The 55,409-nt window shown below is 71.4% G+C and carries 51 protein-coding genes and 1 tRNA gene (1 of these 52 running past the window's edge); 29 read left to right on the top strand and 23 right to left on the bottom strand.

The features are described 5' to 3' along the window. The 4 genes from ACFCZF_RS31945 to fhaA all read right to left on the bottom strand — a co-directional run. Positions 1–1,132: the 5' portion of an FtsW/RodA/SpoVE family cell cycle protein gene (locus ACFCZF_RS31945; protein ID WP_375906561.1), read on the bottom strand. It extends 305 nt beyond the left edge of the window; the window shows 1,132 of its 1,437 coding nt (coding positions 1–1,132); it begins with the start codon at positions 1,130–1,132; its stop codon lies off the left edge, out of view. Between the two features lie 27 nt (positions 1,133–1,159). Then, positions 1,160–2,710 carry a Stp1/IreP family PP2C-type Ser/Thr phosphatase gene (locus ACFCZF_RS31940; protein ID WP_376674596.1) on the bottom strand — a complete coding sequence of 517 codons (1,551 nt, stop codon included), beginning with the start codon at positions 2,708–2,710 and terminating at the stop codon, positions 1,160–1,162. A gap of 141 nt (positions 2,711–2,851) precedes the next feature. Next, positions 2,852–3,370 carry an antibiotic biosynthesis regulator FhaB gene (gene fhaB, locus ACFCZF_RS31935; protein ID WP_121748050.1) on the bottom strand — a complete coding sequence of 173 codons (519 nt, stop codon included), beginning with the start codon at positions 3,368–3,370 and terminating at the stop codon, positions 2,852–2,854. A gap of 10 nt (positions 3,371–3,380) precedes the next feature. Next, complete coding sequence (fhaA, locus tag ACFCZF_RS31930) at positions 3,381–4,262, bottom strand: antibiotic biosynthesis regulator FhaA (RefSeq protein WP_376674591.1); 882 nt, start codon at positions 4,260–4,262, stop codon at positions 3,381–3,383. A 585-nt stretch (positions 4,263–4,847) separates the two neighbouring features. Between fhaA and ACFCZF_RS31925 the strand changes: the two genes are divergently transcribed. Beyond that, a tRNA-Leu gene (locus ACFCZF_RS31925) sits at positions 4,848–4,934 on the top strand. A 100-nt stretch (positions 4,935–5,034) separates the two neighbouring features. Here ACFCZF_RS31925 and ACFCZF_RS31920 read toward each other — a convergent pair. Next, positions 5,035–5,895: a carbohydrate-binding protein gene (locus ACFCZF_RS31920; protein WP_376674590.1), complete on the bottom strand. Its 861-nt coding sequence runs from the start codon at positions 5,893–5,895 to the stop codon at positions 5,035–5,037. Between the two features lie 417 nt (positions 5,896–6,312). Between ACFCZF_RS31920 and ACFCZF_RS31915 the strand changes: the two genes are divergently transcribed. From ACFCZF_RS31915 to ACFCZF_RS31890, 6 genes are all read left to right on the top strand, one after another. Then, on the top strand, positions 6,313–7,839 hold the full coding sequence (locus tag ACFCZF_RS31915; protein ID WP_376674589.1) for a DUF2252 domain-containing protein: 1,527 nt from the start codon (positions 6,313–6,315) through the stop codon (positions 7,837–7,839). A 45-nt stretch (positions 7,840–7,884) separates the two neighbouring features. Continuing rightward, on the top strand, positions 7,885–8,736 hold the full coding sequence (locus tag ACFCZF_RS31910) for a hypothetical protein (protein WP_376674588.1): 852 nt from the start codon (positions 7,885–7,887) through the stop codon (positions 8,734–8,736). 49 nt (positions 8,737–8,785) lie between these two features. Next, positions 8,786–9,115 carry a rhodanese-like domain-containing protein gene (locus tag ACFCZF_RS31905; protein ID WP_376674595.1) on the top strand — a complete coding sequence of 110 codons (330 nt, stop codon included), beginning with the start codon at positions 8,786–8,788 and terminating at the stop codon, positions 9,113–9,115. A 336-nt stretch (positions 9,116–9,451) separates the two neighbouring features. Beyond that, on the top strand, positions 9,452–10,516 hold the full coding sequence (locus ACFCZF_RS31900) for a DUF5819 family protein (protein ID WP_376674587.1): 1,065 nt from the start codon (positions 9,452–9,454) through the stop codon (positions 10,514–10,516). Beyond that, positions 10,513–11,844 carry an HTTM domain-containing protein gene (locus ACFCZF_RS31895; RefSeq protein ID WP_376674586.1) on the top strand — a complete coding sequence of 444 codons (1,332 nt, stop codon included), beginning with the start codon at positions 10,513–10,515 and terminating at the stop codon, positions 11,842–11,844. The genes ACFCZF_RS31900 and ACFCZF_RS31895 overlap by 4 nt, the downstream gene beginning before the upstream one ends. Then, positions 11,841–12,647 carry a TrmH family RNA methyltransferase gene (locus ACFCZF_RS31890; protein ID WP_376674585.1) on the top strand — a complete coding sequence of 269 codons (807 nt, stop codon included), beginning with the start codon at positions 11,841–11,843 and terminating at the stop codon, positions 12,645–12,647. Before ACFCZF_RS31895 ends, ACFCZF_RS31890 begins: the two co-directional genes overlap by 4 nt. On the opposite strand, the gene paaN is transcribed toward ACFCZF_RS31890, so the two are convergent. Continuing rightward, positions 12,648–14,339, bottom strand: a complete 1,692-nt coding sequence (paaN, locus tag ACFCZF_RS31885) for a phenylacetic acid degradation protein PaaN (RefSeq protein ID WP_376674584.1) — start codon at positions 14,337–14,339, stop codon at positions 12,648–12,650. A 244-nt stretch (positions 14,340–14,583) separates the two neighbouring features. Between paaN and ACFCZF_RS31880 the strand changes: the two genes are divergently transcribed. Continuing rightward, positions 14,584–16,098 carry a 3-hydroxyacyl-CoA dehydrogenase gene (locus ACFCZF_RS31880; protein WP_376674583.1) on the top strand — a complete coding sequence of 505 codons (1,515 nt, stop codon included), beginning with the start codon at positions 14,584–14,586 and terminating at the stop codon, positions 16,096–16,098. Then, the gene (locus ACFCZF_RS31875) at positions 16,095–16,724 is read left to right on the top strand and encodes a TetR/AcrR family transcriptional regulator (RefSeq protein WP_376674582.1); all 630 of its coding nucleotides are present in this window, start codon (positions 16,095–16,097) and stop codon (positions 16,722–16,724) included. Before ACFCZF_RS31880 ends, ACFCZF_RS31875 begins: the two co-directional genes overlap by 4 nt. A gap of 26 nt (positions 16,725–16,750) precedes the next feature. Here the strand turns inward: ACFCZF_RS31875 and ACFCZF_RS31870 are convergent, their stop codons facing one another. Beyond that, positions 16,751–17,254 carry an Lrp/AsnC family transcriptional regulator gene (locus ACFCZF_RS31870; RefSeq protein WP_210960168.1) on the bottom strand — a complete coding sequence of 168 codons (504 nt, stop codon included), beginning with the start codon at positions 17,252–17,254 and terminating at the stop codon, positions 16,751–16,753. Between the two features lie 189 nt (positions 17,255–17,443). Between ACFCZF_RS31870 and pdhA (ACFCZF_RS31865) the strand changes: the two genes are divergently transcribed. The 6 genes from pdhA (ACFCZF_RS31865) to ACFCZF_RS31840 all read left to right on the top strand — a co-directional run bounded on the left by pdhA (ACFCZF_RS31865) (position 17,444) and on the right by ACFCZF_RS31840 (position 24,724). Beyond that, positions 17,444–18,613, top strand: coding sequence for a pyruvate dehydrogenase (acetyl-transferring) E1 component subunit alpha (gene pdhA, locus ACFCZF_RS31865; protein ID WP_376674581.1), 1,170 nt, complete (start codon positions 17,444–17,446; stop codon positions 18,611–18,613). Next, on the top strand, positions 18,610–19,614 hold the full coding sequence (locus ACFCZF_RS31860; RefSeq protein WP_376674580.1) for an alpha-ketoacid dehydrogenase subunit beta: 1,005 nt from the start codon (positions 18,610–18,612) through the stop codon (positions 19,612–19,614). Before pdhA (ACFCZF_RS31865) ends, ACFCZF_RS31860 begins: the two co-directional genes overlap by 4 nt. Beyond that, complete coding sequence (locus ACFCZF_RS31855; protein ID WP_376674579.1) at positions 19,614–21,125, top strand: dihydrolipoamide acetyltransferase family protein; 1,512 nt, start codon at positions 19,614–19,616, stop codon at positions 21,123–21,125. The genes ACFCZF_RS31860 and ACFCZF_RS31855 overlap by 1 nt, the downstream gene beginning before the upstream one ends. 91 nt (positions 21,126–21,216) lie before the next feature. Next, positions 21,217–22,194, top strand: coding sequence for an NTP transferase domain-containing protein (locus ACFCZF_RS31850; RefSeq protein ID WP_376674578.1), 978 nt, complete (start codon positions 21,217–21,219; stop codon positions 22,192–22,194). Next, positions 22,194–23,630: a molybdopterin molybdotransferase MoeA gene (locus ACFCZF_RS31845; protein WP_376674577.1), complete on the top strand. Its 1,437-nt coding sequence runs from the start codon at positions 22,194–22,196 to the stop codon at positions 23,628–23,630. Before ACFCZF_RS31850 ends, ACFCZF_RS31845 begins: the two co-directional genes overlap by 1 nt. Then, a complete protein-coding gene (locus ACFCZF_RS31840) occupies positions 23,627–24,724 on the top strand; it encodes a potassium channel family protein (RefSeq protein WP_375923667.1) in 1,098 nt (365 codons plus the stop codon). Before ACFCZF_RS31845 ends, ACFCZF_RS31840 begins: the two co-directional genes overlap by 4 nt. Positions 24,725–24,751: 27 nt before the next feature. On the opposite strand, the gene ACFCZF_RS31835 is transcribed toward ACFCZF_RS31840, so the two are convergent. Together ACFCZF_RS31835 and ACFCZF_RS31830 are read right to left on the bottom strand one after the other, a co-directional pair. Next, positions 24,752–25,600, bottom strand: a complete 849-nt coding sequence (locus ACFCZF_RS31835) for an ABC transporter permease (RefSeq protein WP_375923664.1) — start codon at positions 25,598–25,600, stop codon at positions 24,752–24,754. Then, on the bottom strand, positions 25,597–26,649 hold the full coding sequence (locus ACFCZF_RS31830) for an ATP-binding cassette domain-containing protein (protein ID WP_376674576.1): 1,053 nt from the start codon (positions 26,647–26,649) through the stop codon (positions 25,597–25,599). Before ACFCZF_RS31830 ends, ACFCZF_RS31835 begins: the two co-directional genes overlap by 4 nt. 213 nt (positions 26,650–26,862) lie before the next feature. On the opposite strand from ACFCZF_RS31830, the gene ACFCZF_RS31825 reads away from it, so the two are divergent. Continuing rightward, positions 26,863–27,843 (top strand): NAD(P)H-quinone oxidoreductase, encoded by a 981-nt coding sequence (locus ACFCZF_RS31825; RefSeq protein ID WP_376674575.1) that lies wholly within the window; start codon positions 26,863–26,865, stop codon positions 27,841–27,843. A 10-nt stretch (positions 27,844–27,853) separates the two neighbouring features. On the opposite strand, the gene ACFCZF_RS31820 is transcribed toward ACFCZF_RS31825, so the two are convergent. Beyond that, positions 27,854–28,678 carry a hypothetical protein gene (locus ACFCZF_RS31820; RefSeq protein ID WP_376674574.1) on the bottom strand — a complete coding sequence of 275 codons (825 nt, stop codon included), beginning with the start codon at positions 28,676–28,678 and terminating at the stop codon, positions 27,854–27,856. 161 nt (positions 28,679–28,839) lie between these two features. Here ACFCZF_RS31820 and ACFCZF_RS31815 point away from each other — a divergent pair, with 161 nt between their 5' ends. Further along, positions 28,840–29,379, top strand: a complete 540-nt coding sequence (locus ACFCZF_RS31815; protein ID WP_375923652.1) for a bacterial proteasome activator family protein — start codon at positions 28,840–28,842, stop codon at positions 29,377–29,379. A 124-nt stretch (positions 29,380–29,503) separates the two neighbouring features. Here ACFCZF_RS31815 and ACFCZF_RS31810 read toward each other — a convergent pair whose 3' ends face one another. After that, positions 29,504–31,150, bottom strand: a complete 1,647-nt coding sequence (locus ACFCZF_RS31810) for a protein kinase (RefSeq protein WP_376674573.1) — start codon at positions 31,148–31,150, stop codon at positions 29,504–29,506. Positions 31,151–31,509: 359 nt separating this feature from the next. On the opposite strand from ACFCZF_RS31810, the gene ACFCZF_RS31805 reads away from it, so the two are divergent. Beyond that, complete coding sequence (locus ACFCZF_RS31805; RefSeq protein WP_376674572.1) at positions 31,510–33,132, top strand: protein kinase; 1,623 nt, start codon at positions 31,510–31,512, stop codon at positions 33,130–33,132. Positions 33,133–33,202: 70 nt separating this feature from the next. Here the strand turns inward: ACFCZF_RS31805 and ACFCZF_RS31800 are convergent, their stop codons facing one another. Both ACFCZF_RS31800 and ACFCZF_RS31795 read right to left on the bottom strand, forming a co-directional pair. Further along, positions 33,203–33,610: a pyridoxamine 5'-phosphate oxidase family protein gene (locus tag ACFCZF_RS31800; protein ID WP_376674571.1), complete on the bottom strand. Its 408-nt coding sequence runs from the start codon at positions 33,608–33,610 to the stop codon at positions 33,203–33,205. 94 nt (positions 33,611–33,704) lie between these two features. Beyond that, entirely contained in the window at positions 33,705–34,361 is a 657-nt protein-coding gene (locus tag ACFCZF_RS31795) for a response regulator (RefSeq protein WP_376674570.1), read from the bottom strand. A gap of 323 nt (positions 34,362–34,684) precedes the next feature. On the opposite strand from ACFCZF_RS31795, the gene pdhA (ACFCZF_RS31790) reads away from it, so the two are divergent. The 3 genes from pdhA (ACFCZF_RS31790) to ACFCZF_RS31780 are packed head-to-tail and all read left to right on the top strand — an operon-like array spanning position 34,685 to position 38,382. Continuing rightward, positions 34,685–35,935, top strand: a complete 1,251-nt coding sequence (gene pdhA / locus ACFCZF_RS31790; protein ID WP_376674569.1) for a pyruvate dehydrogenase (acetyl-transferring) E1 component subunit alpha — start codon at positions 34,685–34,687, stop codon at positions 35,933–35,935. Positions 35,936–35,951: 16 nt separating this feature from the next. Continuing rightward, on the top strand, positions 35,952–36,917 hold the full coding sequence (locus ACFCZF_RS31785) for an alpha-ketoacid dehydrogenase subunit beta (RefSeq protein WP_210960166.1): 966 nt from the start codon (positions 35,952–35,954) through the stop codon (positions 36,915–36,917). A 10-nt stretch (positions 36,918–36,927) separates the two neighbouring features. Next, the gene (locus ACFCZF_RS31780) at positions 36,928–38,382 is read left to right on the top strand and encodes a dihydrolipoamide acetyltransferase family protein (protein WP_376674568.1); all 1,455 of its coding nucleotides are present in this window, start codon (positions 36,928–36,930) and stop codon (positions 38,380–38,382) included. Between the two features lie 78 nt (positions 38,383–38,460). Here ACFCZF_RS31780 and ACFCZF_RS31775 read toward each other — a convergent pair whose 3' ends face one another. Beyond that, positions 38,461–39,438, bottom strand: coding sequence for a Bro-N domain-containing protein (locus ACFCZF_RS31775; protein ID WP_376674567.1), 978 nt, complete (start codon positions 39,436–39,438; stop codon positions 38,461–38,463). A gap of 177 nt (positions 39,439–39,615) precedes the next feature. Further along, positions 39,616–40,590 (bottom strand): D-alanyl-D-alanine carboxypeptidase family protein, encoded by a 975-nt coding sequence (locus ACFCZF_RS31770; RefSeq protein WP_376674566.1) that lies wholly within the window; start codon positions 40,588–40,590, stop codon positions 39,616–39,618. A 207-nt stretch (positions 40,591–40,797) separates the two neighbouring features. Between ACFCZF_RS31770 and ACFCZF_RS31765 the strand changes: the two genes are divergently transcribed. Both ACFCZF_RS31765 and ACFCZF_RS31760 read left to right on the top strand, forming a co-directional pair. Beyond that, the gene (locus ACFCZF_RS31765; protein WP_310872265.1) at positions 40,798–41,448 is read left to right on the top strand and encodes a GntR family transcriptional regulator; all 651 of its coding nucleotides are present in this window, start codon (positions 40,798–40,800) and stop codon (positions 41,446–41,448) included. Further along, positions 41,445–42,755 (top strand): nitrate/nitrite transporter, encoded by a 1,311-nt coding sequence (locus ACFCZF_RS31760; protein WP_376674565.1) that lies wholly within the window; start codon positions 41,445–41,447, stop codon positions 42,753–42,755. The genes ACFCZF_RS31765 and ACFCZF_RS31760 overlap by 4 nt, the downstream gene beginning before the upstream one ends. A 146-nt stretch (positions 42,756–42,901) precedes the next feature. On the opposite strand, the gene ACFCZF_RS31755 is transcribed toward ACFCZF_RS31760, so the two are convergent. After that, a complete protein-coding gene (locus ACFCZF_RS31755) occupies positions 42,902–43,726 on the bottom strand; it encodes a maleylpyruvate isomerase family mycothiol-dependent enzyme (RefSeq protein ID WP_376674564.1) in 825 nt (274 codons plus the stop codon). A gap of 218 nt (positions 43,727–43,944) precedes the next feature. Here ACFCZF_RS31755 and ACFCZF_RS31750 point away from each other — a divergent pair, with 218 nt between their 5' ends. Both ACFCZF_RS31750 and ACFCZF_RS31745 read left to right on the top strand, forming a co-directional pair. Continuing rightward, complete coding sequence (locus tag ACFCZF_RS31750) at positions 43,945–44,739, top strand: carbon-nitrogen family hydrolase (RefSeq protein ID WP_376674563.1); 795 nt, start codon at positions 43,945–43,947, stop codon at positions 44,737–44,739. 75 nt (positions 44,740–44,814) lie between these two features. After that, positions 44,815–45,273: a DUF2867 domain-containing protein gene (locus ACFCZF_RS31745; protein WP_376674562.1), complete on the top strand. Its 459-nt coding sequence runs from the start codon at positions 44,815–44,817 to the stop codon at positions 45,271–45,273. Positions 45,274–45,315: 42 nt separating this feature from the next. On the opposite strand, the gene ACFCZF_RS31740 is transcribed toward ACFCZF_RS31745, so the two are convergent. Both ACFCZF_RS31740 and ACFCZF_RS31735 read right to left on the bottom strand, forming a co-directional pair. Continuing rightward, complete coding sequence (locus tag ACFCZF_RS31740; protein WP_210959909.1) at positions 45,316–45,810, bottom strand: LURP-one-related/scramblase family protein; 495 nt, start codon at positions 45,808–45,810, stop codon at positions 45,316–45,318. Then, positions 45,807–46,811, bottom strand: a complete 1,005-nt coding sequence (locus ACFCZF_RS31735; RefSeq protein ID WP_376674561.1) for a helix-turn-helix domain-containing protein — start codon at positions 46,809–46,811, stop codon at positions 45,807–45,809. Before ACFCZF_RS31735 ends, ACFCZF_RS31740 begins: the two co-directional genes overlap by 4 nt. Positions 46,812–46,863: 52 nt before the next feature. Here ACFCZF_RS31735 and ACFCZF_RS31730 point away from each other — a divergent pair, with 52 nt between their 5' ends. After that, positions 46,864–47,256, top strand: coding sequence for a cupin domain-containing protein (locus ACFCZF_RS31730; RefSeq protein WP_376674560.1), 393 nt, complete (start codon positions 46,864–46,866; stop codon positions 47,254–47,256). Positions 47,257–47,268: 12 nt separating this feature from the next. On the opposite strand, the gene ACFCZF_RS31725 is transcribed toward ACFCZF_RS31730, so the two are convergent. The 3 genes from ACFCZF_RS31725 to ACFCZF_RS31715 all read right to left on the bottom strand — a co-directional run bounded on the left by ACFCZF_RS31725 (position 47,269) and on the right by ACFCZF_RS31715 (position 50,880). After that, positions 47,269–47,520, bottom strand: a complete 252-nt coding sequence (locus ACFCZF_RS31725; protein WP_376674559.1) for a DUF6458 family protein — start codon at positions 47,518–47,520, stop codon at positions 47,269–47,271. Positions 47,521–47,644: 124 nt separating this feature from the next. Continuing rightward, positions 47,645–48,943 carry a M18 family aminopeptidase gene (locus ACFCZF_RS31720; RefSeq protein ID WP_376674558.1) on the bottom strand — a complete coding sequence of 433 codons (1,299 nt, stop codon included), beginning with the start codon at positions 48,941–48,943 and terminating at the stop codon, positions 47,645–47,647. Between the two features lie 110 nt (positions 48,944–49,053). After that, positions 49,054–50,880, bottom strand: a complete 1,827-nt coding sequence (locus tag ACFCZF_RS31715; protein ID WP_376674557.1) for an acyl-CoA dehydrogenase — start codon at positions 50,878–50,880, stop codon at positions 49,054–49,056. Between the two features lie 163 nt (positions 50,881–51,043). Between ACFCZF_RS31715 and ACFCZF_RS31710 the strand changes: the two genes are divergently transcribed. The 3 genes from ACFCZF_RS31710 to ACFCZF_RS31700 all read left to right on the top strand — a co-directional run bounded on the left by ACFCZF_RS31710 (position 51,044) and on the right by ACFCZF_RS31700 (position 54,511). Next, positions 51,044–51,523 (top strand): SseB family protein, encoded by a 480-nt coding sequence (locus tag ACFCZF_RS31710; protein WP_376674556.1) that lies wholly within the window; start codon positions 51,044–51,046, stop codon positions 51,521–51,523. A 118-nt stretch (positions 51,524–51,641) separates the two neighbouring features. Then, the gene (locus tag ACFCZF_RS31705; RefSeq protein WP_376674555.1) at positions 51,642–52,613 is read left to right on the top strand and encodes a pirin family protein; all 972 of its coding nucleotides are present in this window, start codon (positions 51,642–51,644) and stop codon (positions 52,611–52,613) included. Between the two features lie 353 nt (positions 52,614–52,966). Further along, positions 52,967–54,511 (top strand): hypothetical protein, encoded by a 1,545-nt coding sequence (locus ACFCZF_RS31700; RefSeq protein WP_376674554.1) that lies wholly within the window; start codon positions 52,967–52,969, stop codon positions 54,509–54,511. Here ACFCZF_RS31700 and ACFCZF_RS31695 read toward each other — a convergent pair. Then, positions 54,439–54,696 carry an ASCH domain-containing protein gene (locus tag ACFCZF_RS31695; protein WP_376674594.1) on the bottom strand — a complete coding sequence of 86 codons (258 nt, stop codon included), beginning with the start codon at positions 54,694–54,696 and terminating at the stop codon, positions 54,439–54,441. The genes ACFCZF_RS31700 and ACFCZF_RS31695 overlap by 73 nt on opposite strands. An 80-nt stretch (positions 54,697–54,776) precedes the next feature. Then, positions 54,777–55,277 (bottom strand): NUDIX domain-containing protein, encoded by a 501-nt coding sequence (locus ACFCZF_RS31690; protein WP_376674553.1) that lies wholly within the window; start codon positions 55,275–55,277, stop codon positions 54,777–54,779. Between the last annotated feature and the right edge of the window lie 132 nt (positions 55,278–55,409).

The raw sequence follows: 55,409 nt of genomic DNA, 5'->3' as shown, positions 1-55,409 counted from the left end.
AGAGCAGGAGCAGCGCCATGAGGCCGGCCAGGCCCAGCTCCTCGCCGAAGGTGGCGAGGATGAAGTCGGAGTTGGCGGCGAACCGGATCAGCTCGGAGTGGCCCTGGCCCCAGCCGGTGCCGAGGGTGCCGCCGGAGCCGAAGGCCCACAGGGCCTGCATGGCCTGCTCGGAGTGGCCGACCTGGCCGGCGCGGGAGAGCGTGTACTCGCGCATCGGGTCGAGCCAGGCGTCGACGCGCTGCTGGATGTGCGGTTCGAAGCTGGCGACGCCGACGGCGCCGACGGCGGACATCAGCAGGCCGAAGACGATCCAGCTGGTCCGCTCGGTGGCGACGTACAGCATGATCACGAACATGCCGAAGAACAGCAGCGAGGTGCCGAGGTCGGTCTCGAAGACCAGGATGAGGATCGAGACCATCCAGACGACGAGGATGGGGCCGAGGTCGCGGCCGCGGGGCAGGTAGAGGCCCATGAAGCGGCGGCTGGCGAGGGCGAGCGCGTCGCGCTTCACCATCAGGTAGCCGGCGAAGAAGATCGCCAGGACGATCTTGGCGAACTCTCCGGGCTGGATGGAGAAGGAGCCGACCTGGATCCAGATGCGCGCACCGAAGACGTTCTTGCCGAGGCCCGGCACCAGCGGGAGCAGCAGCAGGACCAGGGCGGCGACCATGGAGATGTAGGTGTAGCGCTGCAGGACGCGGTGGTCCTTGAGGAAGATCAGCACGGCGACGAACAGGGCGATGCCCATCGCGGTGTACAGCAGCTGGCTGGGGGCGGCGTCGCCGGCCTGGTTGATGGACTGCAGCAGCTCGGACTGGTCCAGGCGCCAGATGGCGACGAGGCCGAGTCCGTTGAGCAGGGTGGCCAGCGGCAGCATCAGCGGGTCCGCGTACGGCGCGAACTTGCGCACGACGAGGTGGCCGACGCCGGCCAGGAGGCCGAGGCCGAGGCCGTAGCTCAGTAGGCCGGCGGGCACCTCGTCGTTGATGGCCAGGCCCACGTTGGCGTAGGCGAAGACCGGGATCAGGACGGCGAACACGAGCAGAGCCAGCTCGGTGTTGCGCCGGCTCGGGGCGCCGATGGCGCCGATCGTGGACGTGTGGTGCGTCGGCGAGTTGGTAGAACTGCTCATCGTGTGACAGGGCCTCTCACGGCTTGCCTACTGCTTACCGCACAGCGAGACGACCTTCTGCTCTTCCTCCGAGAGGGTCGGTCCTGAGCCTGGAGTGGGTGCGGTCGTGGACGGGGACTCGGACGATTCGGGTGCCTTCGGCGAGCCCGAGGGGTTCGGGCTCGGTGAGGCCTTGGACGTGAAGGAGGCGGGAGTGGTTCCCGTGGTGCCTCCGGCCTCGCCCTCGCCCGTCTTCGCGTTCTTCTCGGTCTCCGCGGTGCGCCGGTCCGACTGCTTCTTGCAGGCGGAGGCCTGCACCGCCAGTTCCTCGATCTTCGACCGGGCGTCGGCCAGGTCGCCTTCGGCGATGGTCGCCTCGACCAGTTCCTGCTGGTAGGGCGGCAGGTACTTGAGTTCGATCTCGGGGTGGTCCTTCTGGACCTTCGAGAGCGAGACCCAGGCGAGGTCCTGGCTGATGCCCCGGTACAGCGCGACGTGGTCCTCGTTGCTGCCGACGTAGTACTGGGTCTGGGTCCAGCGCCAGCCGCCGTACGTGCCGCCGCCGATGACGGCGAGGGCGAGCACGGTGTAGAGGGATCTCTTCAGCCACTTGCGGTTCTTGCGGGGTTTGGCGAAGTCGTCGGGGCCGTAGTCGTCGAAGCCGCCGGCCGGGATGTAGCCGGTGGTGTCGCCGCTGCCGGGCGGGCCGAACTCGCCGCCTCCGCCGCGCTGCCCGCCGCCCTGGCGGCCGAGTCCGGCGGCGCGGCCGGCCGGGGTCTGCATGATGCCGTTGTCGCCGAACTGGGCCTGGTTCTCGGCGACGGCGCCGACCACGATCGGGGTGTCGGAGAGCTGGGCGGCGAGGGTGTCGCCGGTGTCCAGGTCGAGGACGTCGGCGATGATGACGGTGATGTTGTCGGGGCCGCCGCCGCGCAGGGCGAGCTGGATCAGCTCCTGGACGGTCTCCTGGGGACCCTGGTAGCTGGCGAGGGTGTCCTCCATCGTCTGGTGGGAGACGACGCCGGAGAGTCCGTCGGAGCAGATGAGGTAGCGGTCGCCGGCCCGCACCTCGCGGATGGACAGGTCGGGCTCGACGTGGTCGCCGCTGCCGAGCGCGCGCATCAGCAGGGAGCGCTGCGGGTGGGTGCCGGCCTCCTCCTCGGTGATGCGTCCCTCGTCGACGAGGCGCTGCACCCAGGTGTGGTCCTGCGTGATCTGCGTGAGGACGCCGTCGCGCAGGAGGTAGGCGCGGGAGTCGCCGACGTGGACGAGGCCGAGGCGCTGGCCGGTCCACAGCAGGGCGGTGAGGGTGGTGCCCATGCCTTCGAGGGCGGGGTCCTCCTCGACCATCTGCCGCAGCTGGTCGTTGGCGCGCTGCACGGCGGTGCCGAGGGAGGTGAGGATGTCGGAGCCGGGCACGTCGTCGTCGAGGGCGACGATGGTGGAGATCACCTCGGAGGAGGCGACCTCGCCGGCGGCCTGGCCGCCCATGCCGTCGGCGATGGCGAGCAGGCGGGGACCGGCGTAACCGGAGTCCTCGTTGCCCTCCCGGATCATGCCCTTGTGCGATCCGGCGGCGAAGCGCAGTGACAGACTCATGCGCACCTCGCCCGTCGGCTCCGACTGCAGCCGGTCGTGTCGAGCCACACTGCCCACCCTCCGGTCGGGAGCGCGCCGTGGCCCGGGGTGCCGGCCGCCGCTGCGTGCTCGCTCCGCTCGCGCTCATTCATTGGTGTAGCACTACTTCCGCAGCTCGATGACGGTCTTGCCGATGCGGATCGGCGACCCCGGCCCGATCGGTGTGGGGGTCGTCAGCCGGGACCGGTCCAGGTAGGTGCCGTTGGTGGAGCCCAGGTCCTCGACGATCCACTGCCCGTTCTGGTCGGGGTAGATCCTGGCATGGCGGCTGGAGGCGTAGTCGTCGTCCAGAACGATCGTCGAGTCGTGTGCCCGGCCGAGCGTGATGGTCTGGCCCTGGAGGGCAACGGTGGTGCCGGTGAGGGTGCCCTCCGTCACGACCAGCTTGGTGGGAGCGCCGCGGCGTCCCCGGCCGCCGCTCTGCTGTTGGCGCTGCGGTGGAGGCGCCTGGCCCTGGCGCGCGGCGGCCTGCTGCGGTCGGGCGGCGTCGCGCCGCGCTCCGCGCTGGGTGACCCGCGTGCCGAACAGGTCGCTGCGGATGACCTGCACGGCCACGATCACGAACAGCCACAATACGGCGAGAAAACCCAGCCGCATGACCGTGAGGGTCAGCTCTGACATTGCCCCCGGATCACCCTTCGGCTTGCCTGTAGATAACGGTGGTGCTGCCCACGACGATCCGCGAGCCGTCGCGGAGCGTAGCGCGGGTGGTGTGCTGCCCGTCCACCACGATGCCGTTGGTGGACCCGAGATCCTGGATCGTCGAGGGCGTTCCGGTCCGGATCTCGCAGTGCCGGCGGGAGACGCCGGGGTCGTCGATCCGCACGTCGGCCTCGGTGCTGCGTCCGAGCACGAGCGTCGCGCGGGAGATCTGATGGCGGGTGCCGTTGATCTCGATCCAGTGGCGGGTGCGTCCGCCGGCCGCGGGTGCGGCCGGGGGCTGCTGGCCGCCCGCGGGCTGCGGGTAGCCGTATCCGCCGGGGCGTCCGCCGGGTGGCGGCGCGGCCGGCATGGGCGGGGCGCCCGCGGGGGCGGCGGCCGGCGGGTAGCCGTAGCCACCGCCCTGGCCGCCGGGCCGCCCGGTGGGGGCGGGGGGTGCGGCGGGGCCGGCGGATGCCGGGCCGCCCTGGTGGCTGGTGGAGGAGGCGAGCGTACGGCTGCGCACCCGGTACAGGCCGGTGTCGAGGTCGTCGGCCTTCTCCAGGTGGACCTTGATCGGTCCCATGAAGGTGTAGCGCTGCTGCTTGGCGTAGTCGCGGACCATGCCGGCGAGCTCGTCGCCGAGCTGGCCGGAGTAGGGGCTGAGGCGCTCGAAGTCGGGCGTGCTCAGTTCCACGATGAAGTCATTGGGTACGACGGTGCGGTCGCGGTTCCAGATGGTCGCGTTGTTGTCGCATTCGCGCTGGAGCGCTCCCGCGATCTCCACGGGCTGCACCTCGGACTTGAACACCTTCGCGAAGGTGCCGTTGACCAGACCTTCGAGACGCTGCTCGAACTTCTTCAGGACTCCCATGGGGCACCTCCTCCGTCGCTGCCGTCCTGTCCACTGCCTTGCGTACTGCTGTCCTGCGTCCTGCTGCCCTGCGTGGTGCTGCCCTGCGTCCTGCTGCCTTGCGTCCTGCTCACGCGTGTACGGCTGACCCGCGCACTGCCTACTTGGTACTGCTTACTGATCGTATCCACGCGCCGGTCGATCGGCTGGTTCCCCCTGTCGGCCCGGTCGACGGGTGTCGACGCCTCTCGGAGTTCCCGCCGGAGCTCCCCTTCGAACTCTCGGGGTCCTTCGGGATGCTCTCCCGCAGGTACTCATGCCCAGGATCGTAGAGGCGGCCGCAGACCAGTGTCCCGCACCTGACTGTGGACCCCTACCGGCTCCTGGGGAGACGGGCCGGACCGGTACGAGGTTGATACGTGAACGGACACGGGTCGATACGAGTGCCCGAGTGCCCCGAAGGAGGGGCGGGCGCCCTGCTCCCCGGGCCTTGCCCGCGGCCTGCCCCGCCTGGAAAGGGATGTGAATCCACCCGTTCCAGCGTGCTAATGTTCTCGTGTCGGAAGGCGCCGGACCGCAAGGAAAGGCCCCGAGGACACACCCAATGCGCGGGTGGCGGAATAGGCAGACGCGCTGGATTCAGGTTCCAGTGCCCGCAAGGGCGTGGGGGTTCAACTCCCCCCTCGCGCACCAGTCGAAAGCCCCCCAGGTCTCGGACCTGAGGGGCTTTCGCATGCTCGGGCGCGGGCGCTGTGGGGGCGCCGTTCGGCCGCGCTGCGCTGTGAGGAAGGTCTCAGGACTCGCGGCGCCACAGGGCCGGCACGTTGGGCGGCTCCCAGCCCGCCATCGAGGTGTGCGCCTGGAGGCAGCGGTAGGAGCCGCCGCCGTACGTCACCCCGTCGCCGGCGGCGTAGGAGCGGCCGGTCGCCCAGGTGCCGCCCGGCGGGTCGGTGGGCGGGTCGGTGGGGTCGGGGCCCGGACCGCCGTCCACGTTCAGGACGAAGTCGAAGCTCCCCTCCTTGCCGCCGCCGGCGCCGCGGACGTTCATCAGCAGCGCGGGGTCGAAGAGGGCGTCCGTGCTGTTGCGGGGCTCGCCGGGGAAGTACAGCTGGGTGGTCAGTACGGGTCGGCCGGGTGCCTGTGCCTTGACGTGGATGTGCCGGGTACGGCCCGGATAGAGGCCGGGGACGATCGTCCGCAGCGAGAACGCGCCCGTGGCGTCGGTGAACTGGTGGCCGCGGAAGGTGTATCCGGCCATGTCGTAGGCGCCGGCGTTGTCGGCCTGCCAGAAGTCGAGGAGCACGCCGGACAGCGGGACGCAGTTGCGGCCGAAGACGTAGCCGCTGACGGTCAGCCGGGTGCCTGCGGTGCCGGGCGTCACCAGGTTGGTGCGCAGCGGGGAGTTCGGTTTGAAGTAGGGGCCCTCCATCTGGTCGGGCGTCGGGTCGTCGCCGTCGTCGCAGAAGGGAGTCGGCGGCAGGGTCCTGCCGGTGGAGGAGGAGCGGGCGGCGTCCCGGGCGAGCGCGATGGAGCCGGTGGCGAGCAGCGGGACGGCGGCGCCGGCGGCGACGGCCGCCCTGAGCAGCGTCTTGCGGCTGACGCCGGTTCCGGGTTCGTCGGGGGTGGTGGGGGTGGTGGGGGTGTCGGAGGTCATGGCGGTTCCTCGGTCTCCTCGGTGGGGGTGGTCCCTGGGGAGGCTGGACGGGACGTGGACATCCGGGACGTCGGGGACAGGGAGCGCGCCCGCCGGCGCGGGGCAGGCTGCTGTCGTGGCTTCGGCGGGCGCGCTCCGTGGTGATCGCTGGAAACCGTATGCGCGCCGGTGGGGGCCCGGGCACCTCCTGTTCCGCCCCCTGCCCGGCGTTATGCGGGTGGCGGGGCGGGGGCGGACGGGGCCGTGTACGGGGGCGGTTCGCCCGGGGGTACGGTCGTGGCGCGTCGGCGCGTCGGCGCGTCGGCGCGTCGGAGCCCGGGGACGGGCGCGGCGCGGGTACGGGTACGGCAGCGGCACGGCGCGGCACGGCGCGGGTACGGGCACGGCACGGGTACGAGTACGGGGAGGGCGGCCGGGATGACCGAGTCGACGGCGGGGGCTACGGCGGCGGGGGCGGCGGCGGGGGTGCCTGTGCGTCCGGACGCGGGGGCGGCGGCAGGGGTGCGCGCGGACGCGGACGCGGCGGGGGGTGTGCGGGCCGGTGCGGACGCGGCGGGGGGCGTGCGGGTGCCGGTCGTGCCGGGGTTCGCGCGGTGGCCCGTCGGTGGCTCGCCGAAGGCGGACGGCAAGGCGCTCCGCGCGCGCGTTCCGCGGTCCGCGCACGCCGACCTCCCCCTGGACGCCTCCCGGCCGGACGCGGTGAGCGCGGTCGAGGAGTCCAACCGCGGCCGGATCCCCGGGCTCACCCCGATCCGGGTGGGGCGGATGGCGGCCACACCGTTCGCCTTCCTGCGCGGGTCGGCGGGGCTGATGGCGTACGACCTGGCGCGTACGCCGACGACCGGGATCGGCGCCCAGATCTGCGGCGACGCGCACGCCGCCAACTTCGGTCTCTACGGTGACGCCCGCGGCGGCCTGGTCATCGACCTGAACGACTTCGACGAGACCGTCCACGGCCCCTGGGAGTGGGACCTCAAGCGGCTCGCCGCCTCGATCGTCCTCGCGGGCCGGGAGGCCGGCGCCGACGAGGACACCTGCCGCGAGGCCGCCCACGACACGGCGGGCGCCTACCGGCGCACCATGCGGCTGCTGGCGAAGCTCCCCGCGCTGGACGCCTGGAACGCCATCGCGGACGAGGAGCTCGTCTCCCACACCGACGCCCACGACCTGCTCGGCACGCTGGAGCGGGTGGCCGACAAGGCGCGGGCCAACACCAGCGGGCGCTTCGCCGCCAAGTCCACCGAGCCCACCGAGGACGGCGGGCGGCGCTTCGCCGACGCCCCGCCGGTGCTGCGCCGGGTGACGGACACCGAGGCGGCGGGCGTCGCGGCCGCCCTGGAGCCGTACCTGGCCACGCTCTCCGAGGACCGGCTCCCGCTGCTGGCCCGGTACGCGGTGCACGACGTCGCCTTCCGGGTCGTCGGCACCGGCAGCGTGGGGACGCGGTCGTACGTCGTGCTGCTCCTGGACCACCGCGGCGAACCGCTCGTGCTCCAGGTGAAGGAGGCCAGGCCCTCCGCGCTGCTGCCCCACCTGGCGGCCGTCGGCTTCGACGCCCCAGAGGCCGCGCACGAGGGGCGCCGGGTGGTCATGGGGCAGAAGCGGATGCAGGTGGTCAGCGACATGCTGCTGGGCTGGACGGCGGTCGACGGCCGGCCGTTCCAGGTGCGGCAGTTCCGCAACCGCAAGGGCAGCGTCGACGCCACGGCCCTGGCCGCCGACCAGATGGACGACTACGGCCGCATGACCGGCGCCCTGCTGGCCCGCGCCCACGCGCACAGCGTCGATCCGCGGCTCATCGCGGGCTACTGCGGAAAGAACGACGAGCTGGACGAGGCGGTGGCCGCCTTCGCCGTGGCCTACGCCGACCGTACGGAGGCGGACCACGCGGAGCTGCTGGATGCCGTGCGGGCGGGGCGGATCGCGGCGGAACCGGGGGTGTGACGCGGGCCGGGCGGGGCCGGGCGGGGTGTGGCCTACGCTGGTCGGGTGACGACCCCGGAAGCTGAGCAGGGTGGTGGCGGCGCCGGTGCGGAGCCGGCGGCGACGCCCGAGGACGGTGCGCCGCGTCCCGAGGAACGGCTGGAACACGCCGTACGGGCCGCCGAGCAGGCACTCATCGAGTACGAGATCGCGCTGGAGACCTTCCGTGTGGAGGTCGAGAACTTCTCGCGTCTGCACGAACAGCGGCTCGGCCCGGTGTACGCGCGGCTCGAGGAGCTGGAGGCGCAGATCCTGGAGGCCAGGGCGGCCGGCACCGGCGACGCCGAGGACCGGCGCCGGGCCGACGAGGCGCGGGCCCGGCTGTCGCCGATTCCCGGGGTCGAGGAGCTGCTGAACGGCTGGATGGACGGGGACGGGCTGTTCCCGGAGGCCACGGCGATGCTGACGGACCAGGCGGTACGCCCGCCGCAGCGGGTGCGGCCCGGCGAGGAGGCCCGCAAGCTCTACCGCGAGCTGGTTCGCAAGGCCCACCCCGACCTGGCGCAGGAGGACGAGGAGCGGACCCGGCGCGAGGAGTTCATCACCCGGGTCAACGCCGCCTACGCCCGTGGCGACGCGGGCCGGCTGCGTGAGCTGGCGGAGGAGTGGGCCGCCGGTCCGGCGCCCGAGCGGCGCCCGAGCCGGGGTGAGGAGCTGTACGTCCGCCTCGAATGGCTCGACCGGCGCAAGGAGATGCTCACGCTGCTCGCCAAGGAGCTGGAGGAGAGCGCGATCGGGGCCATGCTGCGGCTGGCCCCGGACGACCCCGACCGGCTGCTGGAGGAGATCGCCGAGCAGTTGGCGACCCAGGTGCGGGAGCGGGAGGCCGAGCTGGCGGCGGTGCTCGGCCAGGACTGAGCCGGGCGAGGGCTCCGGTAGCGTCTGGGGCATGAGTTTTGGAGCTGGTGTGCCCACGGTCGAGGTCACGGACCTCAAGGACGGCGACTTCCTGCTGGACGTCCGCGAGGACGACGAGTGGCAGGCCGGTCATGCCGCCGGGGCGCTGCACATTCCCATCAGCGAGTTCGTGGCCCGGTACGGTGAGCTGACCGAGGCAGCGCCGCAGGACGGCCGGATCCACGTGATCTGCCGTTCCGGCGGTCGCTCGGCCCAGGTCACCATGTATCTGGCCCAGCAGGGCATCGACGCCGTGAACGTCGACGGCGGCATGCAGGTGTGGGCCGCGGCCGGCCGCCCCGTGGTGGACGGGAAGGGCGAGCCGGGGCACGTTCTCTAGGGCCGTTCGGGTCGTGTCCGGGGCGTCTTCGGATCACCTCCGGGGCGTCTCCGGGGCGTCTTCGGATCACCTCCGGGGCGTCTCCGGGGCGCCGCCGGATCGTCTCCGGGGCGTCTCCGGGGCGTCTCCGGGTCGTCTCCGTGTCACCGCGGGCGCTGCCGCGCGGTGACGATGTGGTGACGGCCACGGCGCGGTCGGTCCGCCGGGGGCTGTGCGGGCGGACGGTCCTGAGTACCGTTCCCGTTCGAACGCTGCCGAGCAGCCGCACGAGTGGCGCGCGGGCGTGCCCCGCGGCGGGGCGGGCGGAACGACGGATCGGGACCGGAACGGGGCGGAATGGACGCGTACGACACAGGCTCGGACGCCCGGCAGGGGCGGGACGAGCAGGGGGGCCGGGGCGCACCGGACCGCCCCGACCGGCCGGATCAGCCGGACCGTCCCGACCGGCCGGATCAGCCGGACCGCCCCCACCGGCCGGATCAGCCGGACCGTCCCGACCGGCCGGATCAGCCGGATCAGCCGGATCAGTCGGATCAGCCGGACCGGCCGGATCTGCCGGATCAGCCGGACCGGCCGGATCAGCCGGACCGGCCGGATCAGCCGGATCAGCCGGACCGGCCGGATCAGCCGAACCGGCAAGATCAGCCGGACCGGTGGGAGGCCTCGGTCGGGACGGACGGCGGTCTCGGCGAGGTCGGCGGAGCCGACACCCGTACGGTCACCGCGGCGCCCCGCCAGGCGACCGCGGCGCCCCGTACCGGGGTCTCCGCGCTCTCCCCGCGCTATCAGGTCGCCGCCGTGGTCGCCCTCGCGGCCGTCGCCGTCGCCGTCTGTGCCCACATAGGCCTGGTGTTCCTGCACGTGGCACCGTCGAACACCCTCACCAAGCAGCACGGCGAGGCGGTGGACGAGTGGGTCTTCCCGGAGTTCGAACAGAACTGGAAGCTCTTCGCGCCCAACCCGCTCCAGCAGAACGTCTCCGTCCAGGTTCGCGCGGAGGTGAGCACGGCGGACGGCGCGATACGCACGACCGGCTGGTACGACCTGTCCGCCGAGGACGGCCGGGGCATCGACGGCAACCCGCTGCCGAGCCACACCCAGCAGAACGAACTCCGCCGGGCCTGGGACTTCTTCGTCGCCACCCACGACTCCGACGACCGCGCGGTGGGCCTGCGGGGCACGCTGTCCGAGACCTATCTGCGACGCATCGCGGTCCTGCGCCTCGACCGGAACGACGCCGCCGGACCGGGCGGTGTCGTCGAGCGCGTCCAGTACCGTTCCCGGACCACCAACGTGGAGCCGCCTTCGTGGAGCGGTGAGAAGGTCTCCGACCGGCCGACCTACCGTGAGCTGCCCTGGTGGCCGGTGGCCGCCCGTGAGAAGGAAGGGGACGCCGCGTGAACGGCATCGCCCTCTCGGTCTCCCGCGGCCTCGCCCGCGTCACCGGCGCCGCGCTCGGCCCGTACCAGACCGCCGTGATCCGTATCGGCTTCAGCGCCACCTGGCTGCTCTTCCTGCTGCGCGAACTGCCCCACCGCAGCGAGCTGTACGGTCCCGAGAGCCCCTGGGGTCACGACCTCGCCGAGCAGCTGATCGCGGACAACGGCGCCTTCACGGTGCTGCTGTGGTCCGACGGGCGGATGTGGTTCGAGCTCGTCTACGCGCTGGCCGTCCTGAGCAGCGTGCTGCTTCTGCTGGGCTGGCGGACCCGCACGATGTCCGTCCTCTTCATGGTCGGGGTGCTCTCGCTGCAGAACCGCAGCGTCTTCATGGGGGACGGCGGCGACAACGTCCTGCATCTGATGAGCATCTACCTGGTCCTCACGCGCTGCGGCCAGGTCTGGTCGCTGGACGCGCGCCGGGCGCGGCGTGCGGACGAGGCACGCGCGCGTGGGGAGCGTGTCGTGGACCGGGTCGGGCCGGTGCTGTGGTGCGTGTTCGGCTTCGTGCTGCTCACGGTGACGCTGGCGGGCGGCCTGGACGGCGACTGGCTCGTCCCGGCGCTGCTGTGGGCCGTGTGGGTCGCGCAGGGCCTGTGGTGGGCCGTGGGGCGCGGTACCGGGAGCGGTCAGCCGCGGATCCTGCTCGACGTGGTCACCAACATCGTGCACAACGGCGCGCTGGTCGTGATCATGGCCGAGGCGTGTCTGATCTACGCGACCGCGGGCTGGTACAAGATCCAGGGCTCGCGCTGGCAGGACGGCACCGCGGTCTACTACCCGCTGCACCTGGACTACTTCTCGCCCTGGCCCGCGCTCTCCGACGCGCTGGCCGCCAACGGCACGATGGTCATGCTCATCACCTACGGCACGGTCGCCGTGCAGGTCGCGTTCCCGTTCACGCTGTTCAACCGGCGGGTCAAGAACGTGCTGCTGGCCGCCATGATGGCCGAGCACGCGGTGATCGCCGTGGTGCTGGGGCTGCCGTTCTTCTCGCTGGCGATGATCGCCGCGGACGCGGTCTTCCTGCCGACCTCGTTCCTGCGCCGGCTGGGCGGCTGGGCGGCCCGCGCGCGTGCCGGGCTGCTGGGCAGAATGCCGGGCCGGCTGACGGCCGGGCGTGGCGACGGCCGTACGGCGATGGTGCCCGGGCCCCGTGCCGGGTCCGGGGAGGATGACGCGGGCGAGGAGGACGCGGGCGCCGAGGGCACACGGGAGAAGGGCGCGCGGGAGAAGTACGCCGGGGACGAGAAGGGCACCGAGCACACGCACGTAGGCTTCCGGACATGACCGCCCCAGGCCCAGGCCGCCCAGCCCCCGACCCCGACCCCGACCCGCCGGCCGTCTGGCGTCGGCGCGCCGGAGCGTGCGTGCTGCTCGACGGGTTCCACGCCCTCAAGCACGCGCTGCGTTTCGGCGCCGAGGTCCCCGTGGCCGTAACCGGCGACCGCGCGGCTGCCCTGGCCCTCGCCGAGGAGCTGGCGCCCGACGTACGGGACGCCATGGACGCCCTGCTGGCGGAGGTGCCGCAGGAGACGTACGCCTCCCTCGTGCCGCGCCCGCACCCCACCGCCGTGGCCGCCCTGGCCGTACGGCCCTCGCGTACGGCCAACCTGCGGGCGCTGGCGCACACGCCCCGCCGTACGCCCGTCGTGGTCCTCGACCAGCCGCGCAACCTCGGCAACGCGGGGGCGGTGATCCGGCTGGCCGCCGGTTTCGGGGCGACCGGTGTGGTCACCACGGGCACGCTCGATCCGTGGCATCCCACGGTGGTGCGCGGCGGGGCGGGACTGCACTTCGCGACCGCCGTGGAGCGGCTGGACGTCGGGGAGCTGCCGCCGGGGCCGGTGTTCGCGCTGGATCCGGAGGGCGAGGACATCCGCGGTCTGAAGCTGCCGGACGACGCGCTGCTCGCGTTCGGCTCGGAGCGCAGCGGGCTGTCGCGGGAGCTGCGCGCGCGTGCCGACCATCTGGTGGCGCTGCCGATGCGCCCCCAGGTCTCCAGCTACAACCTCGCGACCAGTGTGGCCATGACGCTGTACCACTGGAGTGCCACCGGGGGCGCGGTCCAGGGCTCCCAGGACAGGCCCTAGCTAGGCCTGGCGGCGGACCTCCACCACCCGGAAGCGGTTGGCCACGAACGCGCCGTCGCACAGGGCGGCGTTGGCCGCCGGGTTGCCGCCCGAGCCGTGGAAGTCGGAGAAGGCGGCCGTCTGGTTGACGTACACCCCGCCGGTGAGGTTGAGGGACAGCTGGGCCGCCTCGTCCAGGCAGGCCTCCTGCACGGACTGCTCGACCTCCGCGTCGGTCGTGTAGGCGCCCACCGTCATTGCGCCCTTCTCCCGGATGCTGTGGCGCAGCAGGTCCACGGCGTGGGTCGCGGAGTCGACGGCGACGGCGAAGGAGACCGGGCCGAAGCACTCGCTGGTGTAGGCGGCCTCGTCGTCGGGCTTGGCGCCGTCCAGCTTGACGATCACCGGGGTGCGCACGACCGCGTCCGGGAAGTCCGGGTTGGTCACCTCGCGGGAGGCCAGGGCGACCTCGCCGAGGCCGGCGGCGGCCTCGAGCCGGGCCTTGACGTCCGGGTTGACGATCGCGCCGAGCAGGGCGTTCGCGCGGGCGTCGTCGCCGAGGAGACCGTCGACGGCGCGCGCCAGGTCGGCGGTCACCTCGTCGTAGGTCTTGGGGCCCTGGTCGGTGCGGATGCCGTCGCGGGGGATCAGCAGGTTCTGCGGGGTGGTGCACATCTGGCCGCTGTAGAGGGAGAGGGAGAAGGCCAGGTTGGCGAGCATTCCCTTGTAGTCGTCGGTGGAGTCGACGATCACCGTGTTGACGCCGGCCTTCTCGGTGAAGACCTGGGCCTGGCGGGCGTTGGCCTCCAGCCAGTCGCCGAAGGAGGTGGAGCCGGTGTAGTCGATGATCCGGATCTCGGGGCGGGTCGCCAGGGTCTTGGCGATGCCCTCGCCGGGGCGCTCGGCGGCCAGCGCGACCAGGTTCGGGTCGAAACCGGCCTCCGTGAGGACGTCGCGGGCGACCTGGACGGTGAGCGCGAGTGGCAGCACCGCGCGCGGGTGCGGCTTGACCAGGACCGCGTTGCCGGTGGCGAGGGAGGCGAACAGGCCCGGGTAGCCGTTCCAGGTCGGGAAGGTGTTGCAGCCGATGACCAGGCCGATGCCGCGCGGGACCGGCGTGAACTGCTTGGTCAGCGCGAGCGGGTCGCGCTTGCCCTGCGGCTTGGTCCACTCCGCCGCGTCAGGGGTGCGGACCTGCTCCACGTACGCGTACGCCACGGCCTCCATGCCGCGGTCCTGCGCGTGCGGGCCGCCCGCCTGGAAGGCCATCATGAACGCCTGTCCGGAGGTGTGCATGACCGCCTGGGCGAACTCCATCGTCCGGTCGGCGATCCGCCCGAGGATCTCCAGGCAGACCATCGCGCGCAGCTCCGCGCCCGCGTCCCGCCACGCCTTCTGGCCGGCCTTCATGGCGGGCAGCAGCACGTCGAGGTCGGCGTGCGGATACTCCACCCCCAGCTCGACGCCGTACGGGGAGACCTCGCCGCCGACCCAGTCGTCGGTACCGGGCTGGCCGAGGTCGAGGCGGGTGCCGAGCAGGGCGTCGAAGGCGGCCTTGCCCGCGGCCATGTCCAGGCTGCCGTTCTCCCCGTAGGCCTTGGGGTGCTCGGGGTGGGGGGACCAGTACGCGCGCGTGCGGATCGTCTCCAGCGCCTGGTCCAGGGTCGGCCGGTGCCGGTCGATCAGCTGGTGCGCGGTGAGTTCGGCGGCCATGCGGGACCAACTCCTCGTTTGCCACGGATTCTCCGGCTCGCCGTCGACGCCGCGTCGACTCTCCGTCGATCCGTGGACCTGGGGGAAACCTGGGCAGAAATATGAAAAGGTGCGGCGCGCAGCGCCTCGGGCAGGGTGGTGGTGGGCGACGGGTGGGCGGACACGGCTAGAGTAACCGAACGATCGGTCGGGACAAGGGGGACCGCCGCATCTGTGGAAAACCCCGTGCGGGAGGATCGCGCACATGACAGCACTCGACCTCAGCAGCCCCGTGGCCGTCGTCGGCACCGGCACCATGGGCCAGGGCATCGCCCAGGTGGCGCTGGTCGCGGGCCACCCCGTACGGCTGTACGACGCCGTCCCCGGGCGGGCTCGGGAAGCGTCCGACGCGATCGGCGCCCGGCTCGACCGGCTCGTCGAGAAGGAACGGCTCACCGGCGCCGAGCGGGACGAGGCCCGGTCCCGGCTCCGGCCCGCCGAGACCCTCGCCGACCTCGCCGACTGCGCGCTGGTCGTCGAGGCGGTCCTGGAACGGCTGGACGTCAAGCAGGAGCTGTTCCGGGCGCTGGAGGACGTCGTCGGCGACGACTGCCTGCTCGCCACCAACACCTCCTCCCTGTCGGTCACCGCCATCGGCGGCGCGCTCCGCGTCCCCGGCCGTTTCGTCGGCCTGCACTTCTTCAACCCCGCGCCGCGCCTGCCACTGGTGGAGGTGGTCTCCGGCTTCGCCACCGACATCGCGTCGGCCACGCGCGCGTACGAGACGGCCCGCGCCTGGGGCAAGACCCCGGTCGCCTGCGCGGACACCCCCGGCTTCATCGTCAACCGCGTCGCCCGGCCCTTCTACGCCGAGGCTTTCGCGGTCTACGAGGACCAGGGCGCGGACCCGGCCACCATCGACGCCGTGCTGCGCGAGTCGGGCGGTTTCAGGATGGGCGCCTTCGAGCTGACCGACCTCATCGGGCAGGACGTCAACGAGTCCGTCACGCACTCCGTGTGGCAGGCGTTCTTCCAGGACGTGCGCTTCACGCCGTCGCTCGCCCAGCGCCGCCTGGTCGAGTCCGGTCGGCTCGGCCGCAAGAGCGGGCAGGGCTGGTACGACTACCGCGACGGGGCCGAACGCCCCGAGCCGCACACCGCCGAACCGGCCGGTCCGCCCGCGTACGTCGTGGTCGAGGGTGACCTGGGCCCGGCCGCCGAGCTGGTCGCGCTGATCCGCGAGGCGGGCATCGAGGTCCGCCAGGACGACGAGGACGGCGGCACGCGGCTGGTGCTCCCCAGTGGGGGTCAGCTGGCGCTCGCCGACGGCCAGACCTCCGTGGAGTACGGGGACGTCGTCTACTTCGACCTCGCCCTCGACTACCGCGCGGCCACCCGCGTCGCGCTGGCCCACTCCCAGGACACCTCCCCGCGCACCGTCGCCGAGGCCACCGGCCTGTTCCAGGCGCTCGGCAAGAAGGTCAGCGTCATCGGGGACGTCCCCGGCATGATCGTCGCCCGCACGGTCGCGCGGATCGTCGACCTGGCGACCGAGGCGGTCGCCAGGGGCGTGGCCACCGAGGAGGACGTCGACACCGCGATGCGGCTGGGCGTCAACTACCCTCTCGGGCCCTTCGAGTGGAGCCGTCGCCTCGGTCGTGGCTGGGCCGGCTCACTCCTCGACGACCTGCACGAGCGTGCTCCGTCCGGCCGTTACGCGCCGTCCCTCGCGCTGTACCGGCACGCGTGCGCCACCGAGAAGCGGGAGGACACCCCATGACCACCGCCAGGCGCGACACCTACACGCCCGAGACGCTGCTCTCCGTCGCCGTGCAGGTCTTCATCGAGCGAGGCTACGACGGCACCTCCATGGAGCACCTCTCCAGGGCGGCCGGTATCTCCAAGTCGTCGATCTACCACCACGTCACGGGCAAGGAGGAGCTGTTGCGCCGGGCCGTGAGCCGGGCCCTGGACGAGCTCTTCGGGATCCTCGACGAGGAGCACGCGCGCGTGGGGACCGCCGCCGAGCGGCTGGAGTACGTCGTGCGGCGCATGGTCGAGGTGCTCATGGCCGAACTGCCGTACGTCACGCTGCTGCTGCGGGTGCGCGGCAACACCGACACCGAGCGGTGGGCGCTGGAGCGGCGGCGCGAGTTCGACCACCGGGTCGCCGACCTGCTGAAGGCCGCGGCGGCCGAGGGGGACGTGCGCGCGGACGTGGAGGTGCGGCTCGCGACGCGCCTGGTCTTCGGCATGATCAACTCGATTGTGGAGTGGTACCGGCCGGACGGTTCCGGCGGTCTCGGCGGTTCCGGCGGTCCTGACGGCCGGGGCGGCGCGGGTGAGCGCGAAGTGGTCGACGCGGTGGCGCGGCTGGTGTTCGGGGGGCTGCGCAAGGCGTCCTGAGCGGCCACTCGGCTCCGGCGCGGCGGTCAGCTCTGCGGTTCCAGGTCCTCGGTCTCGAACACCAGGAGGGTGCGCGTGCTGAGCACTTCCGGGATGGCCTGGAGGCGGGTGAGCACCAGCTCGCGCAGGGCCCGGTTGTCCGGGGTGTGCACCAGCAGCAGGACGTCGAAGTCGCCGCCCACCAGGGCGATGTGCGAGGCCCCCGGGAGCTGCCGCAACTGCGCGCGGACCGTGCGCCAGGAGTTCTGCACGATCTTCAGAGTGATGTACGCCGAGGTGCCGTGTCCCGCGCGCTCGTGGTCGACGCGGGCGCCGAAGCCGCGGATCACGCCGTCCTCGACGAGCCGGTTGATGCGCGCGTAGGCGTTCGCGCGCGAGACGTGCACCCGCTCGGCGACCGAGCGTATCGAGGCGCGGCCGTCCGCCTGGAGCATGCGCAGGATGTCCTGATCGATGGCGTCCAGCGGGCGCGGGGGCGGCGGGGCGCCGGCGTCGTCCGGGCCGCCGGCTTCCTCCGGGCGTTCGGCCATTTGTTCAGATGCCATGTGCCCCCGCCTCTCTACCATGGACGTACTGCGTCCATCTCAGGCTGTGGAGAACCGTTTGTCCACAGCCTGGGGCCGCCTGTAGCCAAAATGTGCCGGCGACCGAACAATCGGTAGGTGAGGCCCGTCACACCCGTGGCGAGCCGACAGCCGCTCCCACGAGGAGGTGCCGTCATGACGGTCATGGAGCAGCGGGGCGCTTACCGGCCCACACCGCCGCCCGCCTGGCAGCCCCGTACCGACCCCGCGCCGCTGCTGCCCGACGCGGAGCCGTACCGCGTCCTCGGCACGAAGGCCGCCGAGCACGCCGACCCCGGGCTGCTGCGCACGCTGTACGCCCGGCTGGTCAGCGGCCGGCGCTACAACGCGCAGGCCACGGCGCTGACCAAGCAGGGGCGGCTGGCCGTCTACCCCTCCAGCACCGGCCAGGAGGCCTGCGAGGTCGCCGCCGCGCTGGCCCTTCAGGAGCGGGACTGGCTCTTCCCCAGTTACCGCGACACGCTCGCCGTCGTGGCCCGCGGCGTCGACCCCGTCGAGGCCCTCACCCTGCTGCGCGGCGACTGGCACACCGGCTACGACCCCTACGAGCACCGGGTCGCGCCCCTCTCCACCCCGCTCGCCACCCAGCTGCCGCACGCCGTCGGCCTCGCGCACGCCGCCCGGCTCAAGGGCGACGACGTGGTCGCGCTGGCGATGGTCGGCGACGGCGGCACCAGCGAGGGCGACTTCCACGAGGCGCTGAACTTCGCGGCCGTCTGGCAGGCGCCGGTCGTCTTCCTCGTGCAGAACAACGGCTTCGCGATCTCCGTCCCGCTCGCCAAGCAGACCGCCGCCCCGTCGCTGGCCCACAAGGCCGTCGGCTACGGGATGCCGGGCCGCCTGGTCGACGGCAACGACGCCGCCGCCGTGCACGAGGTCCTGTCCGACGCCGTGCGGCACGCGCGCGCGGGCGGCGGTCCCACGCTGGTGGAGGCGGTGACGTACCGCGTCGAGGCGCACACCAACGCCGACGACGCGACGCGCTACCGGGCCGATGCCGAGGTCGAGACCTGGCGCGGGCACGATCCGATCGAGCTGCTGGAGCGGGAGCTGACCGAGCGCGGCCTGCTCGACGAGGAGGGCGTGCGGGCCGCCCGCGAGGACGCCGAGACCATGGCCGCCGACCTGCGCGCCCGCATGAACCGGGACCCGGAACTCGACCCCATGGACCTGTTCGCCCACGTCTACGCCGAGCTCACGCCGCAGCTGCGCGAGCAACGGGACCTGCTGCGGGCGGAGCTGGCGGCGGCGGCCGAGGCGGAGACCGGATCCGCGTCCGGGGCGCCCGAAGGGGGACACCGATGACCACCGTCGCCGCCAAGCCGGCCACCATGGCGCAGGCCCTCACGCGCGCGCTGCGCGACGCCATGGCCGCCGACCCGAGCGTGCACGTCATGGGCGAGGACGTGGGCACCCTCGGCGGCGTCTTCCGGGTCACCGACGGACTCGCCGAGGAGTTCGGCGAGGACCGCTGCACGGACACCCCGCTCGCCGAGGCCGGCATCCTCGGCACGGCCGTGGGCATGGCGATGTACGGGCTGCGCCCGGTCGTGGAGATGCAGTTCGACGCCTTCGCGTACCCGGCGTTCGAGCAGGTCGTCAGCCACGTCACCAAGATGCGCAACCGCACCCGCGGCCGGGTGTCCCTGCCGCTGACCATCCGCGTCCCCTACGGCGGCGGCATCGGCGGCGTCGAGCACCACAGCGACTCGTCCGAGGCGTACTACATGGCGACTCCGGGGCTCCATGTCGTCACGCCCGCGACCGTCGCCGACGCCTACGGGCTGCTGCGCCGGTCCATCGCCTCCGACGATCCGGTGGTCTTCCTCGAACCCAAGCGTCTGTACTGGTCGAAGGACGACTGGAACCCCGAGGAGCCGACGCCCGTTGAGCCGGTAGGCCGCGCGGTGGTGCGGCGCCCGGGCAGGAGCGCCACACTCATCACGTACGGACCGTCGCTGGTCGCCTGCATGGAGGCGGCCGAGGCGGCCCGGGCCGAGGGCTGGGACCTCGAAGTCGTCGATCTGCGCTCCCTGGTGCCGTTCGACGACGAGACGGTGTGCGCTTCGGTGCGGCGGACGGGACGCGCGGTCGTCGTCCACGAGTCGGGTTCCTTCGGGGGCCCGGGCGGGGAGATCGCGGCCCGGGTCACGGAGCGCTGCTTCCACCACCTGGAGGCGCCGGTGCTGCGTGTGGCCGGGTTCGACATCCCGTATCCGCCGCCGATGCTGGAGCGTCACCACCTGCCCGGTGTGGACCGGATCCTGGACGCCGTGGGGCGCCTGCAGTGGGAGGCCGAAAGCTGATGGCACACGCTTCTGATGGGCGAAGCCTGGAGTTCAAGCTCCCCGACCTCGGTGAGGGACTCACCGAGGCGGAGATCGTGCGCTGGTTGGTCGAGGTCGGCGACGTCGTCGCCGTCGACCAGCCGGTCGTCGAGGTCGAGACGGCCAAGGCGATGGTCGAGGTGCCCTGCCCCTACGGGGGCGTGGTCACCGCCCGCTTCGGCGAGGAGGGCTCGGAGCTGCCCGTCGGAGCGCCGCTGCTGACGGTGGCGGTGGGCGAGGGTGCCGCCGACCTCCCGGCGCGGGACTCGGGCCCTGGCGGCGAGGCAGTGGAGCCGACGCGAGCCGAGGAGCCCGCGCGAGCCGAGGAGCCGGACGCCGGGGAGCCGGACGCCGGGGAGGCGCAGCCGGAGCCCGGGGAGGCGAAGACCGGGGAGGCGAAGACCGGGGAGGCGAAGACCGGGGAGGCGAAGACCGGGGGCTCGGGCAACGTCCTCGTCGGATACGGCACCTCCGAGGCGCCCGCGCGCCGGCGCCGGGTGCGGCCGGACCGCCAGACGTCCACCGCGGCGGCGACCGGACGGATGAACGGCCGGGCCCGTGCCGCGGACCCGGTGGACGGCCCCGTCCCCGTCATCTCCCCGCTGGTGCGCAGGCTGGCCCGGCAGAACGACCTGGACCTGCGCGAGCTGACCGGCTCCGGCCCGGAGGGGCTGATCCTCCGGGCGGACGTGGAGTACGCGCTGCGTGCCGCCGCCGCGCACGGTGGCCGTACGGCGGTCCGGGAGGGACAGGCCGACACCACCGAGGCACCGGCACCCGTGTCCTCCGCCGCCCGGTCCGGCGGTGTCCGCACCCCCCTCAAGGGCGTCCGCGGCGCCGTCGCCGACAAGCTCTCCCGCAGCCGGCGCGAGATCCCGGACGCGACCTGCTGGGTCGACGCCGACGCGACCGAGCTGATGAGGGCGCGCACGGCCATGAACGCGGCGGGCGGGCCGAAGATCTCCCTGGTCGCGCTGCTGGCCCGGATCTGCGCGGCCGCCCTGGCCCGCTTCCCGGAGCTGAACTCCACGGTCGACACGGAGGCCCGCGAGGTCGTCCGCTTCGACCACGTCCACCTCGGCTTCGCGGCGCAGACCGACCGGGGGTTGGTCGTGCCGGTCGTCCGGGACGCGCATGCCCGGGACGCCGAGGCGCTCACCGCCGAGTTCGCCCGGCTGACCGAGGCGGCCCGGGACGGCCGACTGACACCCGGTGAACTGACCGGCGGCACCTTCACGTTGAACAACTACGGGGTCTTCGGCGTCGACGGCTCCACACCGATCATCAACCACCCCGAGGCGGCCATGCTCGGCGTCGGCCGCATCATCCCCAAACCATGGGTGCACGAGGCTGAGTTGGCGGTGCGTCAGGTCGTCCAGCTGTCGCTCACCTTCGACCACCGGGTGTGCGACGGCGGTACGGCGGGCGGTTTCCTGCGGTACGTGGCGGACTGCGTGGAACAGCCGGCGGTGCTGCTGCGGACCCTGTGACGAGGGCCCGGCGCCGACGCCGGCGCGCACACTCCGATCGCGCGGGCTCCCCCGCGTTCCCTGTGATCGCCCGGCAACGCATACTCGGGGGGTGACCGCGTACGAGCCCTCCGGTGAGCCCGGCGCCGGCACCGGCCCCGCGCCGGGTCCGGCCCCCGTCGCGTACGACGCCGTCGTGCTCGCCGGCGGGGCCGCGCGGCGGCTCGGCGGTGCCGACAAACCCGGCCTCCGCGTGGGCGGTCGCGCGCTGCTGGACCGGGTGCTCGCCGCCTGCGCCGCGGCGCGGACGACCGTCGTGGTCGCCGACCCGCGGCCCACCGCGCGCCCGGTGACCTGGGCGCGCGAGGACCCGCCCGGCGGCGGACCGCTCGCCGCCCTCGACGCCGGTCTGCGGCAGACCACCGCCGAGCACGTCGTGGTCCTCTCCGCCGACCTGCCGTTCCTCGCCGGGCCCACCGTCGCACGACTGCTGTCGGCCCTCGCCGCGAGCGACGCCGACGGCGTGCTGCTCACCGACGCCGACGGCCGCGACCAGCCCCTGGTCGCCGCCTACCGTGCGCCCGCGCTGCGCCGCGAACTGGCCGCGCTCACCCGGGACCGGGCGGATCCGGCGGACCTCACCGGGCTGCCTCTGCGCCGGCTGACCGGCGCGCTCCGCCTCACCCGAGTCCCCGACGCCGTCGCCTCCTTCGACTGCGACACCTGGGACGACATCGCCACCGCAAGGGCACGCATCAGGGAGCATGGTCACGTGTTGGACGAATGGATTACCGCAGCCAAGGACGAGTTGGGCATCGACCTCGACGTCGACACCGGCGTTCTGCTCGACCTCGCCCGGGACGCCGCCCACGGGGTGGCCAGGCCCGCGGCCCCGCTGACCACCTTCCTCGTCGGCTACGCGGCCGGGCGGGCCCAAGGAGGCCCCGAAGCCGTCGCCGAGGCCGCCCGCAAGGCCGCCGCCCTCGCCCAGCGCTGGGCCGAGGAGGCCGCCGACGCCGAGCCCGCCCCCGCGGCGGGCAAGCCCGACGTGGCTCCCGACGCCACCCCTGACACCCGCCCGGACGCGTGATGACCTCCCACGGCACGCGGACCGACGAGGAAGCGGAAGACCTCGACGTCGAGGAGGCGCTCGCCCTCGTGAAGGAGAACCCCGGTCAGTCCGGTCCGTCCGGCCCGCCCCACGGCGGCCACGAGCACGAGGCGACGCCCGCGCACGGCGGGCACCACGGTCACCACAGCCCCCGAAGTCACCACGGGCCCACCGGCGCCCCGCACAAGCAGGCCGACTCCCCCCACCGCGCGACCCCCTGGCCCGAAGCCCGGGCGACCGCCGAGCGCGCCGCCCGTGCCGCCGTCCGTGCCGTCCGCCGCGCCCCGCTCGCCGCGCCCCTCGACGCGGCCCTGGGCCTCACCCTGGCCGCGCCCCTCGCCGCCCTGACCGACCTGCCCTCCTTCGACACCTCCGCGATGGACGGCTGGGCCGTCGCCGGCCCGGGCCCCTGGAGGGTGCGCGACGAGGGCGTCCTGGCCGGCCACGCGGAACCCGCGCGCCTCACCGACGGCGAGGCCGTCCGTATCGCCACCGGCGCGCGCATCCCCCTGGACACCACCGCCGTACTGCGCACCGAGCACGGCCGTACCGACGGCAGGGACCGACTGCAGGCGACCCGGGAGGTCGGCCACGGCCAGGACATCCGCCCGCGCGGTCAGGAGTGCCGCAGCGGCGACCAGTTGCTGCCCGTCGGTACTCTGGTAACGCCGGCCGTGCTGGGCCTCGCGGCAGCCGCCGGCTACGACACCCTCACCGCGGTCCCCCGCCCACGCGTCGACGTCCTCGTCCTCGGCGACGAGCTGCTCACCGAGGGCCGGCCGCACGACGGCCTCATCCGGGACGCGCTCGGCCCGATGCTGCCGCCCTGGCTGCGTGCCCTGGGCGCCGAGGTCCGCGCCGTCCGCCGGATCGGGGACGACGCCAAGGCCCTGCACCGCGCCGTCACCGCCTCCGACGCCGACCTGGTCGTCACGACCGGCGGTACCGCCGCGGGCCCCGTCGACCACGTCCACCCGGTCCTGAGCCGCATCGGCGCCGAACTCCTCGTGGACGGCGTCAAGGTACGCCCCGGCCACCCGATGCTGCTGGCCCGGCTCAAGGACGACCAGCACCTCGTCGGCCTGCCCGGCAACCCCCTCGCCGCCGTCTCCGGGCTGCTGACGCTCGCCGAGCCGCTGCTGCGTACTCTGGCCGCCCGCCCGGCGCCCGAGCCGTACACGCTGCCGCTGCGGGACGCGGTGCACGGGCACCCGTACGACACCCGGCTCGTCCCCGTCGTGCTGCGCGGCGACGGTGCCGTGCCGCTGCACTACAACGGTCCGGCCATGCTGCGCGGCATCGCGGCCGCCGACGCCCTGGCCGTCGTACCCCCGGGCGGGGCGCGTCCGGGCCAGGAGGCCGAGCTGCTCGACCTGCCCTGGACCACCGGCGGAATCGGAGTGTGTTTCACGTGAAACTTCCGGGCCAGGACGCGATCGCCCGCCAGGCGGACGAACACCTCGTGACCCATCGGGTGAAACTCCCGAGGAAGCTGGTGGAGCACCCGATCCGCCAGGTCGGCAAACGGCTGTCCCTGGCCCTGGTGGTTCTCCTGGCGACGGCGTTCATCGTCTATGCCGACGCCGACGGCTACAACGACAACTCCGACGGCTCCGTCGATCTCCTCGACGCCTTCTACTACGCCACCGTCACCCTCTCCACCACCGGGTACGGCGACATCACGCCCGTCAGTGACGCGGCCCGGCTGACCAACATCTTCGTCATCACGCCGCTGCGCGTGATGTTCCTGATCATCCTGGTCGGCACCACGCTGGAAGCCCTCACCGAGCGCACGCGGGACGAGTGGCGCCTGAACCGCTGGAGGTCCACCTTGCGCGATCACACCGTCGTCGTCGGCTTCGGTACCAAGGGACGGTCGGCGATCCAGACCGTCTGTGCGACCGGGCTGCGCAAGGAGCAGGTCGTCGTGGTCGACCCGAGCGGGAAGGCCATCGAGGCCGCGACGGCCCACGGCTACGCGGGCGTGGTCGGTGACGCCACGCGCAGCGATGTGCTGAACCGCGCCGAGGTGTACCGGGCGAAGCAGATCATCATCGCCACCCAGCGCGACGACACGGCCGTACTGGTGACGCTGACGGCCCGGCAGCTCAACCGCGGGGCGAAGATCGTGGTCGCGGTCCGCGAGGAGGAGAACGCGCCGCTGCTGAAGCAGTCCGGCGCCGACGCGGTGATCACCAGCGCCAGCGCCGCGGGCCGTCTGCTCGGGCTCTCCGTGCTCAGCCCCGCCGCCGGCATGGTCATGGAGGACCTCATCAGCCAGGGCAGCGGGCTCGACCTGATCGAGCGGCCGGTCATAAAGGCCGAGGTGGGCAGGAACCCGCGCGATACGGACGACCTGGTGGTGAGCGTCGTGCGCGGGCACCGGGTGCTCGGCTACGACGACCCGGCCGTCGGCGGACTGGAGCTGACGGACCGCCTGATCACGATCGTGCGGGCGACGCCGGCCACCCATGTGGCGCCCGACGCCCGCCCGCTGCCCCGCGACTGACGGAGCGCCGATCCCGTACCGCGGAGGCTACTTGCGGTTGTAGAGCCGCATCGTGACCGGGCCGAAGACCAGGAGGAGCACCCCCGCCCAGCCCAGCGTCCAGGCGATCTCGACGCCGGGCCAGTCGCCCGCCATCAGCCCGCGCACCGCGGACGCCAGGTGCGTGATCGGGCTGTTGTTGACGAACACCTGCAGCCAGCCCGGCATCGTCTTCGGGTCGACGAAGACGTTGGACAGGAAGGTGAGCGGGAAGATCACCATCATGCTGACGCTCATCACCGACTTCTCGGTGCGCAGCATCAGCCCGAACATCGTCCAGATCCACGAGAAGGCGAACGAGAACACCAGCAGCAGCACGATCCCGGCGACCACACCGCCGAGCCCGCCGTCCGGCCGGTAACCGAGCAGCAGACCCACGGCGAGCATCACGACGGACGCGATGGTGTAGCGCAGCGCGTCGCCGAGCAGATAGCCGACCATCGCCGAGGGCCGCCAGATCGGCAGCGAGCGGAAGCGGTCGAAGACGCCCTTCTCGATGTCGATGTTCACCGAGACCCCGGTGTACATCGTGATCATCACGACCGACATCACGAGGATGCCCGGCAGCACGAACTGGATGTAGTCGCTCGGCGAACCCGCCAGCGCACCGCCGAAGAGGTACGTGAACATCAACAGGTTCATGATCGGGAAGGCGGTGACGTCGAAGAGCTGCTCCGGCACGTGCTTGATCTTGAGGATCGCGCGCCATCCGAACGTCAGGGACGTGGACAGGGCGCTGGGCCGGGGCGGCCGCTCCTTGGTGACCAGCAGGGCCGCCAGCGACTCGGTGCTGACCGCGGAGAGTTCCTTGCTCTCGGTGCTCGTGGCCGTGCTCATGCCGCCACCTCGTCCTTCGTGTCAGGGCCGGTGCCGGTGCCGGTGTCGGTGTCGGTGTCGGTGCCAGTGCCGGTGTTCTGGCCGGTGTCGTGGCCGGTCAGCGCCAGGAAGACCTCGTCGAGGCTGGGCTGTCCCAGGGAGAAGTTGTCGACGGTGATGCCGGCCCGGGTCAGCTCGCCCAGCGCCTTGGCGGCCTGGTCGGCGGCCGTGTCGCTCGCCGCCACCCCGAGGCGCGCGGTCAGCGCCACCGGGTCCGGCTCCAGCTGCACCTCGGCGACCAGCAGGTCCCGGAGCAGCCGCTCGGCCTCGGGCCGCTGGTCGGCGTCCCGCAGCCGCAGATGGACGGAGCCGGCGCCGACGGACGCCTTCAGCTCGCCCTTGGTGCCCTCGGCGATCACCCTGCCCTTGTCGATGACGGCGATCCGGGACGCCAGCTGGTCGGCCTCGTCCAGATACTGCGTGGTCAGCAGCACGGTCGTGCCCTGGGCGACGACCGCGCGCACGATGTCCCACACCTGGTTGCGGCTGCGCGGGTCGAGGCCGGTCGTCGGCTCGTCGAGGAAGAGCAGATCGGGGGTGTTGAGGATGGACGCGGCGATGTCGATGCGCCGCCGCATGCCGCCGGAGTAGTGCTTGACCTGCTTCGCCGCCGCGTCCGTCAGCCCGAAGGCCTCCAGCAGCTGGGCACCCCGCTCCCGCGCGGCCGTCTTGCCGTGCCCGAGGAGCCGGCCCAGCAGGATCAGGTTCTCGGTGCCGGTGAGGTCCTCGTCCACGGACGCGTACTGCCCGGTGAGGCTCACCCGGCTGCGCACCTCGTCGGCCTCGCGCACGATGTCGTGGCCGAAGACGTGGGCCTGGCCGCCGTCCGGCCGCAGGAGGGTGGCGAGCATCTTCACCGTGGTGGTCTTGCCGGCGCCGTTCGGGCCGAGGACGCCGTAGACCGTGCCGGCGGGTACCGCGAGGTCCACCCCGTCCACGGCCCGGGTCTCGCCGAACGTCTTCACCAGTCCCGCGGTCTCGATCGCGAGTCCGGACGTGTGCGTGCTCATTGGTGGTGGTCCTTCCGCGTTTCTTGGGCTACGCGTTCTTGGGCTACGCATGGGAAGACCTTTACCGTGGCGCAAACTCATCGGTCGCGCACAGGGATTTTCCGGTGGACGGTCCCAAAGTCGGAGGGCGCCGCGACCGGAAGGCGGAGAGCGCTCCGACCGGGGGCCCAGGCGGAGGGGCCCGAGCAGGGGCGGAGGAGTAGCGTCGCCCCCATGCATGCGATCACGATTTCCGAACCCGGAGGCCCCGAGGCGCTGGTCTGGGCCGAGGTCCCCGACCCGGTGCCCGGCGAGGGCGAGGTCCTGGTCGAGGTGGCGGCCAGCGCCGTCAACCGCGCCGACATCATGCAGCGCCAGGGCTTCTACGACCCCCCGCCCGGCACCTCCCCCTACCCCGGCCTGGAGTGCTCCGGGCGCGTCGCCGCACTCGGGACCGGCGTGTCCGGCTGGTCCGTGGGCGACGAGGTGTGCGCGCTCCTCGCGGGCGGCGGCTACGCCGAGAAGGTCGCCGTTCCGGCCGGTCAGCTGCTGCCGGTCCCGGAAGGCATCGGCGTCGAGCGGGCGGCGGCGCTGCCCGAGGTGGTCTGCACCGTCTGGTCGAACGTCTTCATGGTCGCCCACCTGCGCCCCGGCGAGACGCTGCTCGTGCACGGCGGCTCCAGCGGCATCGGCACCATGGCGATCCAGCTCGCCAAGGCCGTCGGCGCGAAGGTCGCCGTGACGGCGGGCACCAAGGAGAAGCTGGAGCGCTGCGCCGAACTGGGCGCCGACATCCTGATCAACTACCGCGAGCAGGACTTCGTCGCCGAGGTGAGGGAGGCGACGGGCGGCGCGGGCGCCGACGTCATCCTCGACAACATGGGCGCCAAGTACCTGGACCGCAACGTCCGGGCCCTCGCCGTCAACGGCCGGCTCGCGATCATCGGCATGCAGGGCGGCCGGAAGGGCGAGCTGGACATCGGCACGCTCCTGGCCAAGCGCGCCGCCGTCAGCGCGACCTCACTGCGCGCCCGTCCACTGGAGGAGAAGGCGGCCATCGTGGCGGCCGTACGCGAGCACGTCTGGCCGTTGCTCGACGGCGGTCACATCCGCCCGATCGTCGACCGCGAACTCCCGATGAGCGACGCACCCGCCGCCCACCGGGTCGTGGAGGAGAGCGGCCACATCGGCAAGGTGCTGCTGATCGCCTCGTAGCGGGTGCGCGTCAGCCGCGCCGCAGGCGGAGGCCGACGAAGGCCAGGGCCAGGCCGAGGCCGATGAGGACCAGCCCGCTGCCCAGGGGCAGGGCTCGCACCACGGGCTCGGTGGCGTCCTGGGCGTGCGTGCCGGCCTGCGGCTGTGAACGGGACGGGGACGCGGAGGGCACCAGGGCGGCCTCCTCGGGTGGCACTGCGGTCTCCGGACCGTCGGGCAGGCCCTCGTCGCCGTCACCGTCCGCGCGGTGGCGGGCGTTGTCGTCCGCGCCGGCCTCTTCCGGCTCGCGTTCCTCGGGCCGCCCGGGCCGCTGCCGACCCTCGCCCGGACGGCTCCCCGCCCGGGAGGGCTCCGGGTCGGCCGCCGATGCGCCCGAGCCGGAGGAAGAAGGAGAGGCGGAGGGGGAGGCCGTCGCGGAGCCACGCGCCGCGCTGCCCGCCGGGCCGGAATCCTCGCCGGACGGGGAGGCGGGGCCGGTATCCGAGTTGTCGGGACCGTCGTGCCCGTCGTCGCGCTGGGGACGCTCGTGGCCGTTGTGCCCGTCGTGACCGCCGGAGCCGCCCGGTTCGGCCGCCCCCGGAACCGAAGCGGGGGCCGAACCGGAAGGAGACGGGGACACGGAGGCCGCCGCGACGCCGGGGGCGACTGCCCCGACCGCACCGGCCGTCGCGTACCCGGCGCCGTGCGCCACCGCTGCCCCGGTCGCCCCGGTCGCCCCGACCGCCCCGAACCCGGCGCCGTGCGCCACCCCCGCCCCGCACGGCGACACCAGCGCGCTCACCCCCAGGACCCCCGCCAGTCCCGTCGCTCGCAGTGTGCGCAGCCATGGAGTCACGTCGGTGACCCCCTCCCGGTGGTAACCAGTCGCAGAAATCGACGGAACAAGCCTCACACCCGACCGCCATACCGGCATTCCGGACTCCGCCGAATGCGCCGGGGCACGTTTCCGCGGGGGCACCACCCCGTCGCTCCGAGCGGGTGCGAGAGAATGGCGGCATGGAGATGCCGAGGAACGACAGGTCGCCGGAGAACCCCCAAGTCCTGGTCGTCGGCCAGGACGGAATGGCGCTCAGCGGCGGCGGGGACGACGACTCCCGCGAGATCCCGGTGACCGAGCAGGTGGAGCAGCCTGCCAAGGTCATGCGGATCGGCAGCATGATCAAGCAGCTGCTGGAGGAGGTGCGCGTCGCGCCCCTGGACGAGGCGAGCCGGGCCCGGCTCAAGGAGATCCACTCCAGCTCGGTGAAGGAACTGGAGGACGGCCTGGCCCCGGAGCTGGTCGAGGAGCTGGAGCGGCTCTCCCTGCCCTTCACGGACGACGTCACCCCGACCGACGCCGAACTGCGGATCGCGCAGGCGCAGCTGGTCGGCTGGCTGGAGGGCCTCTTCCACGGCATCCAGACCACGCTGTTCGCCCAGCAGATGGCCGCACGGGCACAGCTGGAGCAGATGCGCCGCGCCCTGCCGCCGGGCGTCGGCCAGGACGGCGAGGAGCCGCCCCACCCGGGCGGCCGCTCGGGTGGCCCCTACCTTTAGGCCGCCTATCTGTAGACCACCCCGACCGGCGGGGACGACGATCCACCGACACCACGAAGGGCCCGGCAGCACCTGCTGCCGGGCCCTTCGTCGTACGCCGGGTACTAGGTCACGAGATGCGTGATCAGGAGGACGCCGGGTTGCCCGTCGAGACCTTGAGCTGGATCTCCGGCATGTCCTCGGGGTCGACGTCCGTACCGGGCGCGGGGAACTGGTCGCGGATCGAGCCCTCGCCGTAGGTGTTCTCGTCGACCTCCACGACCTTCATCCGCCAGCCGGCGGCGTTGAAGCACTCCTTGACCGAGCCGATGTACTTGAACGTGAAGTCCGGCACCTTGATCTTGTCGGGGTCGTTGTACGACTCCTCCGGCTCGGTGCACTCGTCCTTCTCGATCGTCTTCGTCTTGTCCGGCCCGCGGTAGTCCGCCGCCTTCGACGCCGACGCGCTGGCGCTGGTCTCTCCGCCGCCCTTGGGGTCGTCACCGCCGCCGTTGTTCATCGTCAGCGCGCCGACCAGACCGCCGACGGCCACGAGGGCCACCACGATCGAGCCGATGATCACCGGCTTGTTGCTCTTGCGACCGCCCGGGGAGCCGGACGCCGGCGCCGACGGCGTGAGGTTGTACGGCGGCGGGGTCGACGGGCCCTGGGCGGAGTACGCGGCCGGCGTCGGATAGCCGCCCTGCTGCGGATAGCCGTACGCCGGCGAGTGCGGGCCGGGCGCCGGGGTGCCGTACGGGTTCGGGCCCGGGGCGGGCGTCGGCTGGTACGGCGTCTGGACGGGGCCCGTGGGCACCGGTCCGCTCTGGTCGACCGGCGGGAACACCGCGGAGCCGACGCCCGCGCCGCTCGACGCGTGCGCGCCGGGCACGATGCTCGGCGGCGCCGCCTGGAAGGAGGCCGCCACCCGCAGGCACTCGTCCCGCATCGCCTCGGCGCTGGGGAAACGCTCGTTGGGGTTCTTCTTCAGCGCGCGGGCCACCAGCGCGTCCACGGCCGGCGGCAGGGCGCGGTTGACGGACGAAGGAGCCACCGGCTCCTCCTGCACGTGCGCGTACGCGATGGCCAGCGGCGAGTCCGCGTCGAACGGCAGTCGCCCGGTGACCAGTTGGAAGAGCATGATGCCGACCGAGTACAGGTCGGAGCGGGCGTCCACGCCGCGGCCGAGGGCCTGTTCCGGCGAGAGGTACTGGGGGGTGCCGACGACCATGCCGGTCTGCGTCATCGAGGTCACGCCGGACTGCATGGCGCGGGCGATGCCGAAGTCCATCACCTTGACCACGCCGCGCTTGGTCATCATCACGTTGCCCGGCTTGATGTCCCGGTGGACCAGGCCCATCTCGTGGCTGATCTCCAGGGCCGCCAGCACGTCCGCGGTGATCTTCAGCGCCTTGTCGGCGGGCATCGCGCCCTGCTGCCGGACGTCCTCGTCGAGCACCGAACCGAGCGGGCGGCCCTCGACGTACTCCATGACGATGTACGGAGTCGTCATGCCACCCAGATCGTCCTCGCCGGTGTCGAAGACGGAGACGATGTTGGTGTGCGTGAGCTTGGCCACTGCCTGGGCCTCGCGGCGGAAGCGCTCGCGGAAGGCCTGCTCCCGGCCCAGCTCGGTGTGCAGCGTCTTGATCGCGACCTGGCGGTCCAGCACCGAGTCGTACGCCAGGTGCACCGAGGCCATGCCGCCCTCACCGAGCAAGTCGCGCAGCTGGTAGCGGCCGCCGGCGAGTGCCCGCCCCGCGTACCGGCCCTGTCCGGCGTCCTGGCTCATGTCTCTGCGTCCCCCATAGGCGCCGCGACGCCGGTGGCAGCGGCACGCGCGCTCGCGTTTGTGATCGTGATCGAAAGTGCGATTCCCGGCCAAGTCTGCCCCAGGGCACTGACACGTCAAGCGCGGTGCCCGTTCCGTGACCGTACGCGAAAGAAGCGTCGCGGAAGCGTTACAGCCGACGTACCGCCGGTACACAGAATTTGCACGACAGTACGGAATCAGGGTTTCATGACCGGTCCGTCTCGATGCCGGTCGCGGCGTCCATCTCGGACCGGAGGCCCCCGCGAAGGCTGTAGCGTGGCCGACGGAGACCGTAACAACACCGCGCGCACCGCGGGCAGAAACGACGGCGAGGACTGATGGCACAGCAGCAGCGCGCCCAGGGCCCGTCCGAACCCGAGGCGACTGGCGGCGGTATGGCTGACGCGCCGGAGACCTGGGGCAACGGCGGGCTGGTCGGCGACGGCCGGTACCGGCTGACCCGCAGGCTCGGGCGGGGCGGCATGGCCGAGGTGTTCGCCGCCGAGGACGTCCGCCTCGGACGCACCGTGGCGGTCAAGCTGCTGCGCGCCGATCTCGCCGAGGACCCGGTCTCCAAGGCCCGCTTCACGCGCGAGGCACAGTCGGTGGCCGGCCTCAACCACCACGCCATCGTGGCCGTGTACGACTCCGGCGAGGACTTCGTCGGCGGTCAGTCCGTCCCGTACATCGTGATGGAGATCGTCGAGGGCCGCACCATCCGCGATCTCCTCCTCAACGCCGAGGCGCCCGGCCCCGAGCAGGCGCTGATCATCGTCTCCGGTGTCCTGGAGGCGCTCGCCTACTCCCACCAGCACGGCATCGTGCACCGCGACATCAAGCCGGCCAACGTCATCATCACGCACAACGGCGCGGTGAAGGTGATGGACTTCGGCATCGCCCGCGCCCTGCACGGCGCGTCCACGACGATGACGCAGACCGGCATGGTCATGGGCACCCCGCAGTACCTCTCCCCGGAACAGGCCCTCGGCAAGGCCGTCGACCACCGCTCCGACCTGTACGCGACCGGCTGCCTGCTCTACGAACTCCTCGCGCTGCGTCCGCCGTTCACCGGCGAGACCCCGCTGTCGGTGGTCTACCAGCACGTCCAGGACATCCCGACGCCGCCCTCCGAGGTCTCCGACGCCACCCCGCCGGAGCTGGACGGCCTGGTGATGCGCTCGCTGGCCAAGGAGCCCGACGACCGTTTCCAGACCGCCGAGGAGATGCGCGGCCTGGTCCAGTACGGGCTGCAGATGCTGTACGAGCAGGGCGGCCACACCGGCACCTGGAACACCGGCCCGGTCGCCGCGCACGACGGCCGGCACACTCCGTCGGCCGGCCTCGCGGGCACCTCGGTGCTGCCGCACCCCGACCACGGTGCGTCGGGCACCCAGCAGATCCCCCAGCCGATCCTGCCGAACGGCTACGGCGGGGGCGACGACGGCGGCTTCGAGGGCCGCGGCAACAAGGGCAGCGGCCGCGGCAAGCTGTGGATACTGGCCGTCCTCGCGGTGATCGCGATCGCGGCGGGCGTCGCGCTGGCCCTGAACAACGGCGACGGCGGCAAGGGCGGCCCCGACACGGACAAGACCCCGACGGCGTCCACCTCGCAGAGCTCCGACGAGGAGTCGCCCAGCCCGTCGCCCAGCGACGAGGAGACGCAGGAGACCACCGACCCGGGCACGGAGCAGGGCAACGGCGGCGGAAGCACGGGCGGCGGGGACTACACGCCGCCGTACACCCCGTCGTACACGCCGTCGCAGAGTGTGACGGAGGAGCCGACCGGTGACCCGACGGGCGACCCGACGGGGGACCCGACGACGCCCACGGACGACCCGACCGGTGACCCGACCGGTGACCCGACGGGCGGCACCGACGGCGGCGCCACCGGCGACCCGACGGGCGGCACCGACGGCGGCCCCACCGGCGAGCCGGGCGGCGAGCCGGGCGGCGAAGGCTGACCCGAACCGCTCCCCACGCGCGCGTGCGGCCCGGAGACGGGCTTCACGCGCGCGTCGCGTTTCGGGGAGGTCACAGAGAGCCGGCGGCGCCGTCCGTGAAGTGCACGGACCCGAACTGCGGCTCGATCCGCAGGTAGACGGGCTCGAAGGGCTCACCGTCCACCTGGCGCGGCGCGGGACCGAACCGCTCGATCTCGGCGGCGGTCGGCTCATGGGCCTCGCACCGGCCCACGACCTGCACGGTCCACAGGCTCTCGCCGGGTGCGGCGGAGCTCAGGTTGTCGGCGCCGTACGCGACGACGCTCCCGGCGCACACCTGGTGGTACCCGCAGCTCCCGGGCATGCGCAGCAGGACCCGGCCGTCGGCCACGATGTGCCGCGCGAAGGCGAGGAAGGGCAGGGCACGCAGGCTGGTGGCGGCACGGCCGTGGGTGGTGCGGCCGAGCAGGCCGACGGCGAGTTGTGCGTCGGAGGGCATGGAATCACTGTGCGGGGGCGGAACGGCACGGCGACAGAGTCGCCCGCCCCGGCATGAGAGGACGTAGGTCCCGAATAAGGGCGGTCTCCGTGCCTCAGCGGTTCTCGGCCTGCAGCCGGGCCACGAAGGCGGCCGCCTGCGAACGCCGTCGCATCCCGAGTTTGGACAGCAGGCTCGACACGTAATTCTTGATCGTTTTCTCGGCCAGGTGCAGTTGCTCGCCGATCGCGCGATTGGTCAGCCCCTCGCCGATCAGCTCCAGGATGCGCCGCTCCTGCTCGGTGAGGCGGGCGAGCCGGTCGTCGGTCCGGGTGCCGCCGTCGCGCAGCCGCTCCATCACGCGCGCGGTGGCCGCCGGATCGAGCAGGGACTTCCCCCGGGCCACCTCCCGTACGGCGCTCAGCAGCTCGGCGCCCCGGATGTCCTTGAGGACGTAGCCGGAGGCGCCCGCCATGATCGCGTCGAAGAGGGCCTCGTCGTCGGCGAAGGAGGTCAGCATGAGGCACCGGACGGTCTCGTCCCGGGAACGGATCTCGCGGCACACCTCCACGCCGCTGCCGTCCGGCAGCCGGACGTCCAGCACCGCCACGTCCGGACGGGTGGCCGCCACCCGGGCCGGCGCGTCGGCCGCCGTCCCGGCCTCGCCGACCACCTCGATGTCGGCCTCGCCCGCGAGCAGATCGTGCACCCCCCGGCGGACGACCTCGTGGTCGTCGAGGAGGAATACCCGGATTTTTCCGTCTTCGCGCACGCGCTCAGTCTCACACACCAACTCTTCCCGTGCCCGGGGTGGCCGGGATAACGTGCCGTTGTTCCGGCCCCCTGCGAGGCTGTGACCAGTAAAACTTCCGTACTTCGCCGATTTACTTGGAAATCCGAGTAAAAACGCAGGTCAGGTGGGGTTTCACAGAAATGTGGAGCACTGGGTAACGTGCTTTTCGCAGGGCGCTCGCCGGGGCACCTGTCACGCCTGTCACCGATCGGGCCGCACCCACCCTTGTGCGACCGCCGGGCCGCAGGTGAGCCGCACTGGCTTCCGGCGAACCCGGGGGCCGGACCGACGGAGGAGCACACGTGACCGAGAGCACTGCCGCGCGCAAGCCGCGACGCAGCGCCGGAAGCAAGGCGGCCGGTACCACCGGCACCAAGGCCGGCGCCACGGGCGCCAAGGCCGGCACCACCGGCACCAAGCGCACCACCCGCACCGCTGCCGCCAAGAAGGGCTCCGAGACGGAGCTGGTGCAGCTGCTGACGCCCGAGGGCGAGCGCGTCGAGACCGCCGAGAACGCTGTCTACGCCGAGTACGCCTCGTACGTCGCCGACATCACCCCCGACGAGCTGCGCGGCCTGTACCGCGACATGGTGCTCACCCGGCGCTTCGACGCCGAGGCCACCGCGCTGCAGCGCCAGGGCGAGCTGGGCCTGTGGGCCTCGCTGCTGGGCCAGGAGGCCGCCCAGATCGGCTCCGGCCGGGCCACCCGCGAGGACGACTACGTCTTCCCGACCTACCGCGAGCACGGCGTCGCCTGGTGCCGCGGGGTGGACCCGACCAACCTCCTCGGCATGTTCCGCGGCGTGAACAACGGCGGCTGGGACCCCAACAGCAACAACTTCCACCTCTACACCATCGTCATCGGCTCGCAGGCGCTGCACGCCACGGGCTACGCGATGGGCATCACCAAGGACGGCGCCGACTCCGCCGTGATCGCCTACTTCGGCGACGGCGCCTCCAGCCAGGGCGACGTCAGCGAGGCGTTCAACTTCGCCGCCGTCTACAACGCCCCCGTGGTGTTCTTCTGCCAGAACAACCAGTGGGCGATCTCCGAGTCCAACGAGAAGCAGACCCGCGTGCCGCTCTACCAGCGCGCCCAGGGCTTCGGCTTCCCCGGCGTCCGCGTCGACGGCAACGACGCGCTGGCCTGCCTCGCGGTCACCCGGTGGGCGCTGGAGCGGGCGCGGCGCGGTGAGGGTCCGGCGCTGATCGAGGCGTACACGTACCGCATGGGCGCCCACACCACCTCGGACGACCCCTCCCGCTACCGGCACGACGACGAGCGCGCCGCCTGGGAGGCGAAGGACCCGATCCTGCGCCTTCGCCGCTTCCTGGAGTCCGCAAACCACGCGGACGAGGGATTCTTCGCGGAACTGGAGGCGGAGAGCGAGACGTTGGGCAAACGAGTGCGCGAAGTGGTCCGTGCCATGCCGGACCCGGACCGGTTCGCCATCTTCGAGAACGTGTACGCGGACGGGCACGCGCTCGTCGACGAGGAGCGAGCCCAGTTCGCCGCCTACCAGGCGTCGTTCGCAGAGGCAGAGGGGGTCTGACATGGCAGCGGAAAAGATGGCGCTGGCCAAGGCGATCAACGAATCGCTGCGCCGCGCGCTGGACTCGGACCCCAAGGTCCTGATCATGGGCGAGGACGTCGGCAAGCTCGGCGGCGTCTTCCGGGTCACCGACGGCCTCCAGAAGGACTTCGGCGAGGACCGGGTGATCGACACCCCGCTGGCCGAGTCCGGCATCGTCGGCACCGCTATCGGCCTGGCCCTGCGGGGCTACCGGCCGGTGGTGGAGATCCAGTTCGACGGCTTCGTCTTCCCGGCCTACGACCAGATCGTCACCCAGCTGGCGAAGATGCACGCCCGCTCGCTGGGCAAGGTCAAGATGCCGGTCGTCATCCGTATCCCCTACGGCGGCGGCATCGGCGCGGTCGAGCACCACTCCGAGTCCCCCGAGGCGCTGTTCGCGCACGTGGCGGGCCTGAAGGTGGTCTCCCCGTCGAATTCGGCGGACGCGTACTGGATGATGCAGCAGGCCATCCAGAGCGACGACCCGGTGATCTACTTCGAGCCCAAGCGGCGCTACTGGGACAAGGGCGAGGTCGACAGCGAGGCCATCCCGGGCCCGCTGCACACCGCGCGTGTGGTGCGCGAGGGCAGCGACCTCACGCTCGCCGCCTACGGCCCGATGGTGAAGCTCTGCCAGGAGGTCGCCGACGCGGCGGCCGAGGAGGGCCGGTCCCTGGAGGTCGTCGACCTGCGCTCCATCTCCCCGGTCGACTTCGACACCATCCAGGCGTCGGTGGAGAAGACCCGCCGCCTGGTCGTGGTCCACGAGGCGCCGGTGTTCCTGGGCTCGGGCGCGGAGATCGCGGCCCGCATCACGGAGCGCTGCTTCTACCACCTGGAGGCCCCGGTGCTGAGGGTCGGCGGCTACCACGCCCCGTACCCGCCGGCCCGCCTGGAGGAGGAGTACCTGCCCGACCTGGACCGGGTGCTGGATGCCGTCGACCGCTCGCTGGCGTACTGAGGAGAGGGTCGTGACGACGATGACCGAAGGGTCCGTACGCGAGTTCAAGATGCCCGACGTGGGCGAGGGACTCACCGAGGCCGAGATCCTCAAGTGGTACGTCCAGCCCGGTGACACGGTCACCGACGGCCAGGTGGTGTGCGAGGTCGAGACGGCGAAGGCCGCCGTCGAGCTGCCCATCCCCTACGACGGCGTGGTCCGCGAGCTGCACTTCCCCGAGGGCACCACGGTCGACGTGGGCACGTCGATCATCGCGGTGGCCGTCGGCGACGCGGCGGCTGCGCCGGAACCGGCGCAGGCACCCGTCGAGGGCGCGGCGGACACCGCGACCGCGCCGGCCGCGACCGAGGCCGAGGCCGAGGCCGAGGAGAAGAAGCCGGAGGGCCGCCAGCCGGTCCTGGTCGGCTACGGGGTGTCCACCTCCTCGACCCGCCGCCGCCCTCGCAAGGGGGCACAGCCCCCGGACCAGGAGGCCCTGGCCGCCTCCGCCGCGATCCAGGCCGAGATGAACGGCCACGGCTCCGCACCGCCCGTCCCGAGCGGGCGCCCGCTCGCCAAGCCCCCGGTGCGCAAGCTGGCCAAGGACCTCGGCGTCGACCTGGCCACGGTCGCGCCGACCGGCCCGGACGGCATCATCACGCGCGAGGACGTGCACGCGGCGGTGGCCCCGGCACAGGCCCCGGCGCCCGAGGCGGCACCGGCGGCACCCGCCGCGGCCACCCCCGCGGCCCCCTCCCCGGCGACCGCGGTGTCGTACGACACGGCGCGCGCGACCCGTATCCCGGTCAAGGGCGTCCGCAAGGCGACGGCGGCGGCGATGGTCGGCTCGGCGTTCACGGCGCCGCACGTCACCGAGTTCGTGACGGTCGACGTGACGCGCACGATGAAACTGGTCGAGGAACTGAAGCAGGACAAGGAGTTCACGGGCCTGCGGGTGAACCCGCTCCTGCTGATCGCCAAGGCCCTGCTGGTCGCCATCAAGCGCAACCCGGACGTCAACGCCTCCTGGGACGAGGCAGCGCAGGAGATCGTGGTCAAGCACTACGTCAACCTGGGCATCGCCGCGGCGACCCCGCGAGGCCTGATCGTCCCGAACATCAAGGACGCCCACGCCAAGACGCTGCCGCAGCTGGCGGGGTCCCTGGGCGAGCTGGTGTCGACGGCCCGGGAGGGCAAGACCTCCCCGGCCGCCATGCAGGCCGGCACGGTGACCATCACCAACGTCGGCGTCTTCGGCGTCGACACCGGCACGCCGATCCTCAACCCCGGCGAGTCCGCGATCCTCGCGGTAGGCGCGATCAAGCTCCAGCCGTGGGTGCACAAGGGCAAGGTGAAGCCGCGTCAGGTGACCACCCTGGCGCTGAGCTTCGACCACCGCCTGGTCGACGGCGAGCTGGGCTCCAAGGTCCTCGCCGACGTGGCGGCGGTCCTGGAACAGCCCAAGCGACTGCTCACCTGGGCGTGAAAGCCGCGGACCGGGTAGGTTCATGACGGAAGGGGCGCCGCAAGTTGGAGTTGCGACGCCCCTTCTGCTGTGACCGGCTCAGACCTGATGCAGCACGTACACCGGAGCCCCGTCGTCGGCCCCGCCCCGGGAGCGAATGCAGGCGTGCCTGCGCAGCAGCCGGAGGCATTCGTTGACCCGGCGCACGGAGAGCCCCGTACGGGCGGCGATCGACTCCAGCGGCTCCCGCAGCTCACCCTTCTCGACGAGCACCGGTGCGATGACCAAGGCGACCGTCCACACGTCCTCCGTCACGGACAACCGCTGCCGCCAGTCGGCCAGTACGGACTCCGTGGTGGGTGCCGGGGCGAGTCGGCCGAAGGTTCCGCCTTGGTGGAGGACCAGGGTGTCGAACCGGTCCGCGATGCGTTCCAAGGCGTGCACCATGGCCTGTTGCACGGCGAGGGTGGCCTGTTGGGCGGCGAGGGTGGCCTGCTGCGTGGACAGCATCTCCTTCTGCAACGCGATCGACGTACGTTGGCCCTCGGCCAGCTCCTCGTCCAGCTTCAGATTGTGCGCCTCCAGCCGGACGATCGCCTCGGCCACCTGGTCCGGCATGGCGTAGGCGATGGGCGCGCCGGGTGTGGCGGGCTGCACCTCGGCCTCGTCCAGAGAGTACGAACCCTCGCGCTGCACGGTCTCGATGACTTCGGCGACCCACTGCTTGAAGGGGGCGCAGGCTGGTTTGGTGCAGGCGTTGACGAGGAGGATGAGACCTTGGAGAGAGATGACATTCAAGTCTCGACGCCACTCTCTACCTGCGGGAACGCTGAGACCGTAAGCTCCAGTTACGGTCTCGAGCATCTCTCGGTGCTCGTCGGGAACATGATCTGAGAGCGCCTGCCGAGAGTTGGTGTGGCCGAGTTCCTTGCAGACGTCCACCGCCGGGAACCAGTGGCTCCCGTCCGGCATGGTCAGCCTCCGCACTCGCGCGCCGGTGGCCGCGTACACGAAATCGTTGACGTCGATCGCCTCGTGCCGCTCGGCGGAGCTCTGTCGCTTGCTGGGTTCGTTCATGTGAACCACCTCCGTCGCGGAACGTAGGGCCGGGCCGAGGGCATATGCCAGCGATCTCCGGGACGTTCACGACTGCGAGCGAAAGTGATCGAGAACCGCTGCGCCGGCCGATGGGTCGGGTGTATGGCGAAGGGGCCCACCGGCACAGGTGAGCCCCTTCGGACGACTTCGTGCGTGTCAGACCCTGCCGAAGCCGTAGTTCATGAGCTTCGTCGCGTCCTTGGCGCGCTGGGCCGAGGACGAGGAGGTCAGGACCGTGCCGATGACGGTCTTGCCCTTCCGGGTCGCGGCGAAGACCAGGCAGTACTTGGCCTCCGGACCCGAACCGGTCTTCACGCCGATCGCGCCGCTGTAACTGCCGAGCAGCGTGTTGGTGTTGGCCCAGGGCGCCATCGCGCGGGTGCCGCCCTTCTTGGTGACCGTCTTCGCCGTGTACTTCTTCGTCTTGACGATGGTGCGGAAGGTGGAGCTCTTCATCGCACTGCTCGCGAGCTTCGTCAGATCGCGCGGCGTGGAGTAGTTCTTGCCGTTGCCGATGCCGTCGAACGAGTCGAAGTGCGTGTTCTTCAGGCCGAGGCTCTTGGCGGTGGAGTTCATCTTGCCGATGAACGACTTCACCCGGGCCGCCCGCGTCTTGCCCGAGCCGAACTTGTCGGCCAGCGCGTAGGCGGCGTCGCAGCCGGACGGCAGCATCAGCCCGTACAGGAGCTGCCGGACCGTCACCTTGTCGCCGACGATCAGGCGGGCGGAGGAGGCGTTCTTCGACACGATGTAGTCGCTGTACGCCATCTGGATCGTGACCTTGGCGTCCAGGTTCAGCTTCGGCTGCGAGAGCACGACCTTGGCGGTCATGATCTTGGTCGTGGAGCCGGTGGAGCGCCGGGTGTCCGCGGCCTTGCTGTAGAGCGACTTGCCGTTCGCGTTGTTCATCGCGAAGCCGCCCTTGGCGACGATCGAGGGCGCGGCGGCGGCTCGCGCGGGCGCGGCCTGTGCGGATGCGGCACGCGCGGGTGTGGCCTGCACCGGTGTGGCCTGCACCGGTGCGGCCTGCGCGGGCGCGGTGGAGAGGGCTCCGGTCGCGAGCACGGCGCCGCTGGTCAGGGCGACGGCGATGGCTCTGCGGAGGCGAATGCCCTGAATGACGTTTATCAAGACGAGTACCCCGATTGTTGTGAATTCCCCTGATGTACGGCCGAGTTGTGGTCGATGCGACTCGGGCCGCGTCTGTGCGACACGTGAATAGCACGGATGGTTGTGCGGCGGTCGGCCGGGGGCGCCAGGACCCCCCTGACGGGTGGCCCGGCGTCCGCATGATGGACGGGGCCCCGCTTGCGTCCCTGTTGTATCTATCCTGTCGGCATGACCACGGCAGTGAAGCAACCACCGGCGGCGGACCGCGTCTACACCCACGTCAAGCAGGGCGTCCTCGAGCGCCGCTACGAGGGCGGGACCCTGCTCACCGAGGGCGAGCTCGCCGAGGCCGTGGGCGTCTCCCGCACGCCGGTGCGCGAGGCGCTGCTCCGGCTGGAGGTCGAGGGTCTGATCCGGCTCTACCCGAAGAAGGGCGCGCTGGTCCTGCCCGTCTCCGCGCAGGAGATCGCGGACGTGGTGGAGACCCGACTGCTGGTCGAGGAGCACGCGGCCAGGAAGGCCGTACCCGCACCGCACGGCCTCGTCGAACGGCTGGAGGAACTGCTCGCCCGGCAGAAGGAGCAGGCCGCCGCCGGCGACCTCACCGCCGCCTCCGTCACCGACCGCTGCTTCCACGCCGAGATCGTCCGCAGCGGCGGCAACGAGATCCTCTCCCGCCTCTACGACCAGCTCCGCGACCGCCAGCTGCGCATGGGCGTCGCCGTCATGCACTCCCACCCCGACCGGATCGCCAAGACCCTCGCCGAGCACGAGGAGATCCTCGACGCGCTGCGCGCCGGGGACGCGGAGGCGGCCGTCGGAGTGGTCCACCGGCACGTGGGCTGGTTCTCGCACCTGGCCCGGGGGGAGGCCCGATGAGTTCGGCCACGTCGGCCGGGAAGACCCTGCCCGGTGACCCGCCGGGTGGACGGCGCGCGATCGCCGTGTGGAGCATCGGCGTCGCCGTCTACTTCGTCGCCGTCATCTTCCGTACGTCCCTGGGGGTGGCCGGCCTCGACGCCGCCGACCGCTTCCACGTCAACGCCTCCGCCCTGTCCACTTTCTCCATCCTTCAGCTGCTGGTCTACGCCGGTATGCAGATACCCGTCGGCCTGCTGGTCGACCGGCTCGGCACGAAGAAGGTGCTGGGCATCGGCGTCGTGCTCTTCACGGCCGGGCAGCTGGGCTTCGCCTTCTCACCGTCGTACGGCATGGCGCTCGCCTCGCGGGCGCTGCTCGGCTGCGGGGACGCGATGACGTTCATCAGCGTGCTGCGGCTGGGCACCCGCTGGTTCCCGGCCCGGCGCGGGCCGATGGTCGCCCAGTTCGCCGGACTGGTCGGCATGGCGGGCAACCTGGTCTCCACCCTGGTCCTGGCCCGGCTGCTGCACGGCATCGGCTGGACGGCGGCGTTCGCGGGCAGCGCGCTGGCGGGCGTGGTCGTCTTCGTCCTGCTGCTGCTCTTCCTGAAGGACCACCCCGAGGGGCACGAGCCGGAGCCGCTGCCGCACCAGGGGGCCGCGTACGTGCGGCGGCAGATCGCCACGTCCTGGCGGGAGCCGGGGACGCGGCTCGGGCTGTGGGTGCACTTCACCACCCAGTTCCCGGCGATGGTGTTCCTGCTGCTGTGGGGGATGCCGTACCTGGTCGAGGCGCAGGGGCTGTCCCGGGCCACGGCCGGCGGGCTGCTCACCCTCGTCGTGCTGTCCAACATGACGGTCGGCCTGGTCTACGGCCAGATCATCGCCCGGCACCACGCGGCGCGGCTGCCGCTGGCGCTCGGCACGGTGGGCGCGACGGCGCTCCTGTGGGCGGCGACGCTCGCCTACCCGGCCGACCACGCGCCGATGTGGCTGCTCGTCGTGCTGTGCACGGTGCTGGGCGCGTGCGGGCCGGCGTCGATGATCGGCTTCGACTTCGCGCGGCCGGCCAATCCGCCGGAGCGGCAGGGGACGGCGTCCGGGATCACGAACATGGGCGGTTTCGTGGCGTCGATGACCACGTTGTTCGCGGTGGGGGTGCTGCTGGACGCGACCGGGGACGACTACACCGTCGCGTTCTCGTCCGTGTTCGTGCTCCAGGCGGTCGGGGTGTCGCAGATCCTGCGGTTGCGGAAGCGGGCGGCTCGGCGGGAGCGGGAGCGGTTGGTTGCGAGCCGGGTGGAGACGGTGCATGTGCCTGTGTGACGGCGCCCGGAGTGAGTGCCGGGGCGGGGGTGGGGCGCGCGGCCCGGCGCTGACGGGGTGCCTCCCCCACTCTCGGCTTCGCTCGAGCGGGGGGACCCCCACCGCCCACCCGTGCCGCCCCAGCGGCACGACTGCCCGCAGCTGGGTTACTGCGTCACCGTGAAGTTCCGCAGGATCGCCGCCGTCAGGTCCTGGTCGCCCTCTGTCTTGATGCGGTCCGCCGCCGCTTCCCGGCTCACACGCCCGCAGGCCAGACGGACGTAGGTCTCCCAGTCGAGGGTGAGGGTGGCGGCGGGGCCGAGGGCGGGGGCCGTTTCCAGGGTGCCGCGGCCCTGGATGTCGACGCGGATGGTGCGCAGGAACTCGACCGGGCCGTGGACGTCGAAGACGACGGCGGAGCTGCGGGGGGCGTCCGCGCGCTCGGCCACGACACCCGGCAGCTCGTCGAGCAGCACGTCACGGGCGACGTGCGCGCCGGGGGAGTCGAGGTTGCCGGGGCGGCCGAGGGCCGTGCGCAGGTCCTGCTCGTGCGCCCAGACGGCGAAGGCGTGCCGGCGCATCGCCTCTCCGAGGGTCAGCTCGGTGCCGAGCGGGCCGCGCACCTTCGTGCCGGGGTCACGCGACTCGTTCCGCAGCTGGCGGTTGCGCCGGATGATCATGTACTCCAGCTCGGACGTCATCTCCGGCGCCGTGTGGTGGCGGCGGACGTCGACCTGCATCTCCATGTAGCGCTGGTGGTCGTTGGTGACGTGGAAGAGGTCGCGCGGGAGCGTGTGGATGGGGCGGGGGTCGCCGAGCATCTCGGAGTCCAGGCCGAGGACGTGGGAGACGATGTCGCGCACCGACCAGCCCGGGCAGGGGGTGCGGCGGTTCCACTCTGCCTCCACGAGGGGCTGGACCAGCTCGGATATCGCCTCGATGGAGTGAGTCCAGGCGTCGGCGTAGGGCTGGAGGGTGGGATGCAGACTCACGGAACGGGACCCCTCGGCGGTCGGTACACGGGCGGGTTGTGGCGGCGGTGCCAGTGGGAGGTGGCTGCGGTCGGCGCGGTCTTGAATCTCCCCCAGTTCTCGGCTGCGCTCGAACCTGGGGGACCCCCAAGTTACGCTGCTGTGCGGCACCCCGGCAGTGCTTTCGTGTGACGATCGTAGGCCCGTGTGGACGGCTCGAATGCCAGGACGGTGGTAGTGTGCGCGCCTCTTTGCTCCAAATCGCTGTGAACGAGGACGAGTCGGCGGAAGTACGCCGCGTGCGAGCGGCGGCGCTGGTACGGGATCAGGCGGGCGCCGACCTCGTCGTACTGCCGGAGTTGTGGACCACGGGCGCGTTCGCCTTCGAGGAGTTCGGCGCGCGGGCCGAGCCGATCGAGGGCCCGACGTACGAGGCGATGGCGAAGGCGGCGAGCGACGCGGGCGTGTGGCTGCACGCGGGGTCGATCCCCGAGCGTGGCCCCGACGGACAGCTGTACAACACCTCTCTCGTCTTCTCCCCCTCCGGTGACCTGGCCGCCTCCTACCGCAAGATCCACCGGTTCGGCTTCGACAAGGGCGAGGCCGTGCTGATGGGCGCGGGGCGCGAACCGGTGACGGTCCGTCTGCCGGAGACGACCCTTGGCGTGGCGACCTGTTACGACCTCCGCTTCCCCGAACTCTTCCGTTCACTCGTCGACGCGGGTGCCGAGACTCTCGTCGTCCCGGCGGGCTGGCCGGAGCGCCGCCGGTCCCACTGGACGCTCCTGGCACAGGCACGGGCGGTGGAGAACCAGGCGTTCGTCCTCGCGTGTGGAACGGCCGGGACGCACGCCGGAGTTCCGCAGGCCGGTCACTCGATCGTGGTCGATCCGTGGGGCGAGGTGCTGGCGGAGGCCGGCGCGGACGAGGAGGTCCTCACGGTGGAGTTCGACCCGGCGAAGGTGGCGCGGACCAGGGAACAGTTCCCGGCGCTGAAGGACCGGGTGCTGGGCCTCGCGGCGCCGCGGCGCTAGCGAGGGCGCCCCGTGCGCACGGTGGGCGGCCCGGGCGCACAGTAGGCGCCAGGCTCCCGCCCTAGACTCCCGCGCATGCCACCAACCGGTACCCCCGCCATCCGCCGTGTCCGGGTGGATCCCGCCGGCACCCACTTCGCGTCGGCGTTCGAGCTCCCGGCCGCCGGGCTGCCCCGGCTGACGCCCGAGCAATGGGCCCGCGCCAGCTTCGAGGATATCCCGGCGGTGCTGCGGGAGCTGATCCGGACGGGCTGGGCCGGCGTGCTCGGTCTGCGGCTGGGACCGCGGTCCTCGGCGCGGCACGTGGTGGGGTGGCGCATGCTGGAGTCCGGGCCGGACCGGCTCGCCCTGGAGGCCCGCGCCCCGTCGCTGACCGTCCGCAACGTGCTGACCCTCGACGGCTCACGGCTGCTCTGGGCGACGTACGTACGCTACGAGCGTCCGGCCGGCCGGGCGCTGTGGTCCCTGGCCGCACCGGTGCACCACCTGGCCGTGCCCCTGCTCCTCGGCCGCGCCGTCCGCCGCACGGGGTGAGGAGCAGCCGGGGCCCGCCTGCCACGCGTCACGCGTCACGCGTTACTCGTCCTCGCGCTCCTTCTCCGCCAGGTGGATCACGCACACCGTCAGCGCGATCAGCAGCGCCGGGTCCGCGTCGTCCCGGACGACGTCCACGCCGTAGGTGTCCCGGAGGGTCAGCCAGCGGCGCGAGACGACGGCCAGCAGCTCACCGTCGTACTCGATGGCGAACTCCCGGTCGAGGATCTTGCCGCTGACGTCCAGTTCGGTGCCGTCGGCCAGGGAGACCCGGTAGTGGTTGCGCAGCAGGGAGAGACGTTTCCGCTTGATCCGGGCCAGTGGCTCGTCACCCCGCTCGATCACCATCGTGTCGCGCAGGGCGAACATCTTCTGGTGGATGTCGATGAGCACGCGCCCCTGGACGTCCTTCAGCTCCCAGGTGTCCCGCAGCCGCATCGCCTTGCCGTCGACGAGGTACACCTTGTTGCCGTTGTCGTCCTCGATCCAGTAGTCGTCACCGAAGCCGAGAAGCCGGTCGTACACGAGGAATCTCATGGCGTGATCGCTTCCCCGGCGTCCGCTCCGAAACGCCGTCGGTAGGCCGACGGGCTGAGCCCGGTCTCGCGCCGCAGCCGTGCCCGGAGGTTCGCGGCGGTGCCCAGCCCGCTGCGGGCCGCCACCACGTCCAGCCGCTCCTCGCCGCGCTCGATCAGCCGTCGCGCGAGGGTCACGCGCTCGGCCGTCAGCCAGGCGAGCGGCGTCGTCCCCAGCTGTGCCCGGAACCGCCGGTGCAGGGTCGCCGGTGACATCGCCGCGCGGTCCGCGAGATCCGTCACGGTCAGTGGTTCGTCCAGCCGTTCCTGCGCCCACTCCAGCAGGGGCGCGAGCGACTCGTCGGGTACGTGGGGCACCGGCCGCTCCACGAACTGGCGCTGCCCGCCGTCCCGGTGCGTGGCGAACACCAGCCGCCGGGAGACGGCGTTCGCGATCTCGGCGCCGTGGTCCTTGCGCCAGATGTGCAGTCCGAGGTCGAGTGCCGCCGCGCTGCCCGCGGCGGTGAGCACGTCACCCTCGTCGACGAACAGCACGTCCGGCTCCAGCAGCACCCGCGGATGCAGCCGGCGGAAGGAGTCCGCCCACAACCAGTGCGTGGCGGCCCGCCGCCCGTCCAGCAGCCCGGCCTCGGCGAGGGCGAAGCTGCCGGTGCACAGGCTCATGACGCGGGCGCCGCGCGCGTGCGCACGCCGGATGGCGTCCAGGACGGCCGGGCCGCGCGGTACGACGTTGTCCGGCCGGCCGGGGACGACGAGCGTGTCCGCCCCGTCCGCGGCCTCCAGGCCGGGCACGTCGGTGAGCGTGAAGAAACCGTGGTTCATCCGGATCCCCGGCGTCGGCCCGCACAGCGTCACCTCGTACAGCGGTCCGGGCAGCCCCAGCTCGGGGCGCGGCAGTCCGAACAGCTCGGTGGCGCAGCCGACCTCGAACGGGTTGGTGCCCTCGTCGACGACCACGGCGACGCGGTGGGGGCGCGGGCGCTGAGAGGATCCTTGCGGCATGTGCGATTTCTAGCACTCGTCCGGCGGACACGGCACCCCGCACGATGACGTCATGACAAAGGAACCCGTCTCCCTCGCCTCCGCCCTCGCGTCCTTCTCCGAGCAGTGGAGTCCCCGCATCGTCGCCGCCGTCAACGACTACGACGTCCGTATCGCCAAGGTCGAGGGCGAGCACGTCTGGCACGTGCACGACCACACGGACGAGTTCTTCCTGGTCCTCGACGGCGAACTCCACATCGCCCTGCGCGAGCCCTGCGGGGAACGCACGGTCGTCCTGCCCAAGGGCTCGGTCTTCACCGTCCCGCGCGGCACGGAACACAAGCCCTACGCCCCCGCCCCCACGGCGATCCTGCTCCTCGAACCGTCGGGGACGTCGACCGTGGGCGACCGGCACGACGAGGTGCCCGACCATGTGGACGTGACGACGGGGCACGCCTTGACGTGAGGTCGGCGGGGCTCAGGCGCCGTAGCCGTTGTTGTACCCGTCCCGGGTGTGGTGGTGGGGCCGGTCCTCGACGACGGGGGTCGTCGGCGGCATCACGACACGGCGGCGCCGGGCGATGCTGCTGAACGTCGCGACACCGATCAGACCGACGATCATGAAGATGACGCCGACCAGGTCGAGGTTCACGCCCTGCATGTCCCAGTCGGTCGCGAACGTGAGGATGGCTCCCACGGCGATGAGGATGATGCACCCGCCGAGGCCCATGAGTGTCGCCTCCCTGTAGATCCGGTCGGTTCCGGGTTTCCGGTCGATCCGGTTCCGTTCGGGTACCCCCGGCCGGAACACACATGCGACACAGGGGTGTTCCGGCCGGGGCACGCTCGGGGACTCAGCCCTCCAGGAACGCCACCAGCGCGTTCGCCAGCAGGTGCGGGTCGTCGGCGCCGCACAACTCCCGGGCGCTGTGCATCGAGAGGATGGCCGCGCCGATGTCGACGGTGCTGATGCCGTGCCGGGCCGCGGTGATGGGGCCGATGGTCGTGCCGCACGGCATGGAGTTGTTGGAGACGAACGTCTGGAAGGGGACGTTCGCCTTCTCGCAGGCGGCGGCGAACACCGCGCGGCCGGAACCGTCCGTGGCGTAGCGGTTGTTGACGTTGACCTTGAGGATGGGGCCGCCGTTGACGCGCGGCTGGTGCGTCGGGTCGTGCCGCTCCGCGTAGTTGGGGTGCACGGCGTGGCCGGTGTCGGAGGACAGGCAGACCGTGCCGGCGAAGGCGCGCGCCCGGTCCTCGTACGAGCCGCCGCGCGCGAAGACCGAGCGCTCCAGCACGCTGCCGAGGAGCGGGCCGTCGGCGCCCGTGTCCGACTGGGAGCCGGTCTCCTCGTGGTCGAAGGCGGCGAGGACCGGGATGTACGGGAGGTCCGCGCCGGAGGTGGCGACCGCGGCCAGGGCGGCCACGCCGGCGTGCACGGACAGCAGGTTGTCCATGCGGGGCCCGGCCACCAGGTCCCGGTCGCGGCCCAGGTACGCCGGGGGCTCCACCGAGTGGGTCATCAGGTCCCAGCCGGTGACCTCGCCGCGCGCGAGACCTGCCTCCTCCTCCAGGAAGGCGATCAGGTCGCCGTCGCGGACGGTGTCGCCCAGGCCCCAGACCGGCTGGAGGTGGCGCTGCTTGTCGAGCTTGAGGCCCTCCGCGGACACGTTGCGGTCCATGTGGATGGCGAGTTGCGGGACGCGGAGCAGCGGGCGGTCTACGTTGACCAGGCGGGTCGAGCCGTCGCGCAGCGTGAGCCGGCCGGCCAGCCCCAGGTCGCGGTCCAGCCAGGAGTTCATCAGGGGGCCGCCGTAGATCTCCACGGCGACCTGGCGCCAGCCGTGCGCCCCGGTGTCCGGGCGGGGCTTCACGCGCAGGTTGGGGGAGTCGGTGTGCGCGCCGACGATGCGGAAGGGGGTGTGCGGGGCCGCGCCCTCGGGGACGTACCAGGCCACGATCGCGCCGCCGCGCAGCACGTACTTGCCGCCGGTCGTCCCTTCCCAGGCGTCCGTCTCCGCGACCTGCCGGAAACCGGCCTTCTCCAGCCGCTCGGCGGCGCTCGCCACGGCGTGGTACGGCGTGGGGCCGGCCGCGAGGAAGGACATGAGGTCGTCGGTGTGGCCGCGGTCGAAGCGGGAGGGTGCGCTCATGGGGTTCACCTTAACGACGTACGAGGGCCCGCTCCCCGTATGGCGGGAGCGGGCCCTCGTCAGGCTGTGTGGAATTGGTGGAGGGGGGCGGACGGGTCCTGGGACGGGTCCTAGAAGGCCGCCTCGTCCAGCTCCATCAGGTCCAGCTCGACGCCCTGGGCGATCTTGCGGGCCATGGTGACGCCGGGCAGGACGCCCGCCGCGAAGAACTTAGCCGCGGCGATCTTGCCGGTGTAGAAGGACTTGTCCTTCGCGGACGCCGTCGGCAGCTTCTCGGCGGCGATGGCGGCGCCCTTGAGGAGCAGGTAGCCGACGATCACGTCGCCGGAGGCCAGGAGCAGGCGGGTGGTGTTGAGGCCCACCTTGTAGATGTTCTTGACGTCCTGCTCGGTGGCCGCGAGGTCGGTGAGCATCAGGCCGACGATGGCCTCCAGCTCGACGGCGGCCTTCGCCAGGTGCTCGCGGGCGCCGGACAGCTCCTCGCCGCCGGTGCCGAGGGCGAGAAACTTCTTGATGTCCTCGGCGAGCGAGTTCAGCGCGGTGCCCTGGTTGCGGACGATCTTCCGGAAGAAGAAGTCCTGGCCCTGGATCGCCGTGGTGCCCTCGTACAGGGTGTCGATCTTGGCGTCCCGGATGTACTGCTCGATCGGGTACTCCTGGAGGAACCCGGAGCCGCCGAAGGTCTGGAGCGACTGGGCGAGCTGCTCGTAGGCCTTCTCCGAGCCGTAGCCCTTCACGATCGGCAGGAGCAGGTCGTTGAGGGCGTGCTCGGTGGCCGCGTCCTCGCCGTTCGCCTCCTTGACCTGGATCTCGTCCTGGACGGAGGCGGTGTACATCACGAGCGCGCGCATGCCCTCGGCGTACGACTTCTGCGTCATGAGGGAGCGGCGGACGTCCGGGTGGTGCGTGATGGTGACCTTGGGGGCCGACTTGTCCATGAAGTTGGCCAGGTCGGGGCCCTGGACGCGCTCCTTGGCGTACTCGAGCGCGTTGAGGTAGCCGGTCGACAGGGTCGAGATGGCCTTCGTGCCGACCATCATCCGGGCGAACTCGATGATGCGGAACATCTGGCGGATGCCGTCGTGCTTGTCGCCGATCAGCCAGCCCTTGGCGGGGTGGCGGTCGCCGAAGGTCATCTCGCAGGTGTTGGAGGCCTTCAGGCCCATCTTGTGCTCGACGTTGGTGGCGTAGACGCCGTTGCGCTCGCCCAGCTCGCCGGTCTCGAAGTCGAACTCGTACTTCGGGACGAGGAAGAGGGACAGGCCCTTGGTGCCGGGTCCGGCGCCCTCGGGGCGGGCGAGGACGTAGTGGAGGATGTTCTCCGACATGTCGTGCTCGCCGGACGTGATGAAGCGCTTGACGCCCTCGATGTGCCAGGAGCCGTCCTCTTGCTGGACCGCCTTGGTACGGCCGGCGCCGACGTCCGAGCCGGCGTCCGGCTCGGTGAGCACCATGGTGGAGCCCCACTGCTTCTCGACGGCGAAGGACGCGATGTGCTTCTGCGCCTCGTTGCCCTCCTCGAAGAGGATGCCCGCGAAGGCGGGGCCGGAGGAGTACATCCACACGGCCGGGTTGGCGCCGAGGATCAGCTCCGCGTACGCCCAGATGAGCGAGCGCGGCGAGGTGGTGCCGCCGATCTCCTCGGGCAGGCCGAGCCGCCAGTACTCGGAGTCCATGAAGGCCTGGTAGCTCTTCTTGAAGGACGCCGGGACCGGCGCGGTGTTGGTCTCCGGGTCGAAGACCGGCGGGTTGCGGTCGGCGTCGGCGAAGGACTCGGCCAGCTCGTTCTCCGAGAGGCGGGTCAGCTCCTCCAGGACGCTCTTGGCGGTGTCCGTGTCCATCTCCGCGAACGGGCCGGTGCCGTACACCTTGTCACGGCCGAGCACCTCGAAGAGGTTGAACTCGATGTCCCGGAGATTCGGCTTGTAGTGCCCCATGGCGACGGCTCCGTTGAGAGATCGGCGAGGCACTGGCTCCTCGCATCTGTTACACGTACCTACTTCACGTACCAACTAGTAGCTACGATGATGCTACCCGTCGGTAATAAGAAGCAACCCCGAGCGGGTCATCTGTGACTCGTTACTCGTTACTCTTTGCGGCATGTACGGCTACGACCAGACCGCGGGTCCTCAGCAGCAGCAGTACGCCCCGCCGCAGCAGCCGATGTCCGGCGGGATGTCCGGTGGCTACGGGCAGCAGCCGCCGCTGTACCCCGAGCCGTCCCCGCCCTCGCTCGCGGACGCGGTGCGCGCCTTCACCACCGGGCAGATGTCCGCCGAGGACTTCCAGCAGATCTTCGCGACCTCGAAGGTCTACTGCCCGCGCGGCGACAACCCCGGCTTCCTCGCGCTGCACAACACCCAGCAGCCGGTGATCCCCATGTTCACCGGGCTCAAGGAACTGCGCCGGTACGCGGGCAAGGAGTCCAAGTACTTCGTGATCACCGGCGCGGAGGTGATCGACCTCCTGCCGACCGGCTACGGCTTCGTGCTGGACATGGAGGGCGAGCACCGGATGGTGTTCGACGCGAAGGCCGTCGAACAGATGGTCGATTTCGCGATGCGCCGGATGTATGGCTGATCGGCGGCGCTCGCGTCTGTGAGCCCGGAGGGAATGCCCTCCGGGCTTTCTTGGTTCCAGGTGGCAAGAAGTTCAACGCTCAACTAAAGTGGGGCGCACGCCGCCCGAGGAGGTCGACATGCCTGCCGTGACCGTCGAGAACCCGTTGACGCTGCCCCGCGTATCCGCGTCCGCCGACGCCGTCGCACGTCCCGTGCTCACCGTCACGACCGCGCCCAGCGGGTTCGAGGGTGAGGGCTTCCCGGTTCGCCGCGCGTTCGCCGGGATCAACTACCGCCATCTCGACCCGTTCATCATGATGGACCAGATGGGTGAGGTGGAGTATCAGCCCGGGGAGCCGAAAGGGACGCCTTGGCACCCGCACCGCGGCTTCGAGACCGTCACTTACATCATCGACGGCGTCTTCGACCACCAGGACAGCCAGGGCGGCGGCGGCACCATCACCAACGGCGACACCCAGTGGATGACGGCCGGCTCGGGCCTCCTCCACATCGAGGCGCCGCCGGAGTCGCTGGTCATGTCCGGCGGTCTCTTCCACGGCCTGCAGCTGTGGGTGAACCTGCCGGCCAAGGACAAGATGATGGCCCCGCGCTACCAGGACATCCGCGGCGGCAACGTCCAGCTGCTGACCACGCCCGACGGCGGCGCGCTGCTCCGCGTCATCGCCGGTGAGTTGGACGGCCACGCCGGTCCCGGCACCACTCACACCCCGATCACGATGATCCACGCGACGGTGGCGCCGGGTGCGGAGGTCACGCTGCCGTGGCGGGAGGACTTTAATGGGTTGGCGTACGTCCTCGCGGGCAAGGGCTCGGTCGGTGCCGAGCGCCGTCCGATCCACCTGGGCCAGACTGCGGTCTTCGGCGCCGGCGGTTCGTTGACCGTCCGCGCGGACGAGAAGCAGGACTCGCACACGCCGGACCTGGAGGTCGTCCTCCTTGGCGGGCAGCCCATCCGTGAGCCCATGGCTCACTACGGCCCGTTCGTCATGAACACCCGCGAGGAACTCCAGCAGGCGTTCGAAGACTTCCAGAAGGGCCGCCTGGGAACGATCCCGGCCGTGCACGGGATGTCTGAGGGTGGACTGTAGGGGGCGCTGAAGCTATACGCGGACGAGCCCAGCCCGGAGATGAAGGGCTCGTCCGCGCTCGCTGCCGCCTTGCCACCTGAGCGGATCTTTCCTGCGGGGCGCTGACATGGCCTTTGGTCGATTGCTGGCGATGGGTGCGACGGTCCTGAGCGGGTGTCTTGCGGACTGTGCGCGGGGCGCGGTGACGCTGTCCGGACCAGGGAGTCTCGGGCCTGTGGCTTGCGTTGGGGCAGGTGGTTCTTGCACAGCTACCCCGCCCCGGCGGCTGCCCTGCGGGGCTATTCTTCTGGCCTGAGTCTGGGGGCGAGGGGGTGAGCTCGCCCACCAAGGCATGAGTGGGATGAGGGGGCCCGATGCAGCAGTTGTACGTCGTCGGTCTTGAGGTGGCGCCGACGGATGTAGGCAGATTGCCGCTGGCCTTCGAACGGCTGTTGGCGCATATGGAGCAGCACGTCTCTCCGGCCACGAGTGGTCTATCTGCTGCGGCTCTAATGGCTGGCAAGGGTGAAATAGTTGTCCCGGGATACGGACAGGGGCGTCCTGAGCAACACGTGCGTTGGTTGCCCGTCACTGTGGCCGATAACGTCCGCGCACTACGGATAGAAATCGAGCAGGATCTCCCCAAAGGTGGCCGCTTCCTGTGCCAGCTCACCGCCTCCGAATACGACGGCAGGACAGGTTTTCGGGTCGTTATGGGCCGACAGAATGACGGCCTACTTGCCCCCGCCACAGTGGAGGACCTTAGGCCGCCTCGCGCGCTTAACGCGATCATGCGAGACCCCGAGCTTAAGTGTACAGATGGTCGTGACAGCATCACCACCAACGTGATGCCGGTGCTGACGGCCCAGCTCCCTTTGATCCGTGAGCGTCTTTGCGCTCCTGAACGTCGCCTGCCCATTCTCGTTGTTTCCTCGGTTCGGACGATGGGGCCGCCGACCGCGTTTGCTCGCCAGGCCGCCCGTCGCCTCGCCGGTCTTGCCCACGTCGTGGTCATTTCTGGCTGGCTGGCATTCGACTCCTTCAATGCCGGACTTGAACGAAATCTGCTTCCACGAGATGGGGCGCGGCTTTATTGGCCCACCACGGATGCAAGAAGTCCATGGTGGGGATCGGCCGATCTCTACGGCGATCACGATGTCCTCCTGGGCAGACTTACTCGGCTTCTTGCTCCCCTCAGTGTCGTGGCTCGTGGGAGGGATCGTCTGTGGGATGCCATCCGCTCCGCCGAGACAAATGCACTCTTGGACGACCTTGCGGGCACAGAGGGTGAACAGATTGCTCGGCTGAAGGAAAAGCTAGAGGACGAACGTGACCAGCTTGTGCAGCTGCTCGAGCAGAACGAACAGCTGGAAAACCAGGTTGCCCGTCTGGGGATCGAAGTGGCCAACCTCACCGCTCAGCTTGAGACGGCGACGCTGCCGACTGCTGCTGAGCCGACCGACGTGCGCGGACAGCCGGTTGCAAACCCTGGCGACTTCTCCTCCGACTGGGATCGCTGGACTGAGGAATCTGACGGGGCCCTCATTTTCACGCCCAATGCGAAAGATCAGTGGCAAAGGTGCTCATATCCGTATCCGGAACGGATGAGGGAGGCGCTGGATACGCTAGCTGATCTCGCTAAGGAATGGAGGAAACAGAAAGGCAGCGTGGGAACCTCGCTTGTCTCGTGGATCGGCGATCGGACCCCCTTGGTTTATGCACCGTCGGATGAGCCTCTACGTAGGGCGAAATTGCATGAATTCAAGTTTGAGCGCAAGAAACCATGGGACCGGCAGCCTCATATCAAGCTGGACGATCACACCACCCCGGACCGGGTTGGAAGGATCTACTTTGCCATTGACGGCGAAGCGCATCGATGGATTGTGGACCATGTTGGATTGAAGTTGTATGGTCTCTGATCGAGGCTCTTGCGGTATGCAATGTGATTTCGATGGCAAGGATGACCAGGGCTTCCTTTTCGCATCTCGATCGTTTTGGTGCCCGCAGCGATAAGGTCGAAGTACTTGCGACAGAGGTCGAGTTCGCGGGCGTGGGCGGTGGACGCGATCACGGGGCTGGCGCTCCTGGTGGCTGGTTCAGTCATCATGTGGCTTTTCTGGGTTGCCGAGTGCGAGTGGCGAAGGACTCGCCCTGGCAACCGGCCGGGCCCCATCGTTCGCGCTTCTACTGCCAGCCGTCGAGGGAGACCTCCGGACCTCCCGCGAGGTATCGGTGGAGGGCGCTTGAAGTGGTGTCCACGAAATTCTTGGGGATTGCGCCGGCGTTGATCCAGCAGACCTGAGCATGCTTGCGCGGTTCACGATTCTCGGGTTTGCCGGTCCATTCGTGAGCGGCGAAGACGACGGTGAGGAAGCCGTTGGGTGCTTCGACACCCCAGGCGCCATGGATGATGTGGGCGATCTGCAGGGACTCTGGCTTCACGGTCAGGCCCGTCTCCTCGTACAGCTCCCGCACGGCCGTTTCCGTGATCGGCTCGCCGGGTTCGCTCTTGCCAACGGGGAGGTCCCACATGCCCTGGGCGAACTTGGCGTTCTGGCTGCGCTGGAGGAGGACGACGCGGTTGGTGGCCTGGTCGTGGACGATGACGGCGGCGACCAGGAGGGTCATGGATTCGAGGGCGGGCTTTAGGGCTTTGGGCTGCTCGTTGCTTGTCCGCTGAGCCACGGCTGGTTTCCCTTCGTCGGCCGGTTGGTGGGCAGCTTAGGTGTACTGCCCAGCCAGGTTGGTCGAGTTTGTGCGACGACACGGTCTGAATCTGTAGGACGACGAAGGCCTCCGGTTGTGGAGTGGAGCTGT

Source organism: Streptomyces sp. NPDC056296 (assembly GCF_042268605.1).
Taxonomy (GTDB): domain Bacteria; phylum Actinomycetota; class Actinomycetes; order Streptomycetales; family Streptomycetaceae; genus Streptomyces.
Note: the sequence above shows the minus strand (reverse complement) of the source record. Positions and strands in the feature narration are given on the sequence as shown.

What these genes read in the sequence shown, in the direction of transcription:
- ACFCZF_RS31940 (WP_376674596.1), bottom strand. Translation starts at nt 2,710, where the DNA reads ATGAGTCTGTCACTGCGCTTCGCCGCCGGATCGCACAAGGGCATGATC.
- fhaB (WP_121748050.1), bottom strand. Translation starts at nt 3,370, where the DNA reads ATGTCAGAGCTGACCCTCACGGTCATGCGGCTGGGTTTTCTCGCCGTA.
- fhaA (WP_376674591.1), bottom strand. Translation starts at nt 4,262, where the DNA reads ATGGGAGTCCTGAAGAAGTTCGAGCAGCGTCTCGAAGGTCTGGTCAAC.
- ACFCZF_RS31920 (WP_376674590.1), bottom strand. Translation starts at nt 5,895, where the DNA reads ATGACCTCCGACACCCCCACCACCCCCACCACCCCCGACGAACCCGGA.
- ACFCZF_RS31915 (WP_376674589.1), top strand. Translation starts at nt 6,313, where the DNA reads ATGACCGAGTCGACGGCGGGGGCTACGGCGGCGGGGGCGGCGGCGGGG.
- ACFCZF_RS31900 (WP_376674587.1), top strand. Translation starts at nt 9,452, where the DNA reads ATGGACGCGTACGACACAGGCTCGGACGCCCGGCAGGGGCGGGACGAG.
- ACFCZF_RS31890 (WP_376674585.1), top strand. Translation starts at nt 11,841, where the DNA reads ATGACCGCCCCAGGCCCAGGCCGCCCAGCCCCCGACCCCGACCCCGAC.
- paaN (WP_376674584.1), bottom strand. Translation starts at nt 14,339, where the DNA reads ATGGCCGCCGAACTCACCGCGCACCAGCTGATCGACCGGCACCGGCCG.
- ACFCZF_RS31880 (WP_376674583.1), top strand. Translation starts at nt 14,584, where the DNA reads ATGACAGCACTCGACCTCAGCAGCCCCGTGGCCGTCGTCGGCACCGGC.
- ACFCZF_RS31875 (WP_376674582.1), top strand. Translation starts at nt 16,095, where the DNA reads ATGACCACCGCCAGGCGCGACACCTACACGCCCGAGACGCTGCTCTCC.
- ACFCZF_RS31870 (WP_210960168.1), bottom strand. Translation starts at nt 17,254, where the DNA reads ATGGCCGAACGCCCGGAGGAAGCCGGCGGCCCGGACGACGCCGGCGCC.
- pdhA (WP_376674581.1), top strand. Translation starts at nt 17,444, where the DNA reads ATGACGGTCATGGAGCAGCGGGGCGCTTACCGGCCCACACCGCCGCCC.
- ACFCZF_RS31860 (WP_376674580.1), top strand. Translation starts at nt 18,610, where the DNA reads ATGACCACCGTCGCCGCCAAGCCGGCCACCATGGCGCAGGCCCTCACG.
- ACFCZF_RS31855 (WP_376674579.1), top strand. Translation starts at nt 19,614, where the DNA reads ATGGCACACGCTTCTGATGGGCGAAGCCTGGAGTTCAAGCTCCCCGAC.
- ACFCZF_RS31845 (WP_376674577.1), top strand. Translation starts at nt 22,194, where the DNA reads ATGACCTCCCACGGCACGCGGACCGACGAGGAAGCGGAAGACCTCGAC.
- ACFCZF_RS31835 (WP_375923664.1), bottom strand. Translation starts at nt 25,600, where the DNA reads ATGAGCACGGCCACGAGCACCGAGAGCAAGGAACTCTCCGCGGTCAGC.
- ACFCZF_RS31830 (WP_376674576.1), bottom strand. Translation starts at nt 26,649, where the DNA reads ATGAGCACGCACACGTCCGGACTCGCGATCGAGACCGCGGGACTGGTG.
- ACFCZF_RS31825 (WP_376674575.1), top strand. Translation starts at nt 26,863, where the DNA reads ATGCATGCGATCACGATTTCCGAACCCGGAGGCCCCGAGGCGCTGGTC.
- ACFCZF_RS31815 (WP_375923652.1), top strand. Translation starts at nt 28,840, where the DNA reads ATGGAGATGCCGAGGAACGACAGGTCGCCGGAGAACCCCCAAGTCCTG.
- ACFCZF_RS31810 (WP_376674573.1), bottom strand. Translation starts at nt 31,150, where the DNA reads ATGAGCCAGGACGCCGGACAGGGCCGGTACGCGGGGCGGGCACTCGCC.
- ACFCZF_RS31805 (WP_376674572.1), top strand. Translation starts at nt 31,510, where the DNA reads ATGGCACAGCAGCAGCGCGCCCAGGGCCCGTCCGAACCCGAGGCGACT.
- ACFCZF_RS31800 (WP_376674571.1), bottom strand. Translation starts at nt 33,610, where the DNA reads ATGCCCTCCGACGCACAACTCGCCGTCGGCCTGCTCGGCCGCACCACC.
- ACFCZF_RS31785 (WP_210960166.1), top strand. Translation starts at nt 35,952, where the DNA reads ATGGCGCTGGCCAAGGCGATCAACGAATCGCTGCGCCGCGCGCTGGAC.
- ACFCZF_RS31775 (WP_376674567.1), bottom strand. Translation starts at nt 39,438, where the DNA reads ATGAACGAACCCAGCAAGCGACAGAGCTCCGCCGAGCGGCACGAGGCG.
- ACFCZF_RS31765 (WP_310872265.1), top strand. Translation starts at nt 40,798, where the DNA reads ATGACCACGGCAGTGAAGCAACCACCGGCGGCGGACCGCGTCTACACC.
- ACFCZF_RS31760 (WP_376674565.1), top strand. Translation starts at nt 41,445, where the DNA reads ATGAGTTCGGCCACGTCGGCCGGGAAGACCCTGCCCGGTGACCCGCCG.
- ACFCZF_RS31745 (WP_376674562.1), top strand. Translation starts at nt 44,815, where the DNA reads ATGCCACCAACCGGTACCCCCGCCATCCGCCGTGTCCGGGTGGATCCC.
- ACFCZF_RS31740 (WP_210959909.1), bottom strand. Translation starts at nt 45,810, where the DNA reads ATGAGATTCCTCGTGTACGACCGGCTTCTCGGCTTCGGTGACGACTAC.
- ACFCZF_RS31735 (WP_376674561.1), bottom strand. Translation starts at nt 46,811, where the DNA reads ATGCCGCAAGGATCCTCTCAGCGCCCGCGCCCCCACCGCGTCGCCGTG.
- ACFCZF_RS31730 (WP_376674560.1), top strand. Translation starts at nt 46,864, where the DNA reads ATGACAAAGGAACCCGTCTCCCTCGCCTCCGCCCTCGCGTCCTTCTCC.
- ACFCZF_RS31725 (WP_376674559.1), bottom strand. Translation starts at nt 47,520, where the DNA reads ATGGGCCTCGGCGGGTGCATCATCCTCATCGCCGTGGGAGCCATCCTC.
- ACFCZF_RS31720 (WP_376674558.1), bottom strand. Translation starts at nt 48,943, where the DNA reads ATGAGCGCACCCTCCCGCTTCGACCGCGGCCACACCGACGACCTCATG.
- ACFCZF_RS31715 (WP_376674557.1), bottom strand. Translation starts at nt 50,880, where the DNA reads ATGGGGCACTACAAGCCGAATCTCCGGGACATCGAGTTCAACCTCTTC.
- ACFCZF_RS31710 (WP_376674556.1), top strand. Translation starts at nt 51,044, where the DNA reads ATGTACGGCTACGACCAGACCGCGGGTCCTCAGCAGCAGCAGTACGCC.
- ACFCZF_RS31705 (WP_376674555.1), top strand. Translation starts at nt 51,642, where the DNA reads ATGCCTGCCGTGACCGTCGAGAACCCGTTGACGCTGCCCCGCGTATCC.
- ACFCZF_RS31700 (WP_376674554.1), top strand. Translation starts at nt 52,967, where the DNA reads ATGCAGCAGTTGTACGTCGTCGGTCTTGAGGTGGCGCCGACGGATGTA.
- ACFCZF_RS31695 (WP_376674594.1), bottom strand. Translation starts at nt 54,696, where the DNA reads ATGACTGAACCAGCCACCAGGAGCGCCAGCCCCGTGATCGCGTCCACC.